The organism is Lysobacter sp. Root690 (assembly GCF_001427785.1).
Lineage (GTDB): Bacteria > Pseudomonadota > Gammaproteobacteria > Xanthomonadales > Xanthomonadaceae > Lysobacter.
The window spans coordinates 351,937-408,008 of record NZ_LMHM01000012.1 but is presented as its reverse complement, the minus strand read 5'-3'; the positions used below and the strand labels follow the sequence as shown (position 1 = coordinate 408,008).

The following is a 56,072-nucleotide window of genomic DNA, read 5'->3' as shown; positions in this document are numbered from 1 at the left end:
CGATCACGCAATTGCTCAAGCCCGATGGCGTGGTCGCCAAGCTGCAGGCGAAAGGCTACGAGGTCGAAGCGCCCTGACCGGTTCGAGCTGCGTGGGCCGCGTCCGCAACGGTGGTCAAAGCGGGGCGATGGCGCGACACTGGCAGCCTTCGCCGCATGGGCCGCCGGCATGATCGCGCGACGGCCCGCCCCGCGATCTGCGATCGCATGGATTGAGTGAGTCGAACGCCCATCCCGCACAGGAGCCGCCCGATGGCCACCGCCTCCAGCAAGAAGGTCGTGCTCGCCGCCTTGTTCGGCAACACCGCCATCGCGGTGACCAAGCTGATCGCCGCCGCGATCACCGGCAGCTCGGCGATGCTGAGCGAAGGCGTTCACTCGTTGGTCGATACCTGCAACGAACTCCTGCTGCTGTACGGCATGAAACGCGCCGAACGCCCGCCCGATGCGACCCAGCCGTTCGGTTACGGTCGCGAAGTTTATTTCTGGAGTTTCATCGTCGCCCTGCTGGTGTTCGCGCTCGGCGCGGGGGTTTCGTTCTACGAAGGCATCACCCACCTGCAACACCCCAAGACCATGGAACGCCCGCTCATCAACTATGGGGTGCTCGGGATTTCCATGCTGTTCGAAGGCATCTCGTGGTGGGTGGCGATGAAAACCTTCCGCGCGAGCAAGGGCAGCCGCGGCTGGTTCGAGACCTTTCGCGCCAGCAAGGACGCCAGCACCTTCACCGTTTTGTTCGAAGACACCGCGGCGCTTTGCGGGCTGTCGATCGCGTTCGCCGGTGTCGCCCTGTCGCATGCCACCGGCAATCCGGTGTACGACGGCTACGCCTCGATCGGTATCGGCCTGGTGCTCGCGCTGGCCTCGTTCCTGCTCGCGCGCGAAACCAAGGGTCTGCTGCTCGGCGAAGCCGCGCATCCGCACGTGCGCGACTCGATCCTGCGCATCGCCAACAGCGACGAGGGCATCCGTTCGGCGAACGGCGTGCTGACCATGCAGCTCGGGCCGAATTCGGTGCTCGCGACCTTGAGCGCGGAATTCGAAGACCACTTGCTGATCCCGCAGGTCGAGGCCTGCGTCAATCGCATCGAGGCCGCGGTGCGCCGCGAGCATCCCGATGTGGTGGCCTTGTTCGTGAAACCGCAGACCGCCGAGGTCTGGCGGCAGCGCATGACCCGGTTGCGCGGCGATTCGCCGCCTTGACGATCGTCTGAGCGCGACGCGGTCCGCCTGCACCGCACTTTCGCGCCAATGCACGATCGAGGTTTTTCGTGAGCGATTCGCTGTCGTCGCTACGAGCCGCGCCGCGCCGCGCCTGCGTTTAATGCTCTCTTCACTGCGCCACCGTAGGCTGCTTGGATACCGATTCCGCCGGTTGCACGGAGATCAAGCGCATTCGTCTGCTGCACGCTCCATTTCGCGCCGCTGTCATCGCGGCGCTCGCGATGTCATTCGCCGGTTCGGTCGCCGCGGCGGCCGGTACGCCAGCGTGCAAGCAACGCGTACTGCAGGAATTCGGCTGGCGCTTCGTTGCCTCCGACGCCAAAACGGTCGACATCCATCCGGGCCATCCCTGCGACCGGCGCGATCTGGCCGAGGCCAAGGCCGCCGGCGATCTGACCGTCGCGATGCCCGCCGGCCTCACGGCGAGTGAACGCGAACGCGTGTTCGACGGTTTATTGCGGCATCCGGCCACCCACTGCGCCTACGGCTTCACCCTGGGCGCGGCGACGCGGCGCGCGGTCGATCGGTTGGTCGACAACCGCGGCTTCGCTTTTACCGCCCTGCAGATCGGCTGGATCGGTTTCGGCCCAACCGGATCGGCGCGCGACGGCTGGAGGCCGATCGCGTTGTTCGGCCGCGGCTATCGGCCTCGCGACGGCAATTCGCGCGCGATCGACGCCTTTTACGACGGCCGGGTCCGCGCCGAATGCGGTGTGGGCCGGCAGGTCGCGCAGTACGCCACCCAGGCCGAACTGTATGGCCGCGACGGCTTCGACCGCCAGTTCGACGCCGACGAAATCATCATCGGCACGTTCAATCGCCTGCACCGCACCCGCAGCATTCTGCTGGGCACCTCCGCCGGCGAGTTCACCCACGACGGTCGCGCCAGCGCGGCCGCGGCGAGCGGGCGACAGGCGTTCATGGGCTTGCCGGGCTTCGTCTTCCACGTGTTCGATCGCGCCAGCCTGGACGATCTGAACAACCAGGCCGAGAACTTCGTCGTCTACGACGTCAGCGCCCAGGCCGCGGCGGCGCTGCGCCGTCATGGCGGCTTCGAGTACTACAACGACCGCAACCGGGAAATCTGGTCGCTGGCGCGTTCGCTGAAGCTGGATAAGTCGAAGCGGCTGTACGAGCGTCTGCTGTACGAGCGCGATCCCGTGCTGCGCGCCGCGCTATCGGACGAGGCGCGCGTAACCGTCGCTAAGATCGACCGTCTGCTCGCCGATCCGTTCTATCGCGGTTTCGCGATCTATGTTCACAAGCTAGGGATCAAGCCGGTCGGCTTCCATATCGCCCGCCTGCTCGACCGCAATCCGCGCACACCGTTCCGGGTTGAGCTGGCCTTGCATAATCTGCACACGACCTTGTACGACCGCTATGTGGCGTATCGACTCGCGCAGTGCGTCGGCACGGCTACCGACGTTAATCGCGGATCTTGAAGCCCGGGTTTTCGTTGAGCGTTCCATCCACTTCTAGCACGACGAAGCGCTGGCCATTGGCGTGGAACACCACCGGGATCGGATCGAGGAACATCGGCCGTCGCACGAAACGCAGGATCCAGCCGAACTGTTCCAGCGTGGCCAGCGCATCGAGCTGGGCTGGCGACAGGCCCTCGCGCAGTCCTACCGGACTGACGACTTGCGCGGATTGGCGGCGTTCGCGATCGGTCATGGGGATTGGCGCATCCTCGCGCGCGACGGGGTCGATGCGCACGATAATGCATGATCGGGCTGGGTGCTGTCGTGCGATGGAAGCGTTATTTTCGATTGCTTTTTGACCGAGGAAAGCCGGGCGGGCCTTTTTTGTTTGGACCTAGAGCGTGCTCGACGGTTTTGCGGCGGGAGCTTTTGATGTTGCTTGCGGCTTTGAAGGCTTCAAAGCTTTGAAGCTCTAGAGCCTTTGAAGCAAAGGCAACAGCTTCCGCCCGCAAGCGGGCGGGTTACTTTCTTTTGTCTAAAGCAACAAAAGAAAGGTAACCAAAGAAAAGTGCTTTGTTGTGAATCAAGGGCCCGCAAGTGCGGAGCTTCNCACACGGGACATCCTGTCCCGGTGGCGCGCGGCGCACATCCATGTGCGCCGCCCTTCGGGTGTACCTTTGCTAACGCGAGCTACAAGCCTCGCAGCGCTGGATGAACTGCGCGACTTCAAAATCGAGCAAAAGCCGCATGGCCTACCTGCAGGAGCGGTGCAAGCCGCGACCGCTAAAATGCAGCTACTGCGCATATTTCAACACTGCCGCGTCGGCTCGCGACGCGCATCCATGCGCGTCGCTATCTGGGCGTGCTTGTTTCGCGATCCATATGCTTCGAAGCGCTTCAGGGACGCTAAGCTCGGTGCTGAGAAGCGACCAATACGGCGAAGCGCTTACGCCAAAGTACGTAGCCCCGGCTCGCGATCCCATTGCCGGGTCTTGGCGAGCTTGACGAAGGCTGTAGCCTTGTCGGCGGCCACGACACCGTCATCGGGTTGGATGCCGGCGGCGACCAATACCTGGCGCGCGCCGTCGTCGAGCGCGATCGCCTTGAGATGACCGAATGCGTCGCGCACGAAGTCCACCGCCGCCGCTTCGCTCGCCAAGCGTTTGCCCGCGGCTTGCGACAACACCAACGCCACCGCATCGAACACCAGCGACGGGGTCCCAGCCAGTTGTCCGTCGGCCGGCTGTTGCTTGCCGTCGCTGAGTTTGGCGCCGCCGAGTTTCGGCGCGACGATCTTGACCCGCGCGCCGGCCGCTTCGACCGCCTTGCGCAAGGCCTTGAGCGTGGCCGCATCGGAGCCCTCGTCGATCAGGATGCCGACGCAGCGTCCGACCAGGGTGTCCTTCATCTTGCCGATCAACTGCAACATCGGCGAAGGCGGCATGTCCACCGGTTCCACCGCCGCGGGCGGAGCCGGCGGCAGACGCTCGAGGCCCAGCCCGTCCGCGACCCGTTTGGCGAGATCTACATCGATGTGGCGCAGATGTCCGACGATCGCTTCGCGCACGTGCGCGGTTTCGACCTTGGACAGTTCGAACACCAGCGCCGAGGCCATATGCGCCTGCTCCGGCGCGGTCTGGCTGCGATAGAACATCCGCGCCTGACTGTAATGATCGGCGAAACTTTCCGCACGGATGCGGCCCTTGGCGCCGTCATCGCCGGTCACCGCCGCGCTGCGGAAACCCGCCGGTGTTTCGCGCGGCGAAGTCGGATCGAGCGAACTGGGTTCGTAATTGACCCGGCCCTTCGGCACCTGCATCTGCATGTGGCCGTCGCGCTGCTGATTGGCGAACGGGCACTTGGGCGCGTTGATTGGCAACTGATGGAAGTTCGGCGAGCCCAGCCGCGACAGCTGCGTGTCCAGATACGAGAACAACCGCCCCTGCAGCAGCGGATCGTTGGAAAAATCCATGCCCGGCAGGATGTGCGAGGGACAGAACGCAACCTGTTCGGTCTCGGCAAAGAAATTGTCGGGCCAGCGATCCAGCACCATGCGCCCGATCACGGTCAGCGGAATGGTTTCCTCGGGGATCAGCTTGGTCGGGTCGAGATGATCGAACGGCAAGGCATCGGCCTGTTCCTGGGTGAACAGCTGCACCGCGAGTTCCCATTCCGGGAAGTCGCCGTTCTGGATCGCTTCGAACAGATCGCGGCGATGAAAATCCGGATCGGCACCGGCCAGCTTGACCGCCTCGTCCCACAGCGTCGATTGCAGGCCCAGCTTCGGCCGCCAGTGGAACTTGACGAAGGTCGAGGCGCCGCGCGCGTCGAGTAAACGGAACGTGTGAACGCCGAAGCCTTCGATCATGCGCAGCGAGCGCGGAATCGTGCGGTCGGACATCGCCCACATGATCATGTGCATCGCTTCGGGCGTGAGCGAGATGAAATCCCAGAACGTGTCGTGGGCGCTGCCGGCCTGGGGGAAGCCGCGATCGGGTTCCATCTTGACCGAATGCACCACGTCCGGGAACTTCATCGCGTCCTGGATGAAGAACACCGGGATGTTGTTGCCGACCAGATCCCAGTTACCTTGCTGAGTGTAGAACTTGACCGCGAACCCGCGCACGTCGCGCGGCGTGTCGATCGAACCGGCGCCGCCGGCGACGGTGGAGAAGCGGCAGAACAGCGGCGTGCGCTGACCGACTTCGGTCAGGATCTGCGCGGTGGTGTACTTCTTCAGCGACTTGGTCAGCTCGAAATAGCCGTGCGCGGCCGAACCGCGCGCGTGCACGATGCGCTCGGGGATGCGCTCGTGATCGAAGTGGGTGATCTTCTCGCGCAGGATGAAGTCTTCGAGCAAGGTCGGCCCGCGCTCGCTGGCGCGCAGCGAATTCTGGTTATCCGACAGCGGCAGACCCTGGTTGGTGGTCAGCGGCGGATGCTTGCCCGAGGCTTGCTGGTGCAGCTCATCGCCGTTGCCGCGTTGATCGCGATCGGCCTTGTTGGCGCTGCTCTGGCTGGCCTTGTCCTTGCTGGCGCGAGCGGGTTTGGCGGGCGGTGCGGGGCTGGGGGTTTTCCTGGCGGCCATGAATGCGACTCCTGAATGGGCGTACATGCCGACAATCGGCTTCGCCCGATCCTGCTCGCACTCAAGTTAAGGTCGTGTGGCATCCCGCGTATTCGAAAACGTCGAACCTGTCCGGTTCAGCCCCGCGCGTTCGCATTCGATGACGCGATGTGACGCGTGTTGCGATTCGTGCCTCACGCCTTCGATCCATTCGTCAACGCTCGCGCGGCGGACCGACCGTTGCTCCGCGCGGAACCGATCCGACCACGCGGAACCATCAACGCCCTGCCGTCATGGGACGAATGCACTCAACCGCCGCATGCGTTCGCGCTCACCGCCCCGATGGCGCGAACCACGACTTTCCGGGGGCGGTAAACAGCAAGTACAGGCCAACGCCGTGCGCGAGCAGTTGAACGGCGATGGAGGCCACCTCGACATTGGAAATCGAAACGCCCTGCTTCGCGGCGATCAACGGTACAGGCAACGCAAGCACCGTGAGAACCAGATAGGTGATGCGCGCCCAGTTCTTTCCGATGGAGATGAACTCGATCAGGAACACCGTGAACAGGGCCGCCACCACACGCACCGCGATCACGATGCCCGGCGGACGCGGCCCGAAGTCGGAGCTGATGAAGGGCGCGGCCAAGGTGAGGACCAGCGCGACGTAAAACAATGCGACAGCGATGCGGACCTGGGAAGGTTTCTTGCTTTTCATAGGGTCGTCCTTGATTTTTTGGCGTACGCAGTATTGGGGGCGACACGCAAAGTGTCCAGGCAGACTCATCGAAGAGTGAATTACTGCTTAGACATGGGCGAAAGCGATCAACCCCTGCTTTTTCCCATGCTTCAATCGCAACAACGCAATGTTTGCCGAGATCAGTCCGCGCATAGCGCCTACCTTTTATAAAGACAAGCTGCAGTAACTCGCAGCAATCAGCCTCTTGCGCACGACGCGGCGCAGCGCAACCCCGACGATCCCGATCGCGGGCCGCGCATGTAGGCGGTCGGCGGGACGAACGTGCCCACCACGCCGTACATGGTGTATTTTCTCGCGGATTTACGCACCGGCCCGTATGTGATCGGCGTGGGCGGCCTGCGCGCGGACGTGATGCGGGAGGTCAAGGAAACCACCCGACGAATCTGTGCGGCCGACGATAGCTACCTGCCCGCGTTTTGTCTGGTCTGGTTCGAGCGAATGCCAACGCATTCGGGCGCGCGCGCGCGCGCGGCGCAGATTCGGCGTTGGCCGCATCGCTGGCAACGCCGCCTGATCGAGTCGGTCAATCCCGACTGGTGGGAACGCTCGCAGATGGAAACGGGATTTCCCCGCGAGTTCTGGCAGGCCGTTCCGGAAACGCTGCCACCGCCGAAACGTTGAACGACGACGCTCCTGCGTCTTTCCGACAGCGCGTCGCGATGCGTGCAAACGCGCACGCCGCAGCGTGAGCCGCCGCGGCGTGCGCATGAAAGCATGCAAGCTACGCTTCAGTTCAAGACTTCAGGAACGCCAGCAGATCCTGATTGAGCTTGTCCTTGTGGGTGTCGGTCAGGCCGTGTGGCGCGCCCGGATAGACGATCAGCTTGTTGTTCGCGATCAGCTTGGCCGAAGCGCGCCCGGCCGCGTCGATCGGCACGACCTGATCGTCGTCGCCATGCACGATCAGGGTGGGAACGTCGAATTTCTTCAGGTCCTCGGTGAAATCGGTGGCCGAGAACGCGGCGATCGAGTCGTAGGTGTTCTTGTGCCCGCCCTGCATGCCCTGGGCCCAGAACGAATCGATCATGCCTTGCGACTTCTTCGCGCCTTCGCGGTTGAAGCCGAAGAACGGGCCGCTGGCGAGGTCCTGGTACAGCTGCGAACGGTCGGCGATCGAGCCCTCGCGCAGGCCGTCGAACACTTCGATCGGCAGGCCGCCGGGGTTGGCATCGGTCTTGAGCATCAACGGCGGCACCGCGGATATCAGTCCGGCCTTCTTGACCCGCGCGGTGCCGTGGCGGCCGATGTAGCGCGCCACTTCGCCGCCGCCGGTGGAGAAGCCGAACAAGGTCGCGTCGCGCAGGTCGAGGTGTTCGAGCAACTGGGCCAGGTCGTCGGCGTAATGATCCATGTCGTTGCCGTCCCAGGGCTGGCTGGAACGGCCGTGGCCGCGGCGATCGTGAGCGATGGTGCGGTAGCCGTTGGAGGCGAGAAACAGCATCTGCGATTCCCAGCTGTCGGCGCTCAACGGCCAGCCGTGGCTGAACACCACCGGCTCGCCGTCAGCCGGGCCCCAATCCTTGTAATAGATCTCTACGCCGTCTTTGGTGGTGAAGGTGCCCATGGTGTCGCTCCTGTGATCGATGAAAGGGGTTGCCTGGAGAATGCGGTGTACGCGGTTACGGCGCGGTGTCGACCAGCACCAGTTCGGCGTCTTCGAGCGCGGTGACCCGGATCGAGGCTTGATCGCGGATCGCGGCGCCATCACGCGCCTGCACGCGCACGCCGTCGACCTCGACCACGCCCTTGGCCGGCACCAGATAGCCGTAGCGGTTGTCGCCGAACACGTATTCGGCCGACTCGCCGGCGGCCAGGGTCAGGCCGAGCACGCGCGCATCGGCGCGGATCGGCAGGGTGTCTTCGTCGCCCTTGCCGCTGGCCAGCACCACGAAACGTCCTGCGCGGTCACCCTTCGGAAAGGGCTTGGCGCCCCAGGTCGGCGCGCCGCCGCGCTGATCGGGAATGATCCAGATCTGGAAGATGCGGGTGGTTTGCGCCTCCAGGTTGTACTCGGCGTGCTGGATGCCGCTGCCCGCGCTCATCACCTGCACGTCGCCGGCTTCGGTGCGGCCGCGGTTGCCGAGATTGTCCTGATGGCTGATCGCGCCGTCGCGGACGTAGGTGATGATTTCCATGTCGGCATGCGAATGCGGCGGGAAGCCGGTGTTGGCCTGGATGGTGTCGTCGTTCCATACCCGCAGCGCGCCCCAGCCCATGCGGGCGGCGTCGTGGTAGCCGGCGAAAGCGAAGTGGTGCTTGGCGTCGAGCCAACCGTGGTTGGCGCCGCCGAGGCTGTCGTAGGGGCGAAGTTCGATCATGGCCGTGGTTTCCGTGGGTGTGTGCTGTTGACCGACACGATAGGCGTCCGCGATCGGGTTTAGAATGGAACCGATGGAAAACTATCGTTTCCAAAAACGACATGAATAAGCTGCCCGACCTGGAAGCCTGGGCGATCTTCGCGAAGGTCGCCGAAACCGGATCGTTCGCGCGCACCGCGGCCGAGTTCGGGCTGGCGCAGGCGACCGTGTCCAAGGCGGTCACGCGCCTGGAGACGCGGCTGAAGACGGTGCTTTTTCATCGAACCTCGCGGCGCATGTCGCTGACCGAAAGCGGCCGCGGCGCGCTCGAACGCGCCAGCCGCATCCTCGCCGAGGGTGAGGCGGTGGAAGCGGAAATCACCGCCCAGGCCAAGAGCCCCAGCGGCCAAGTGCGGATCGCGGTGCCGATGTCGTTCGGGATCGCGCATCTGTCGCCGTTGTTGCCGGAGTTCATGAAGCGCTATCCGGACATCGCGCTGGAGATCGTGTTCGACGACGGCGTCACCGATCTGGTCGGCGGCGGCTACGACCTGGCGCTGCGCATTTCGGCGCTGGCCGATTCGAGCCTGCTGGCGCGGCGGCTGTGCGGCGTGCGCATCGTGCTGGTGGGTTCGCCGGCCTATTTCGAAACGCATGGACGGCCGAGCCACCCGCGCGAACTCAGCGAACACCGCGCCTTGCTCTACACCTATTCGCGCTTCGGCAATGCCTGGCGTTTCAGCCACAGGCGCCAGGGGGATTTCTCGATCAGCTTGCCGACGCCGTTGCGGGTCAACAACGCCGAGGCTCTGAATCCCGCGATTTTGGCGGGACTAGGCTTGGCGCTACAACCTGAATTCCTGGTCTGGCGCGAACTGCGCAACGGCAAGCTGGAGATGGCGATGCCGGAGTGGTCGCCGCCGCCGATCGCGTTGCACATCGTCACCCCGCCGGGCCGCATGCGCCCGCAACGGGTGCAGGCGCTGATCGATTATCTGGCGCGCAAGTTCGAAAAGGCGCCATGGGCCGATCCGGACGGTTGATCGTGTCGTCGGCCGCATCGGTGCGGGCACGAACGCTCAGTGCACCTCCCGCAACCGCCCTTGCGCCAGGCGCAGGCGACGGGTGATGCCGATGGCCTCGATGAAACGCTCGTCGTGACTCACCACCAGCAACGCGCCTTGATAGGCACGCAGCGCGGCTTCGAGGTCCTCGATCGTGCTCAGGTCGAGATTATTGGTCGGCTCGTCCAACAACAGCAGTTGCGGAGCCGGCTCGGCGTGCAGCACGCAGGCCAGGGAAATGCGCAGGCGTTCGCCGCCGGACAGCTCGCCGACCGGCAACTGCGTGCGATCGCCGCGAAACAACCAGCGCGCAAGCAGGTTGGCGCGTTCGAGCGGCGGCAGTTGCGGGGTGCAGGCGGCGAAGTTCGCCGCTACGCTCGCCGATGGATCCAGCGCGTCCAGGCGCTGCGACAGCGAGGCGATGCGCCCGGTGCCGCGATGGATCTCGCCGCCGTCCGGCGCGCGTTCGCCGGCGATCACCCGCAGCAGACTGGACTTGCCCGCGCCGTTGGCGCCAAGGATCGCAATCCGTTCCGGCCCGCGGATGGCAAGGTCGACGCCCGCGTCCGCGAACAGCGCGCGCCCGCCATGCGAGACCTGCAACCGCTTGCCGCTGAACAACAACCGGTCCGCGGGGACGCGCGTCGCCGGCAGGCTCAAGTCGAGTTCGGTCGCTTCGCGCAACCCGCGACGGGCCTGGCTTAAACGCTGCCTCGCCGCCTCGACCCGGGCCGAATGCACATCCGCCGACTTGCCCGCGGAGACCTGCGCGCCGCGCTTGCGGTTGCCGGCGACGATGCGCGGCAAGCCGGCGCTGGCCAGCGAACGGCCGGCGTTGCCGGCGCGGCGTTCGGCGCGTTCGTGCGCCTGTTGCTGCTGGCGCTGTTCGCGCTTCACCTGCTGGCGCAGGTTGCGCACGTCCTGCTCCGCGGCCTGGTTTTCGGCCTCGACCGCGGCTTGGTAGACGCTGAAACCGCCGCCGTACACGCGCAGCACGGACGGCCCGATCTCGGCGATCTGGTCCATGCATTCGAGCAACTCGCGGTCGTGGCTGACCACGATCAAGCCGCCGCGCCAAGTCTCGATCAGACGATACAGATGCTGCCGCGATGCACGGTCGAGATTGTTCGACGGTTCGTCCAGCAACAGCAGGTCGGGCCGGCGCAGCAATTGCGCGGCGATACCGAGCGCGACGATTTCGCCGCCGCTGAAACTGTCCACACGCCGCCGCAGGGCGATGTCGTTCAAACCCAAGCGGGCTAGGTCCGCGTGGGTGCGCTCCTCGATGTCCCAGTCGTCGCCGACGGTCTCGAACAGCTCAGGCTCGGTCCGGCCCGCGGCGATCGCCTGCACGGCGTCGAGCCGGGCGCGAATGCCCAGCACGTCGGCGACGCTGGCATCGCCCGACAGCGGCAGGTGCTGCGGCAGGTAGGCCACGACCCCGTGGGTCTCGATCTGCCCGGCGGTGGGCTTGAGCTGCCCGGCCAGCAAGCGCATCAGCGTGCTCTTGCCGCTGCCGTTCGGCCCGACCAGCCCGCTGCGCTGCGGGCCGAAGCCGCACGACAGCCGGTCGAACACGGGCGTGCCGTCCGGCCAGGAAAAACTCAGGTTGGAAGCGCGCAGGTAGAAAGCGCGGGGGTAAGCATCCGTCATCGACGATCTCCATCGGTGCCGCGCGGGCGCGAGCCATCGCGCGGCGGCAGACCCGGACCGATCCGCGGCACGCCGCGTTGGACGCGGGGTTGCGGATGGGTCGGCGTGAGGTCCCGAAGAGTCGTTGGATTACATGTAGGCGGCCGCTGCATGCTTGGCTCGTATTCTACCGCGCCGCGGCGCCCGGGCCCGCGATGCGCAGGATCGCTTCCAGGCCACCGCCGTCGCGATTGCGCAACGTCAGCGTGGCGCCGATCGATTCGGCCAGTTGCTGGGCGATCGCCAGGCCCAGGCCGGTGCCGCCGGTGCTGCGATTGCGCGAGGCTTCGAGCCGGTAGAACGGCTGCATCACCTTGCCCAGTTCGTCCTCGGGAATGCCGGGGCCGCGATCGCGCACCTGGATGCGCACGCCGCCGGCCGGGTCGTGATCGAGCTCGAGTTCGGCCGCGCCGGCGTAGTGGATCGCGTTGTCGATCAGATTGCCGACGATGCGACGCAACGCATGCGGACGCGTGATTACCGGGCCGTCGACGCGGCCGGCGAAGGTCACCGGCCGGTCGGTGTCGAGGTAATCGCAGACCAGGCTGTCGAGGAAAGCATTGAGGTCGATCCGCACCGCCGACTCCGACGCGCCGTGCGCGCTGCGCGCATACGCGATGCCTTCGCGCACCAGATGCTGCATCTGGCCGAGGTCGTCGAACATCTTGTCGCGCTCGCTCGATTCGTCCATCGCCTCGGCGCGCAACTGCATGCGGGTGATCGGCGTCTGCAGATCGTGCGAGATCGCCGCGAGAATCTGCAGGCGTTCGCGCATGTAGTGGGCGATGCGGTCCTGCATGGCGTTGAACGCGGTGATCGCCTGCGCCACTTCGGTCGGACCGCCGACCGGCAGGCGCTCGCCCTCGCCGGCCGGGTGCAGGGTTTCGGCGGCTTTCGCCAGCCGGCCCAACGGCCGGGTAGCCAGCCGCACCGCGGCCCAGGTGCAGAGCAGCAGCAGCGCCAGCTGGATCGCGAGCACGTACGGCAGCCACTTCGCCAGCGGCATCACCGACGGCCGCACGTCGATGACCATCGCGGTGCCGTCGCTCAATTTCAACCGCACCTGGAAGTGCTCGCCGTCGCCGGGCACCGCGGTGGCGCGGGTCGGGTAACGCGGGCCCAGGGCGCTGGCGATCATCTCGGCCATGTCGCGCGAGGTGCCGCGGAGCGGTGATTCGTTCTGCGCGCTTGCCGCGGCATCGCCCGTCGCGCCGTTGTCCAGCATGTAATGAAACGTGCGCCGCCGCAGCAGCGGCAGCCAGCGTTCGCGTTCCTGCGGCGGCAGCCGATCGAGCAGGTTCACCGCGACCACCACGTCCTGCTCCAGATTGCTCATCAGCATCGAAGTCGCCGCCGTGTAGCGCTCATAGAACAGCAGGCCGAACGACAGCGCGTGTGCGATCAACAGACCGCTCAGCAGGATCAGCGACAGGCGCGAGGCCAAGGTGCGCGGCAGCCAGCGCGAGCCGGCGGGTACGGTCGGCGCCGGCGCCGCAGTCGCATGCGTGCTCGTGTTCGTGTTCGTGGTCATTCGCCGTCCCCCAGCAGGCTCACCGGCATGCTGAACACATAGCCTTCGCTGCGCACGGTCTTGATGTAGCTCTGCTCGCGCGCATCGTCCTGCAGGCGCTGGCGCAGGCGGCTCACCAGCAGGTCGATGGAGCGTTCGAAATGTTCGGCGTCGCGGCCCTGGGTCAGGTTGAGCAGTTGGTCGCGGGTCAGCACGCGGTTGGCGTGATCGAGAAACACGTGCAGCAGGCGGAACTCGGCGCCGCTGAGTGCGACCACGGTGTCGTCGGGATCGAGCAGATGGCGCGCGGTGGTGTCCAGGCGCCAGCGTCCGAACGCGATCGTGCGGCTGGCCTGGGTGACCTGCAGGTTCGGCGGCAGCATGCGCGTGCGCCGGATCACCGCCTTGATCCGCGCCAGCAGTTCGCGCGCGGCGAACGGCTTGGTGACGTAATCATCGGCGCCCATCTCCAGGCCGATGATGCGATCGGTCTGGTCGTCGCGCGCGGTCAGCATCACCACCGGGATCGCGCGGTGCTTGCCGGCGCGCAGGTTGCGGCACAGGGTCAGGCCGTCTTCGCCGGGCATCATCAAGTCGAGCACGATCAGGTCCACCGCGTGGGTGTCGAGCAGCGCGCGCATCTCGCGGCCGTCCGCGGCAACGGTGGCGCGCAGGCCGTTCTTGTGCAGATAGTCGGCGACCATCTGGCGGATCTCGCGGTCGTCGTCGACGACCAGGATGTGATCTACGTGGTCCATGCGGGGCCTGTGCGATGCGCGGTGGTGGATGGAGCCGGCGGCGGAACTTTGATTGGGATTGTGCCACCGCGCGGCGGCGACGCTGCGGCAACGGCTCACGGATGTCGCCCGCTCCACCGCCGTGCCGCTCAGCGCTGCGCCAGCAGCGCGCGGATCCGCGCGTCGGTGACCTCGTACTCGCCTTCGCCGTAGTGGCGATAGACGATGCGGCCGTCGCGATCGATCAGGTACAGCGCCGGCCAGAAGCGATTGCCGTAGGCGTTCCACGTGGCGTAGGCGTTGTCCTGCGCGACCGGGTAGTCGATGCCCAGGCGCTTGATCGCGGCTTGCAGATTGCCCGCGCTGTGTTCCTCGTCGTACTCCGGCGTATGCACGCCGATCACCACCAGTCCCTGGTCGCGGTAGCGCTCGTGCCACTGCTTCACATGCGGCGCGACGTGCAGGCAGTTGATGCACGAGTAGGTCCAGAACTCCACCAGCACCACCTTGCCGCGCAGGCCGGCCAGGCTCAGCGCCGGGGTGTTGAACCAGCGCTCGATTCCGGCGAATTCCGGCGCGGCCACGGCGCGCGCCGCGTCCGCATGCGCGGCCGGGGTGCAGGCCGCGGCGCTCAGGCACAGCGCCATGCCGGCGAGCATCGACTTCCACAAGGCGCGACCGGTCGAATCGGGGACGCGTGCGATAGCGGCGGTTGCGGGCAACGACGTCATGACGTGGGCTCCAGTGCGTTGGGGAAGGACGAGGCGCGGTCCAGCGAGCGGGTCCGCGCCTGTTTGCGCTTGTTGGCCTGCGCCCACTTGCCGACCAGGCGCACCGCGACGGCGGCGCACAGAATCGAGAACGGAATCGCGTACAGCACGCTCATGCTCGGAATGCGCTTGAAGAACGAGTAGCCGAAGATCGCTGCGATCACCCAGATGCCGGCGGTGTGCAGGCGCTTCCACGCTGCCGCGGTCATGTGGCGCGAGGCGAAGCGGAACGAGGTCAGCGCGAGCAAAGCGATGAACACGTAACCCAGCGTTCCCGGCGCATTGGTCACCGCATTGCGGCCGGGCCAGAACTGCGGGTTGAGCACACCGTAGGCGACGATCGCCAGCAGATGGACGATGTGCGAGAACGCGAACGACAGGCCGATGTAGCGGCGTTCGCGCATCAGGCCGCGGGTGAAATCGTTCGGCACCAGCGCGGCCAGCGAGGACGCCACGAACGCGAGCAGGAACAGGGCGAACGAAGTGCGCGCGGTGGCGCGGATCACCGAACGCACCGCTTCGGTGGTATCGGGATTCAGCGCCAGGATCAGCGCCGACATCGCCAGGATCGACAGGCCGATCAGCCAGAACAACGACCAGCCGCTGGGGATTCGGGATTTAGCGTTCATCGCATGACTCCGTTGCAAGATGGGTACCCAGGACCACGCCCTGCTCGCGCAGTTGCCGCAGCAGGCTCAGGCCATGGGTATGAAGTTCGTCGGCGTCGCCGCCGGTTTGCGCGGACAACGCCGCGAGATGTTCGCGACCGCGATACGCGTTGACTTGCAGCGAGGTCAGCAGGTGGTAGGCCAGCGGCGCGATGCGGGCGAACCGCACCTGGTGGTCGCGATCGCGATGCACGAGCAAGGTAGTGACGTGCGGCGGCGGTGCTTTCGGAATGTCGGTAGGACCGATCTCCAGCACCGGCCAGCGATACGCCAGCGGCATCGCCAGCGGCGACAGCAGCGGTCGGCCGTCGAGCAGATCGCCGTCCGGGTCGTGCGCCGGCGCTTGCGCATCGCTGATCAGCAGGGCTTGTTCCACCCATTCGTAGTGCGCGAGTTCGGGCAGCCACGGCGGCAGCTGCAGATCGTCCGCATGGGTTTCGATGAAGTCGACGAACTCGCCGGCGATGCGGGTGAACAGCGGCGTGCGGCTGCGATGGCGGGCGTAGAACGCCTGCACCAGCGAGGTCCAGGCCGCGGCGCCGAGGGTTTGCCGGATCACCGGAAAACCGCCGCCCAACAGGCTGTCGATCGAGCCCTGGAACAACTCGCGGTACACCCGCATGCGCCGCGCTTCGATGCCGGGCGGCGACGGATGGCGGGCTGGGTCGCGCAGATGACGTGCGAGGACGTATTGCTGTTCGCGCAGAGTGTCATGCATGAGCCGGCTCCGGTTGCGCGATGCCGACGTGCGCGGTCTGCATCGCGCGGATGCGCTGGGTTTCGGCCAGCAGTTCGGGCAGCGGCGGGAAATTGAAATCGCGTTCGAGCAAGGTCGGACGCACGCCGAAGCGGCGGTAGGCGCCGTCCAGCAGCGACCACACATCGGCCTTGACCGGCGCGCCGTGGGTGTCGATCTTGAGGTCGGCCGCTTCATCGAAGTGACCGGCGATGTGGTACGAGGCGATGCGCTCGCCGGGCAGGCGGGCCAGGAAGGCCTGCGCGTCGTAGCCGTGGTTGATCGCGTTGACGTAGAGGTTGTTGACGTCGAGCAGCAGGTCGCAATCGGCTTCGTCGAGCACGGCGCGGATGAAGTCGATCTCGGCCAGCGCCTGGTACGGCGCGGCATAGTACGACACGTTCTCCACCGCGATGCGCCGACCGAGCACGTCCTGCACCTGACGGATGCGCGCGGCAACGTGGCCGATCGCTTCGTCGGTAAACGGGATCGGCATCAGGTCGTACAGATGGCCGTCGTCGGCGCAGTAGCTCAGGTGTTCGCTGTACAGGCCAATGCCGTGGCGATCATTGAACTGGCGCGTGGCGCGCAGCAGGTCCATGTCGAGCGGCGCGCTGCCGCCCAGCGACAGCGACAGGCCGTGACAGCTCAGCGGGAACCGCGCGGACAATTCGCTCAGCGCGTCGCCGAATTGGCCGCCGACGCCGATCCAGTTGTCCGGCGCGACTTCGAGGAAATCCACCGCGGCGTCGTCCATCGCCCGCAGCGACGGCAGCAGACCGCGGCGCAGGCCGAGCCCGGCGGACAGTGAGGGAATAGTGCGCATGCTGGATCCCTTGATCGTTCGAAGGCGCCCCCGCGCCGAAGCGCAGGGGCGCGTGAATGCGCTTACTGGCCGCCGGGGAACTTCGCGAACAGGCCGGCCGGCATCGGCTTGCCGTTGGCCGCGTAGGTGGCCTTGAGGTAGTCGTAGGCCTCCTTCTCGGAGATGAAACCGTCGCCGTCGACGTCGAGCTTCGGGAAGTCGGCGGCGCGGGTCGGCGCGACCGCGAGGAATTCGGCGCGCGAAACCCGGCCGTCGCCGCTGCGATCGGTCTTGGCGAACGAGGCGTCGCCGCACTTGCCTTCGCCGCATTTGCCTTCGGCGGTCTTGCCCGCGGCCTTGGCGTCGGCGCCGCACTTACCCTCGCCGCACTTGCCTTCCGCGGTCTTGCCGGCGGAGGTCTTACCGGCGGTCTTGGCGTTCGCGCCCTTGGCCTTGTCGGCACCGCACTTGCCTTCGCCACACTTGCCTTCGCCGGCGGCGTGGCTGGCGGCGACCATGTAGCCCTGGGCGAGCGGCTGCATGGCGAAGGCGGATTGGCCGAGGACCAGACCGGCCAGGGCGACGCCAAGCATGCCGGCGGTGGTGGAACGCGAAGCGGAACGAGGGTTGTTGACGGACATGGTGATTCTCCGATGGCGCACGGCGAAGCCGCGCTGAGGTGGGCGCCGCGGATGCGGCGTGGGCGAAACGAGAGGAAGCAGCGCCGGGCGGTCAGGCGACGGCGGAGGACAATCGGTTCACGGCGTCGCGGCCGCGCCGCTTGATCGTCAGCGCGATGCCGGCGAACGCGAGGGTCGCGCCGACCCACGGCAGCAGCAGCGACACGGTCGCGCCGATACCGAGCAACACCACGCCCCAGGCGCGCGCATCGGCCGATGCGGCGGCGATCGGCGCGCGGCGCGATGCAATCAGCCGGTCCAGGCTCAGGCGACCACCGCCGCCGAGCATCAGCGGCAGCAGCATCGCCAGATAGATCAGCGGCAGCTTGTAGTTGCCGTGGCCCTCGTTGCTGATCGCATAGCCCTGCCACAGCTCGGCCAGGCTCGACCAGTCCGACGGCCAATGCACCGCGTAGATCGCGACCACCGTCAGCACCCACAGCGCGGCGGCGACGTAGCGCGTGCCCAGGCCGAGCAGCAGGGCCACGGCCCCGGCCAGTTCCGTCCACGTCGCCAGGGTCCAGTTGAGATCGGCACCGAGCAGCGAGAACGGCAGCGGAAACTTGTCGCCGAGGTCGGCGAACCAGTTGTCGCCCTGCAGCTTCTCGCGGCCGGCTTCGAAGAATTCCCAGGCCAGCAGGACGCGCAGACCGAGCGGGGCGAGCCACGGCGCGACGCCGTCGACGCGGGACATCAGGGGCGCTGCGGGGGTTGAGGCGACAGACATCGGGATTCCTTGAAGAGGCGGACCATGCGTTCCGGTGACGCCATTTCAAGGTCGCGGGGTATCGCCCCGGTGTCAGCCGACCCAGGGATTTGTCTGCAAAGGTGGCTGTCGCGGCGGCGGATACATTGCGATACAAATCCGCGGGGGCCGGGTTGGAGAGCGTGCGGGACCTCGATGTCCGCCCGGTTCGCGGCGCCGGCCCGGTAAAGCTCCCATCGCTGCGCAGGACCGCGGGTATTGGGCCCGGCGCGAAGGTTTGTCGATCCGCGGTGGCCTGCTTCGTCGTATCAGAGAGCACCCCACGGGCCGCGCCTCATGAACGACACGACCGCCTCCTCCCCCACCCTGGACCGCAACTGGGCTCTGGTCGCCGCCGGCGCGCTGATGGGCTGCGTGGCCATCGGCGCGGTGTTCTCGCTGGCGGTGCTGCTGCAACCGATGAGCACGGCGACCGGGTGGTCGCGCGCCGGACTGTCCAGCGCGATGACCCTGGCGTTTCTGAGCATGGGCTTCGCCGGCTTCGGCTGGGGCGTGCTCAGCGATCGGTTCGGGCCGCGGGTGGTGGTACTGGCCGGCTCGGTGCTGCTCGGCCTGGCCTGCGTACTGGCCAGCCGCGCCGGCAGCTTGCTGCAGTTCCAGCTCAGCTACGGCGTGTTGCTCGGCGCCGCGGCGGCCAGTTTTTTCGCGCCGGTGATCGCGGCGGTCGCGGCCTCGTTCGACCGGCGACGCAACCTGGCGATCTCGCTGGTGTCGGCCGGCATGGGCGTGGCGCCGATGACCCTGTCGCCGCTGGTGGCCTGGCTGGTCGGCGAATACGGCTGGCGCAGCAGTCTGTTGATCGTAGGCGTGCTGGCGTGGGCGCTGACCTTGCCGGCGGTGTGGTTCGTGCGCGGCGCGCCGATGGCGGCGTCGGTCGGAGCGGCCGACGTCGACAACGGCAGCAATACCCTGAGCGCCGCGCAGGCACTGCGCTCGCGGCCGTTCATCGTGCTCGCGGCGGCGTTCTTCGCCTGCTGCGCGGCGCATTCGGGGCCGATCTTCCATACCGTCAGCTACGCGGTCGGTTGCGGTCTGTCGGTGACCGCGGCGGTCACGATCTACAGCATGGAAGGCGCGGCGGGGCTCGGCGGTCGGTTACTGCTGGGCGTGCTCGCCGATCGGTTCGGCGCCAAGCCGGTGCTGGTGGCCGGACTGTTGATCCAGGCGTTCGCGGCGCTGGCTTATCTGGCGGTGAATCAGCTCGACGGTTTCTACGCGGTGGCGATCGTGTTCGGCATGGCCTACGGCGGCACCATGCCGTTGTATGCCTCGCTCGCGCGCGATGCGTTCAGTCCCGCGATTCTCGGCACCGTGCTCGGTGCGGCCACGTTGTTGTCTAGCCTGGGCATGGCGCTCGGCCCGTTGATCGGCGGTTGGTTGTACGACCACTACGGCAGCTACACCTGGCTGTATGTCGGCTCGATGGCGATGGGCCTGGCCGCGGCGGCGATCGCGATGCTGTTTCCGTCGGCACGGCGGCCGCGGGCCGGCGGCGACTTGCAGCCGGCGTTGCAGTCGTGACGGGTCGTTGCCGATGACGCGTTCGCGTCGTCCAGATGCAGCCGGGCCCGCGCCAAAGTTCAACGGCCTTCTTCGCAGCGATCCGAGCACCGAAAAGGCCGATGAGTCCGTCATCGGCCTTTCCGCTTTCACGTTTGAGATCGCACGGCCGCCCTTATCGCGACCGCCGACTATCGGCCAGCATCAATGCCAGTTGACGTTCACCGACACCCCGACGATGCGCGGCTCGTTGTAGACCGCGGCCATGTAGTTCTCGATCACGCCCTTGAGGTTCTTCTCATTGGTGATGTTGCGCGCGAACAGGGCGACTTCATAAGCGCCGTAGCCGCCGGTGTAACCCACCTTCAGGCCGCCCTCGAAATTGCCGCTGGCGTTGAATTCCTTCGAGTCGTACAGGACGAAGCTGGTGTAGCCCTGCTTGTTCCAGTCGGTGGCGACGAACAACGCGCCGCTGTCGCTCAGCGGAATGTCGTAGCGCGCGCCCAGGTTGACGCTGTACTTGGGCGCGTTCGGCAGCGGGTTGCCGTCGATCTGGGCGAAGGTGTTGGCGCCGACCTTGATGGTCGGGTCCTCGACCGTGCACACCACCGCGCCGTTGAGCGCGCAGACCTGCGCGTACACGCGCTTGTCCTGGATTTCGCTGTGCAGCAGGCTCACACCGGCGGTCAGCGACAGGTTCGGGATCGGACGCCAGTCCAGGTCGGCTTCGATGCCGTAGCCGCGGGCCTTGTCGGCGTTGAACAGCACGCCGTTGCCGTTGGAGTCGTTGCCGTTGAGCTGGATGTCGTCGACGGTGTAGGTGAACGCGGTGGCATTCAAGCGCAGGCGGTTGTCGAACAGACTGCTCTTGATGCCCGCTTCCCATGACAGGATGGTTTCCGAATCGGCGGTGGTGAAGTCGGCGTTGAACACCGCCGAGCGGCCCTGGATGGTTGGCCCGCGGAAGCCGCGCGCGACCTTGGCGTAGACGCTGAGGTTCGGGTTGATCTCGTACATCGCGCTCAGGTCCCAGCTGGGCTGGGTATCGGACATGCGCACGTCGCGGCGGCCGGTGTAGGTCGACACGCCGGCGACGGTGTCGGCGGTCTTGAGCAGACGGGTTTCCTTGGTGTCGCGGGTCTGGCGCAGGCCGGCGGTCAGGGTCAGCGCGTCGCTGACCTTGTAGCTGAGCTGGCCGAACGCGGCCCACGAGGTGTTGAAGTTGCGCAGGCGCACCCAGTTGTTGGGATTGCGCGCCGGGCCGTTTAGGAACCACGCGCGCTGATAGAAATCGGTGACGTCGCGGCCGTCGAAGTAGAACGCGCCGACCTGCCACTGCAGCGCGTCGTCGGTTTCGCTGGCCAGACGGAATTCCTGGGTGAATTGATCCAGATCACGGATCTGCCCCATCGACTGGCCGAAGCCGTTCGGCACGCCGCGCACCGGGTAGTTCGCCGCGGCGCCGCCGTCGGTGTCGCCGCGGCTGTAACCCGACGTTGTTTCGTAGGCACTGATCGAGGTCAGCGAGGTTTCGCCGAAGTTGTAGCTCGCCTTGATCGAGCCGCCATAGGTCTTGTACGCCTGCGGGTTGTTGCCGGCTTCGTCATAGGCGACCTGGTCGCGCGGCACATCGACCTCGTTGGAGCCCTTGACGATGGCGTTGCGCAGGAACAGCGTCGAGGTGCCCGAATAATCGCGCGCATGCGCCGAAGCCAGGACCGAGAAATTCTCGCTGGGTTCCAGCAGCAGCTGCACGCGCAGGTTGCGGTCGTCGAAACCGCCCATCGCGTCGTTCTTCGGCGTGACCGTGCCGTCGGCGCTGGCGCCGGCGAAGGTGTTGTCGACCCAGTCGTCGCGGTGCTGATACAACGTGGACACGCGGAACGACAGCACGTCGTTGATCGGGCCGCCGATGCCGCCGTCGATCGACACGGTGTTGTAGCTGCCGACGCTGGCCTGCACGCGACCGCTGAAATCCTGGCTCGGCTTGATGCTGTCGAACTTGATGATGCCGGCGGTGGTATTGCGGCCGAACAGCGAGCCCTGCGGGCCGCGCAGCACTTCGACCTGATCGGTGTCGAACACCGGATTGGATTTGAGCACCACGTGCTCGAGCACCACGTCGTCCTGGATGATCGACACCGGCTGCGAAGCGCCGAGATAGAAGTCGATATTGCCCAGGCCGCGGATGTAGAAGCGCGGGAAGATGCGGCCGGTGGTGGTTTCCGCGTACAGGCTGGGGACCCGGCCGGACAGCGCCAGCAAGGTGTCGTCGCCGCCGGCGGTCAGCGCGCGCATCGCGTCGCCCTGCATCACCCCGACCGAGACCGGCACGTCCTGCAGGTTCTGCTCGCGGCGCTCGGCGGTCACGGTGACCGCGTCGAGCGATGTGGCCGATTGCGTGGTCGCGGCCGCTTGCGGTGCGTCCTGGGCCGACGCGGCGGTGGCGGCCGAAACCAGCAGCAAGGCGCCGCAGGCGCGGGCCAGCGCGGTCATGGCGAGCGGACGACGGGAAACGGCGACGCCGCCGCGCATGGGCAGGCGGGCTTCGGGGTACAGGGACATCGTGGGTGATCCTTTGGGGGAATGCCTGGAGTGCAATGGCGCGCGGCGGGCGCAAGGCCGGCGACCGGTCGCGGATGCTTCCGCGTCGCGGCACGGTATGTCACAAGTGTTGCATGCGGGTTGCAGATCGGCGCCGCTGGCGGACTGGCGACGACGCGGCGCGAAGCCGACTCGCAATGCAAATACGCAGGCTCGCCCGGCGCCATCGACCGACACGACCAGCCTTTACGATCGACCCATGATCACCGGGCGATGCAAGCCCGCGAACGCCGGATCCTACCTCTCGTCGGTCGCTGCCGCATCGCAACAACCTTATGGATCAGTCACTCCCCGGCCGCGTTTGACACGCCGCCAGGCCTGGCCCAGGCTGGTTTCAGCCTGACCACGGGTCAAGTGAATGGAAGCTCATAGCCGCCTGTCTGCCGCATTAGGGATGATCGCCATCATGAGTATGCACAGCGCCGCGAGCGCGAACCCACCGCAGGCGCCCAGCCTGTTCACCGCACCCACGCCGGTCGCCGCGCCGGTGGTCAAACTCAACCCACATGCGCGCGACGGCCATGTCCTGAGTTTTCATTTCGACGATCTGCCGCAGGCGCTGACTCAGGTCACCGCCACCGCCGACTTCCAGGTCGCCAATGTCGAATGCGTGCCGGTCGATTACGGCAAGGCGATCGGCGGCGTGCGCCTGGCGCCGCGCCACAGCCTGCCGCTGAACCTCAAGCGCGACGACGACGGCCGCTATGTCGCGATCGTGCATGTCGACGCGCTGCTCGACGAAGACTATTACGGGCTCGGAGTATGCCGCTGGGAACTGACCACGGCGACGGTGCATTTCCATTCGCCCAGCACGCATTTCGTCGGCGGCCTCAAGGCCGACCGATTGATCGCGGGCGGCGAAACGGTCCAGTACTACCTGGCGCGCGACCTCGCGCAGAAACCGCGCTCGATGGATTACGTGTACGGCGAAACCGCGGCCGATTTCTATCAGGCCAGCGCCGGTCCGCAGTTCACCTTGGTACTGAACGCCCACAAGGAAGTGCCGTGATGCCCAGCAGCCAGGACTATGCAGCGCTCAGCCAGGACGCCTACAACGATCGCCGCGCCGATCCCACGGTGTCCTTCCCGGTCAACGGCGTCGACTATCGCGTGCTCGCCACCGCCAACAATCGCGAGAACGGCTATCAGGGCACGGTCTACCAACGCGTGGATTCGGGCGAGATTATCGTTGCCCATCGTGGCACCGAGCCGAGCAACGGGGTCGGCGAATTCGTCCGCGACGTGATTCGCACCGACGGCGGCATGGTGATCAACGGCGCCAACAATCAGGCGCCCGACGCGATCGCGCTGACCCAGCGCGCGATCGACATCGCGCGCGAGCAAGGCGAACGCACCGGCCGCCCGCAGCCGCCGGTCGCGGTCACCGGCCATTCGCTCGGCGGCACCCTGGCGCAGATTTCCGCGCACCGGTTCCAGGCCGAGGGCGTGCACGGCGAGACCTTCAACTCGTACGGCGCGGCCGGCCTGAACATGGGCATCCCGGCCGGCGACAACGACCGCATGATCAATCACGTACGCGCCAGCGACACGGTCAGCTCGGCCAGCCCGCAATATGGTCAGACCAAAGTGTATGCGACGCAGGAAGACGTCGACGCGCTGCGCGATGCCGGCTATGCGAACAACCGCAGGCAATCGTTCTGGCCGGATTTCATCGGCGGCGATCTGCGCAACCCGGTCGGCGTGGTCGCCAGTCGCGGCCTGGCCGCGCACGACATCGCGCCGTTCGCCGGCGGCCCGGGCACGCCGCCGCTGATGACCCAGGCCAATCTCGACCGCGCCCAGCAGTTCGATCCGATGATCGACAAGTTTCGCGGCGACATCGGCGCCGCGCGCGCCGGCATCACCGGCGCTTCGCAGGGCGTGCAGGACGGCATCCGCCGCGTGCGCGAGGGTTGGAACGACCTGTTCTCGCACAACGGTCACGTGCAGGGTGCGCCGCTGATCAGCGACAGCCCGCTGCTGGGCCAGACCTATGCGGCGATCGATCGCGGCGGCCCGGCGCTCGCCGGCCTGGACCATCGCGCCGTCGCCAGCCTGACCGCCAGCGCCGGCGCGCAAGGCCTGCACGAGATCAACCACGTCGCACGCGGTAACAACGGCACCTTGTTCGCGGTGCAGGGCCAGTCACCCAACGATCCGGCGGCGTTGCGCGCCTCGGTCGATCTGGAAACCCAGCGGCAACCGCTGGCGGTGAGTTCGCAGCAATCGGTGCAGCAGGCCGAACAAGCGCAGCGCAACGGCGCGCAGCAAGAGGCGGTCGAACAGACCCGGCGCAATCCGTCGATGGTGTGATCGCGCGGCGGTCGCGGCTACGGCGGCGTGACTTGCAAGCTAAAGCGGGGCGGATTCGTCGTTAGACCGAATCCGCCCTTTTTTCTGTCAGCGACGTTCGTCGCGATGCACGCGAATGCCCGCTGCCGGCGCGAGCGTCAGCCTATTCGATATGCGCGGCGAACCCGACCCGCTCCGGCGCGATGTGCTCGCGCAAGGTCAATGCTGGAATCTGGTAGTCGCCGGCATTCTGGCGGCGGTACGCGATCGGCGCGGTCGTCTCCAATGCGTCCAGGCGTTGCCCGAGCGCCTCGCACAGATCGGCGTATCGCGCCTCGTCGGTGCGGCTGCTGCGATAGACCACGAACGGCGGCAGCACGCTGAAGCCGGGGTAATACAGCACGCCGTGCTGGATCGGAAACAGCACATCGTCGATCGGGCCGTTGATGCCGCGCGGACCGTAATGCGATTCCCAGCCTCCGGTGGTGACGATCAGCATCGCGCGCTTTCCGGCCAGGCTGCCTTCGCCGTAGCGATCGCCCCAGTGGCGGTCGGAGTGTTCGCCCACGCCATAGGCGAAACCGTAGGCATACACGCGATCGACCCAGCCCTTGAGGATCGCCGGCATCGAGAACCACCACAGCGGAAACTGCAGGATCACCGTATCGGCCCAGCGCAGCTTGTCCTGTTCGCGGGCGATGTCCTCGCGCTGGGTGCCACTTTCGAACGCGCGCCTGGAATCGCGGGCCGGATCGAAGCGCGCGTCCGGGTCCTGATCGGTGCTGTCGTCGGCATCGATCGCTGCCTTCCAGCGCATCGCGTACAGATCCGACACCTGCACATTGTGGCCGGCCTGCTGCAGCCGCTGGATGGTGAAATCGCGCAGCGAGCCGTTCAAGGAGCGCGGTTCGGGATGGGCGTAAATCAGAAGCACGTTCATGACGAAGGCCTGCGAAGTCGGAAAACACCACGGTAGGCGCCAGCCCGATATATTGGAAATTGATTTGTGATATTCCAGGTATAGCCATGACTAATCTCAGGCGACTCGATCTCAACCTGCTGGTGACGCTCGATGCGCTGCTATCGGAACACAACGTCACCCGCGCCGCGCAACGGCTGAATTTCTCCCAGCCTTCGATCAGCGTGCATCTGGCCAAGCTGCGCGATGTGTTTGGCGACCCGCTGTTGCTGCCCGGGCCGCGCGGCATGCGCCCGACCGCGCGCGCCGACGAGTTGCGCGAACCCTTGCGTCAGGCCTTGGCCGCGCTGGAACGCGCGGTCTCGCCCGCGGCCGCGTTCGATCCGGCCCAGGCCACCCAGACCTGGCGCGTGGCCGCGTCCGATTACAGCGAATCCACCGTGCTGTTGCCGGCCTTGATCGGCTTGCGCGCGGCCGCGCCGGGCACGCGTCTGGCCGTGGTCGAAGCGTCGCCCTCGCGCATCGCCAGACAGGCCGAGCAAGGAGATATCGATCTGGCCTTCCACACCAGCCACGATGCGCCCAGCGGCCTGCGCCGGCGCACTTTGTTCGCCGAGCGTTATGTGTTGGTCGGCCGCGCCGGGCATCCGCGTCTGAAACGGCGACCGACCCTCGCGCAGTTCTGCAAGCTCGATCATGTGATCGTGTCGCCCGACGGCGGCGGCTTCCATGGCGTCACCGACGATGCGCTGGCGCCGCTCGGCCTGCGGCGACGCGTGGTGCTGTCGGTGCCGCACTTCCTGTTCGTGCGCTCGGTGCTGGCGACTACCGACTTGGTCGCGATGCTGCCCGCGCGGCTGGTGCGCGACACCCCGGCGCTGCGGGTGGTCGATCCGCCGGTCGAGGTGCCCGGTTACGAGATGGCGATGCTGTGGCACGAACGCGTGCATCGCGATCCGGCGCATCAATGGCTGCGCGAGCATATCGCCGGGTCAGTGTGAAACCGGTTCGCTTCGAACGCGATGCACTGCGTCGCACGAACCCCACGTATCCGATAAATCGACGGATCCCATAAAAACAAACGGCATGCCGCAAGGCATGCCGTTCGCATCGCAACTTCAAATCGACGATCAGACTTCGTTGTTGATCGCGGTCGAGCGTTCCTGCGCGGCTTCGCGCGCCGCCGCGGCCAGCTCCGGCTTGCCCTGCGCTTCGTAACGCTGGGCGATCTGTTCGCCCAGGGCGACCGCTTCGTTGCCGTAGTCTTCGCGGCTGTTGCCGCTGTAGCTCATACCGGCATCGATCTCGGCCTGCACCGCTGCCTTGAAGTCGTTCCTGGTGTCGGTCACGTCCTTCGACTTGGCTTCCCATTCGCCGCGATTCGCCGAAGGCTGCTCGCTGGCCTGGGTCGCCGCGTCGTACTTGGCCCCGGCCGCGTCGGTGGCCTTGGCTTCCGCGGTCGGCGCGAACACCACTTCGCCCGGGTAGATCAGGTCGGCGCTGCGGGTGTTCGGATTGGAGGCCGGATCGAGACTGAACTGCGGATTCGCCGCGAGCAGTTCTTCCAGCGGAATGTTGTTGTCGGCGGCGATCTGGCTGAGGTTGTCGCCCGGCTGGACCACGATCGGCTTCATGCCCGACGGCGTAACGACTTGCGCGGCCTCGACTTCGGCCTTGGTGTTCACCAGTGCGCCCAGCTGCGGCCCCGCGTAGGACGGGCCATTCAAAGCGGTCATGTGCTGCCTCACGGAATAGAAAAATCTCGTGGCGGCATTGCAGCGCATGTCGCGGCGCGAACAAAGCTGGGGCTGACCCTAGCGCGGGGCGTGCAGATGAACAGGTGCGTCGCGGCCGATTGCGGCGTGTTCGCGGGTTCTCGCGACGTTTCGATCAGGGCCGCTGACTCATCGCATACACCGCCTGCACCACCTTCGCCATGCGCGGGTAATCAAGCCGGTCGTAGGTGTCGCTGGCCTGGTGGTAGGTGTCGCTGCGCAGGAACGCGGTGTCGCTGACCATCCAGGCCGGATAGCCCTGCGCCCAGTAGCTGAGGTGATCGGAGAAATCCACGCCCTGCACCAGCAGCGGCGGCGCGCTGATCGAATGCACCGGCAGGTCGGTGGCGCCGGCCATCGTCGCCTTCAACGCGCGGGTCTGGCCGAAGTCGCCCATGCGGCCGACCAGCACGGCGAAATCGCCGCGATCGGAATACAGCCGGTGCATGCCGCGCACCGGATAACGCTGACTGCCGGGCCGGTCGCTGAAGCGGCCGATCATCTCCAGCGACAGCATGTACTCCACCTCGCGTCCGGCCTGGCGCAGCGAGCGCGCGTGATGCGCGCTGCCCATGTGTTCGCTGCGAAAATGCGGCGGCTCTTCCAGGGTGTAGGCGACCAGTTCGATCGGTCGGGTCTGCTCGCCGCGGCCGAGCATGCGCGCGAGTTCCAGCAGGCCGGCCACGCCGCTGGCGTTGTCGTCGGCGCCGGGCGTGTGGGTCTTGGGCGAGTAACCACGCGGGTCGTCGTTTTCGACCCCGACCTCGGCGAAGGAATCGTAATGCGCGCCGATCACTCGCAGCGGGCCGTTCGCCGGCCCGAATCGCCCGATCACGTTGCGGTAGACCATGCCTTCGACCGTCACGTCCTGATAGCTGACCTGCGCGCCGGCCAAGCGCAGTTGTTCGTGGATGTAGCGCGCGGCCTGATCGAGGGTTTCGGTCTGGTCGTAGCTGCGCGGATACAGGTCCACCGACAGATGCTTGACGTCGGCGAGCAAGCGCTGCGGATCGGCGGCCGGCGGCGTGGAGGCGATCGGTCGCACCCAGGGCTGCACCACCGCGAACACGATCAGGCCGGCGATCGCCGCGACGATGGCGATCAGGGTTGCGATCCGTCGCAAGAACTTCAACATGCCTCGATTCCTTTCGATGGGTGGCGACTCAAGTCCTGCTCGGTTCAAACCCAGCGCTGATCGACCAGCTCGCGCTTGATGTAGGCGTAGTAGATCGGCCCGACGATCAATCCCGGCATCGAGAACGCCGCCTCCATCACCAGCATCGCCAACAGCAGTTCCCAGGCGCGCGCCTGGATCTCGCCGCCGACGATGCGCGCGTTGAGGAAATATTCCAGCTTGTGGATCACCACCAGATAGGCCAGCGCGGCGATCGCGACGTACAGCGATATCGACAGCGCGGCGATGGTGATCAGGGTGTTGGAGATCAGATTGCCGATCACCGGCAACAGGCCGGCGACGAAGGTGATCGCGACCAGGGTCTTGGCCAGCGGCAGGCGGATGCCGAACAGCGGCAGCACGATCAGCAGGAAGATCGCGGTGAAGGTGGTGTTGAGCAGGGAGATCTTGATCTGCGCGAACACCACCCGGCGGAACGCGTCGGCGAAGCGACTGGCGCGGCCGAGCAGTTCGTTGGCGAGCGGGCCGAGCCGGCCGATCGGCTGCTCGTCGTACAGCGCGATCATCGCGCCGAGCACCATGCCGATGATCAACCGCACCGCGACCTGCGCCACTTCGGCGCCGGCCAGGCTCAGTTCGCCGCGATGCGCCTCCAGCCACGCCGACACCGCGCGCTTGAGGTCGCTCATATCGTCGGGCAGGTAGGGCTGGGCCCACGGCGGAATTTGCCCGCGCGAGGCGTCGATGATCTCCATCACCCGCGCCAGCAGGGCCTGTTCGCCGCCGGTATCGACCCGGAAGAACGTCACCAACCCGAGCACGGCCAGGATCAGCAAGCCGATGATGACGAACGCCAGCACCGCCACCGCGATGATGCGGGCGCGGTCGCCGCGCACCTTGCGCTCGACCAGTGGCGCCAGCACGTGGATCAACTGGAACACCAGCAGCCCCGACAGCAAGGCGCCGACCAGGCCCAGCCGCAGCACCAGGTACATGCCCGTCAAGGCCAGCAACCACGCGGCGATACGACTGACGGGACAGGCCAGGGGCGAACGGTCTGCCGCGGCGTCGGACGCGGCGGCGACGGGGGAACCGGTCATGGCGAACTCTCGAGGGCCGCGCGATCGCAGCGCCGACAGTTTACGAGCAGCGCTCGGGCTTTTGATACGCAAGTGAGCAAACGGTGTGGACCGGCCGTGGGCGCGCGGCGCGGACACCGTCTTCGCTGTCGGTTTTACCCCCGCCGCCGCGTTCTATCGCTTGCCAACCCGCGCGCGGATCACGGTCGACGTTCACCTCGCGATCGATCCGCCGCTCGGGCGCATTCTCTCCAAGGAGCCCGACATGTCCATCCATATCCATCAACGCTCATCCCGCCGGCGCTACGTCCTGCCCGGCCTGTGCCTGTTCGTCGCGGCCTGCATCGCCGCGCCGGTCCAGGCGCAGACCGCCACCAGTAAGTTGACCCTGACCTACCTCGACAGCTATCTGACCCCGGCCAATCAGGCGGTCTCAGCCGCGGTCACCTATTCGACCGTTCCGGCGGGCACCACCAGCGGCGGGGGCTATACCTTCCTGGCGCCGTCCACCCTGACCATCGTCAACAGCGGCACCCGTTTCCCGGGGCCGCGACACACGCTCGAAACCCTCACCCTGCACTGGCAGGGTGCGAGCTGCACGGTGTTTCCGGTGTTGCTGTCGTTGCCCGACAGCAGCTGCGGGTTCGATCAGCCGATCTGGGGCATCACCTGGGCCGCGTTGATCCACAACGATGGCAACGGCAATTATTCGTTCCAGTTGACCGGCGAGCTGTAACGCGCACGAAGAAAGAGCCTCGCACGCGAGGCTCTTTCGATACGACTCGATCGATACGGCCCGATCGACCGCGAACGCTTACAGCGGTACGCAGCAACCCACGCGGCCGCCGCCGTAGCGGCAACCGGCCTTGCACGGACAACCCGAATCCGGGTTGACGCACTTGCCACCGATCATCGTGGTCTGGAACGCGCCCACGGCGCCGACACTGAACGACCCGACGATCGCGAGCGCCAGCAGAACCGCTTTCATCCTGGATGCGACTTGCTTCATGTTCCCTCTCCTTAGATTGAGACCTGCGCGGCGTCTTCCCTGACGCGTGAGGCGGTCGGCGGTGGGTAACGTCCTTGTGCTCGATCGGTCCGACGTGGGTGGCGGCGACGCGGGGCGATCGCGCGCATGCGCTCTGTCGTCATTGCCGACAGATGCTTTCGCTTGCAACGGATAAGAAGCCCCGCGCATCTATACCCGAGCCATGACGCCACTACTTCGACGCCGATCACGCCCTGGAAGGTCCGCTCGATGAAGCGCCGACGGCATGCATTGGCGAACGTGGTGGTTCCAGCTCAGGCGCGCGACGAGCGAGCGACGAAAAACCCGCACGCCGATGCGGCGCATCGCGAACTTTTTTTCGTTATCCCGATGCGCATCGCAGATGCGACGATCGTTGCGCGTGGCGTGTCGCGTCGTAGCGAAACCGCGCATGCATGTCGCGGATAAATACGCACGATTCGTTATCGGCGCTGCATCAACAAACCCGCGATCGATGGCGGACGATTCGTGACTCGCCTCACCGACACGCTCGACGCGGACTGGCTACTGTGTGCCCCTCGCGTTGCCATCGCCATTGCGACTCAGCCAGGCATCGCTCCGATCTTCATCGCATCGCATGGATCGTTTTCGCGGCCTTCAGCGTCGTCGTCGCTTCGATGACATCCGCATCGGCGCGGCCATGCACAGCCATCGCGAATCCACGCAAACCGTCGCCTGCTTCGCGCGACGCGGCGTGGTCGGCAGACCCAGAACGCATCGCAAGCAGCGATCGCCACATCATCGCGCTTGCATCACCAGGACGATTCCCACACGGAGGTTTGCCATGAAACGTACATTGAAACCGCTTCACCGCCTGCTCGCCGCGGCCCTGGCGCTCGCCATCGCACCGGCCGCGATCGCCGCATCGGCTACTTATTCGCCGCCGATCAAACCGGCCAAGACCACGCTGGGCCGTTACCACTCGCGCGAGTTCATCGAGGTCAAGTTCGTCCAGGGCAGCGGCATCGGCCTGGTCAACGGGCGGCTGTCGTCGGCCACGCACGGCCGCGGCTCGGTGCTGGACGCACTCACCGCCGGCGCCGGCCCGATCGCGACGGTCGAGCCGCTGTTCCGCGCTTCGCCCGCGACGCTCGCATCCACCAGCAAGGACGCGCAGCAGCGCTCAGGCCGCGCCCTGGCCGACTTGAGCCAGTGGTACCGGCTGCGGCTGCGCCCGGGACAGGACGCGGCGCGCGTGACCGATCAACTCAACGCGATGGCGCTGGTCGAGATCGCCTACCCGGCGCCGCTGGCGGTGCCGCCGCCCACGCCCAACTTCAACGCCTATCAGCAGTACCGCGGGCCGATCGCGAGCAACGGCGTCGACACCGATTACGGCTGGAACTACTCCGGCGGCGGCGGCGCGAACATTCGCGTGCTGGATATCGAATACAGCTGGAACACCGACCACGAGGATCTGTCCAAACTGCGCCAGCCCGGCGCGCGCATCGCCAACGGCACCGCGGTCGATCCGTTCGGCAACACCGACCACGGCACCGCGGTGATGGGCATCCTGTCCGCCGACAGCAACGGCTTCGGCGTCACCGGCCTGGTGCCCGACGCCATTCCCCAGTACACCAACGCGTACAACGTCGAACGCGGCTACGACCCCGCCAACGCGGTGTTCACCGCGGCCTACGCACTGTTGCCCGGCGATGTGATGGTGCTCGAACAGCAGGCGTTCGGCCCGCCCGGTTGCGGCGGCTATGTGCCGGTGGAATGGATACCGTCGGTGTACGACGCGATCGCGCTGGCGACTTCGCGCGGCATCCATGTGATCCAGGCCGCCGGCAACGGCAACATGAACCTCGACAACGCCGCCTGCTTCGGATCGCCGTTCCCGAACGGCCGCCCGGATTCGGGAGCGATCATCGTCGGTGCCGGCGGACCGAGCGTGGCCGCGTGCAACAGCGGCGTAGCCGAGCGCGCGAAGCTGTCGTTTTCAAGCTACGGCGCGCGGGTCAATCTGCAGGGTTGGGGCGCATGCGTGACCACGACCGGTTACGGCAGCCTGTACAGCGCCGGCATCAATTCGCACTACACGGGCAGTTTCGACGGCACCTCCAGCGCGACGCCGATCGTGGCGAGCACGGTGGTCGCGCTGTCGGGCATCCTCAAGATCCGGGGTTTTATCGCCACCCCGCAGCAGATGCGCGATGCGCTGATTGCGACCGGCACGGTACAGACCGGCGGTGGGCACATCGGCCCGCTGCCGAATCTGCGCACGGCGCTCAATTCGCTCGGGCTGTAAACCTGCGATGAGCCATCGGCGGACGCGCCGCCGCGTGCGGCGCGTCCGCGCGGCGCGTACGAATCACGACGACTTCGGAAGCGGCGGCAGCGGTGCGGGCTCGCATACCTCGGGCGGACACGGCGTATCGGCAATGCGATCGATCACGACGCTGTTGATGTGATCGTGATCGAACGGGTGGCCGATGCTGATCTTGTTGCCGCCCTGCCGGGTGGACCAGTAACCCGACGACGCCCGGGAATGCGGACTCGGCGGCATGTAGTCGGGCTTGGTCCAGAAACGCCGGGCGAACTCGTTCGCGTCCGGACCGGGCTGGGCCAGTTCGATCACCAGCATGCTGTTGGCGGGGTCGCTGTCGCTGATCCGCAAATCGACCGCCTTCACCACCAGCCCGGCGAACCGCCCGCCGCTCGCGGCGTAGAAGGTGAACGATCCGTTGTCGGACTCTTTTTTCAGTCGCACCGACAGCAAGGTTTCGACGTAGTCGACGCTCAGGGTGTCGGCGGCCACCACGGTGTCTATTGCGTTCTTGATCGCGGTCATGGCGTCGGCCGGTGGGATTGCGGCTTGCCGCGACGAGGTCGTCGGGGTCGTGGACGGCTGTTTTCCGGCGCTCGCGCCATCAGCCCGACTGCAAGCGGTAGCCGCGGTCAGCGCCATGACGCAGACCGCGACGCATAGCAGCAACCGACTACGTTCGATCTGCGTGTATTGGCGCAAGCGTTGCGCGACATGCGGCGATCGGTCGCGCGAGCGTTGGAATGGCATCGGTCTTCCTTGGCATGCGCCGCATCGGCGGTGGGGCGAATCTACCCGGGAGAACTTTCGTTCGCAAGCAACGCGCGAGCGGTCGCGGATGTTCGATTCGCGCTCGATTCGATACGGACACAAAGGACTTAGATGATGCGGGAGCGCTTCGACTCCGACGCACTGCGCCCATTGGCTACGCCCGCTCTTACGGATTGGGCGCCGCATCGGCCGTGGCCGGCGATGCATCGACGGCGACGCCATCGGCCGCCGCTCGCCCCCGCCGCAACGGTTGAATGCGCAGGCTGCGATTGCGGCACACATCGATATCGCTGTACACCACCGCCCGGCCGTTGCCGAAGGTGAAGCGCAGATCGTAGACGCATTGTTCGCCGGCCCATTCGATGGTGGCCGAATCGCCGCCGCCGTCGATCGCTTCGCCCAGCGGCTCGGGCTGAAAGCGGTCGCTGCCGGCGGGCGCGATAGCCAACGCGACCAGGCGATCGTGGGCGCGATTGATCAGTTCGAAATAGTGCGTGCGCGTGCCGGCCTGGGCGGGCAGGACGGTGGCGAACGAGAACACGGCGACAACGGTCAGAACTGCGGCGCGGGACGATCGCATGGCCAGACTCCGGTGCGGGATGGTGGTGGCTCGGGCGCCGACGCCATCCGCCGGCGCTCCGATGCGCGCATCACAGCCGGCCCGGGCCGCGCCGGTCCACGCGTTCGGGACGAATCGTCGCTGCGGCCGGACCAATCGTAGCGACGCGAACCAATGCTGTTCGAAGCGCGTGCAGGCGCTTAGGATCGGCGCTGACTCCGCTGCATCGGCCGCTCATGAACATCCAGCTCGGCGACACCGTCATCGGCCTGCGCCGCTACCTCGGCCTGTGGTCGGCGGTGGTGCTGGTGTTCGCGCTGCAAGGCCTGGTGCACGACGCGCTGCTCGGCTCGACGGTGTGGTCGATCCTCGATTACCTGCGCTGGTCGATGATCCAGTGGTACACCTGGGCCGCATTGGCGCCGATGGTGTTTCGTCTGGCCGCGCGCCGGCCGATCCAGCCGCCGACGCCGCTGCGCGCGCTGACCGCGCATCTGCTCAGCGGCGCCGGCGTGACCGCGCTGGCGCTGGCGATCGGCGCGACGGTATCGACGATGACCGAGCCGGGCTCGTTCGGCGAGCAACTGCAGCAGTACATCGGCCGCTACGCGGCGACCGGTTTCATGACCTATTGGGCGCTGCTGGCCATCCAGCATTCCTTGCACTACCAGGCCGAGAAAGCCCGCCGCGAGGTCGAAGCCAGCCGGCTCGCGACCGAACTGGCGCGGTCGCGGCTGCAGGTGCTCAAGACCCAGTTGCAGCCGCATTTCCTGTTCAACACCCTGCACGCCATCGTGACCTTGCTCAACGAGGACACCGTGTCGGCCGAAGACATGCTGCTGCGCCTGAGCGAGTTGCTGCGCGCGTTCCTGGAGGACTACGACGGCCAGGAAATCAGCCTGCAACGCGAACTGGAACTGCTGGACCTGTACCTCGGCATCCAGCGCGTGCGCTTCAAGGATCGGCTGACCACGCAGATCTATGTCGCGCCCGATACCGTGAACTGCGCGGTACCGAGCCTGGTGCTGCAGCCGATCGTCGAGAACGCGATCCGCCACGGCATCGGCCGCCGCGTCGGCAGCGACCGGATCGAGATCGATTGCCGGCGCGAAGGCGATCAGCTGTGCATCGACGTGCGCAATCACAACAGCACGCTAGATACCGAACGCACGTCCGAAGGCGACGGCGCGGGCCACGGCATCGGTCTGTCCAACACGCAACTGCGTTTGCAGGAACTGTACGGCGATGCCGCGCAGCTGCGTCTCGACCTGATCTGGCCGCAGGGCGTGGCCTGCCGCATCCGGCTGCCGTTCCGCGAGCTCGACTCGGCCGACGACGAACCGGAGCATATTGGCGCATGAGCCTCACCGCGCTGGTGGTCGACGACGAACCGATCGCGCGCCGCGCGATCGTGCGTCTGCTCGACGCCGACGCCGAGATCGACGTGCTCGGCGAATGCGGCGACGGCGCGTCCGCGGTCGAGGCGATCCGCAACCAGTCGCCCGACCTGGTGTTCCTCGACATCCAGATGCCGGCGATGACCGGGCTGGACGTGGTCGCGGCGATCGGCGCGCAGCGCATGCCGGCGACGATCTTCGTCACCGCCTACGAGCAATACGCGGTGCGCGCGTTCGAGGCTAACGCGGTCGACTACCTGGTCAAGCCGTTCAGTCGCGAGCGCTTCGCCACGACCTTGCAACGCGCCAAGTCGCGCTTGTCCGCGGCCGGCGACGCTCAAGCGCGGATCCTGCAGGCGCTGGAAAGCCTGCGCCAACGCGACGAGTACCTCGAACGCATCGCGGTGCGGGTCGACGAACACGTGATCTTCGTGGCGGTCGACGACATCGTCTGGATCAAGGCCAACCGCAACACGGTGCAGATCCACCTGGTCGATCGCATCCACGAACTGCGCGAGACCATGTCCGCGCTCGCCGCGCGCCTGGATCCGCGCCGCTTCGCCCGCGTGCATCGCTCGGCGATCGTCAACGTGCAACGGGTGCGGACTATCCATCCGTGGTTCAACGGCCACCATGTCGTGACCATGGACAACGGCCAGCAGCTGCGCATGAGCCGGTATCAGCACGAAACCTTTCTGCGCCTGGTCGGCTCGCGGCGCGACGATTGAGCGCGGGCTGCGGCGTGGGCGCGGCGCGTCGGATCGGATGCACGCCAGGCCGGTCGACGAATCGTCGCCAGCGAGATGGCGCGGTCGCGGCTTGCGCCGCTCCTACAGTGGGACATCGCCACTGGCGTCGCGTGTGGAAGGATCGACTAAGCCCGCGCGTCCGACTGTAGGAGCGGCGCAAGCCGCGACCACGAATTCACGTAAACGGCGAACGCAACATCACGCCATCCACCCCGAACAACGACCGCTCACCCCAGCCAGCGACGAATCCGCCGATACACCTGCGCATCCCCAAGCAGGTCGAGATGGTGCAGGCCATGGCCGATCCAGCGATGGCTCTTGGGAATATGCAGATCGAACGCGGGATCGGGATGCAGCCCCAGCGCACTCGCGACCGGCACCAGGGTGTCGCCGCTGAAGCGTTGCGCCGCCGCGAGGCCGCCGACGTTCGATGCACCTTCTTTATCGGTGGATACCGCGATCGCGTAGCTGCGCACAGATTCCGGCAGCGGCAACGGCGTGCGCGGATCGCGGCGGCCGTCGTCGCCGTGCTTGCGCCAGTCGGCTTCGATCAGGTTGCCGTGGCGCAGGTCCTGGATGCCGGCGCTGCGGATCTTGCCGAGCCGCGCGAACGGCGCGGTGTATGGGCTCAGCCCGATCAGCATGTCGAACCAGCTGCCGGCGCGCTCCAGCGGCGCGCCGTGATGCGGGGTGCCGAGGAACACCAGACTGTCGAGCCGGCTCAGCCACTGCCGCTTGCCGCGCTGCGCGTGGTAGCAGGCGCTGCGCGCGACCAGTCCGCCCATGCTGTGGCAGACGATCGCGAAACGTTCCACCGGCACCGGCCATTCGCGCAGCAGTTTGTCGAGTTGCGCCGACAGCTCGCGGCCGTTGCTGGAGATATGGCGACCGGTGTTGTAATGCAGGTACACCGGCGTCCAGCCGGCATCGCGGGCGAGCGCGGCGCCGTAATCGTGGCCGTTCCAGTTCCACTGCAGGTCGTTCATGCACAGGCCGTGGATCAGCACCACGATCTTGCCGGTGGCTTGCGGGTAGGCCGCCGCCAGGGATTTGCGCCCAAGCTTGAGCGGCCGGCCGTCCTTACGCAGGTGCATGTCGATCGCGAGAGGATTTCCGGTCGCGGCCAGATGGTCGCCGAGCACACCGTTGAGCGCGGACACCACCGCGCCGCGCTGCGGCAGCGAGTCGATCCGGTTCAGCAGCGGCGCGAACTGGGCCAGCGCCAGGTCCAGTCCGTCGCCGACGAAGCGGGTGATGCCGCGCACGCTGCGGTAAACCAGGCCGGTGATGCCGCGGGTCGGGTCGCGCACCGCGGCGCCGAGCGGCGACGGCAGGGCGACGATGGTGGCGTGGACGGATTCGACCAGATCGGTCACGCCGGTGATGGCGTCGATGGTCAGGCGGCCGATGCCGCGCAGGTCGGTGCCGTGGCCGGCCACGGCGTCGGCGGGCGAGCGTTTCGGCATGGGCGTCCTGCGTCGGTTGAGCGGACGCCCAGCCTACTGCACGCGAGATGGAATATCGCGCACAAGCCGCGACGCTTGTTCGGTCGCGGCCGAGGTCGCGCGAGCCCGTTCGCCGATACCGCGAGCGCCGATTCGTGCTAATCATCAGCCAGCCCCCAATGTCGGCCTCCGATGCGCAACGCCTCGCTCCGCCTGATCGCATTCGCCTTGTCCTGCGCCCTGGCCGCCGGCTGCGCGCCGGTGCGCTATTACCAGGCGCTGTCGGGCAAACAGATTCCGCAGCGCGAGCCGGCGCCGATCGTCGAACAGGGGCAGCCGGCGCCGGCGCACCAGACGGTCGCGACTTACGGCGACGGTTTGCGCCTGGCGCGGATTCACAAACACGATGAGCAGGCTTTCGGCATCGTCGATCGGAAGAACCGGGTGGTGATCCCGATCGGCTATCAACACATCATCGATCGCGGCGCCGACGGTTTCGGCGCGATCGGCCTGCAAAGCTTGCGCAGTTTCGACCGGCAGGGCCGGCAAACCGCGACCACGCTGTTCGAAAGGGAGCTGAACTTTGTCAACGGCCAGGCCGTCGCGATCATCAAGCCGCCCGGTGGTGATGCCGATGCCGAGCGTTACGGCGTGATCGACACCGACGGCAAGACCGTCGTCCCGTTTGACTATCGCCGCATCTTCGAACGCCACACCCAATCCCGGCCCACGGTCTCCTGGTATCTGGTGGAACGCGACGTGAGCACGGCGGGCGAACCCAAGCGCTATCGCACCGGCTTGCTGGATGCGCGCGGCCGGACGGTGCTGCCGATCGAATACTTCGATATTTCGCCGAACGTGGATGTCGAAGGCCTCGACGAAGGTTGGGCGATGCTGTTCGAACGCGAGCACCGCAGCGTTGCGGTGAATTTCCTCAGCGGCGTGCGCATGCCGCGCGCGGGCGGTTCGTTCTACGGCCGCACCGTGGGCTATTCGACCTTGCTCAATCCGGAGCCAGAAACGCTCAACCAGTACCAGAAGATGCAGTACCGCAAGGCCAATCCCGCGCGCTATCGGCTGGAGCTGTTCGACACCCGGGGGCGACTGGTTTACGACCAGCGCGATATCGAAGTGACCTGGGACCTCAAGGGTCTGATCGCGGTGTCGCGCGCGGGCAAGTTCGCGCTGCTCGATGCGCAGGGACGGCCGCTGAGCGAGTTCGTGTACGACGCAGTCACGGACTTCGGCGGCGGACAGGCGCTGATGGAACGCGACGGCACCAAGGTTTGCATCGACGCGGCCGATCCGGCCGGCACCCAGCGCGCCGCGCGCCAATGCCGCAAGGCCACCACGTTGAAGAACAAGAACGATCACGAGCGCGCGCCCAGCGGGTTCCCCGCTGTCTACCCGCGTTACGGCGGCTGAAGCGTGAGGTGGTACCGGCGCCGCGACGAACGCGACGCCGACTTCAAGTCATTGGCCTCACCTCATCGGCGTTTCGAATCATCAGCCCCGACTCGCAGGATTCCGATCGCGGCATTCAAGCCGATGGCGCCAACGCCGGCACCCGCAGACGGCCTTCCAGCAGGTCCATGCCGCGCCGGCCCGGGCCCATCGCGATGCCCGAACTCACCATGAAGAAGCGTTCGAGTTCGAACGACACGCAGCTGACGATGCAGAACGCGCCCGGCGCGTGCTGGTTGATCGCGTAGTACACGCCGATGCCATGCCGACGCAGATGCGCGATCATGGCGGCTAGCATCGCTTTGGGCGGCATCGGCGCGCGCGCGGGATGGGCCCAGTCGACCCGTTCCAGCCGGTCGGCGCGGACCTGGAAATAGGCGCAATCGCGCAGCTTGCGGTATTCGCTCAAAGTATCCAGCGCGAGCCGGCTGTACTCGCGCATCTTCGGCGTGCGCGACTTGATGTCGATGCACTGCACCAGTTCGGTCAACGCGCGCGTCGCGGCATGCGCGGCGTACAGCGACGCGCCGTAGCCGCAGGGAAACGTTTCCTCGTCGGCGAGGATGTCGGCGGTGGTGGCGATGAAGGCCGGGAACTGCAGGTCGGTGGTCACATCGATCAGCCACACCTCGCGATCGAGTTGCCCGCACACCGCGCGGTGGATGCGCGCGACCTCGTCGGGCAGCGACTGCGGATCGACGATCACGCCCAGGCGGGTCGGATCGCCCAGGTAATGCGCGATCAGGAACAGCGACCACGCATCGCGCTCGACCAGTTCGCCGATCGCGTGGACCGCGGCTTCCTCCAGGCTGGCGCCGATCGCCACGCCGCTGTTGGAGCTGAAGCGGATCGCGCTGGTGTAATCGAAGTCGTCGCCCTCGACCAGATTGTGCAGATACGCCGGGTAGGTCATGAACAACGGCACCGGCACGTTGTCCTCGCCAGGGCCGTGCTCGTCGAGGCGGCGATAAGCGCGGCAGGCCAGCTGTTGTTGCGGATTGGCCTCGAACGCGGCCACGAACGGCAGGCCGGCGTAACGTGGGTCCTGGGCGAATTGTTGCGAAGGCACCAGCGCGATGGGTTCGTCGGCCGGCGGCTTGCGCGTGTAGTAGTGCTCGACCGCTTCATACATCGCGCCGGTCAGCGAGGCGGCGGCCTCGCCCTTGCCGAAGCCGTTGCTGATGGCGACACCGTCGGCGTCGTACAAGGTGCACACGGTCGAAGCGATGCCCTCGCCGAGCACCTCGATCTGCATCCGCCAGCCCTGATCGCGCACGTAGCCGCGGATCACCGCATCGGCGTCGGCCAGCGATCGTTCGCGTTCCAGTGGAATCATGGCGTCGCTCCTTGCTCGACCGGGCTTGCGCGTAGCGCGGCGGCACGAACAAGTCCGTGCCGCGCGCCCGACAGCAAACCGTCGCCGGCTTACTTCGCGTACTGGTCCAGGAAGGATTTTTCCTTGGCGGTCAGCTCGACCTTGATCTGCTGCTCGAAGATGACCTTGCTGGCGTCTTCGATGAGCGGGCGCGGCTTGAACACGGGGATATCGATCGCCTTTTTCATGGTGTCCCTCTTCAGGTGATGTCGCCGATGGCGTGGATGCAGCGACGCCGAAGCCGGAAACCACGCGACTTCCATGTCGGCTGCCTGTTGTCTATACCCATGGCACAAGAACGGTGTCAATCGCGAATTCGGCGACCTGTCGTGTGTGGAACCGCGATCACACCGGCATGCGCGTGGGCGATGCAGACCGCGCCGAATTGCGATTGCATGAAGGCCGGAAGCTGGCTGAATCGGCGATTGTGAATCCGGCCGGCGCCGCCATTGCGCCGATCAGCGCGCGACCCGATGCAGCCGCAAACGCTCGCCATCGAGCTCGTAGGCGAAGCCGGCATCGGGCCGAGCCAGAAAGCCCCACAGCGGCCGCAGCACCGCTTCGGCCTTGAGCAGCACTTCCTGGAACTCGGCCTGCGGGTCGGACAGCCAGGTGATCGCGCCGCCGGCGCCGAACGCGACGCTGTCGCCGTCGTAGGACAAGGTGCGGATGCCGATGTTGAGATCGGCGACGCGGTTGTAGCCCAGATAACCGATCGAACCGCAATAGACGCCGCGCGCGCTGCGTTCGAGCCGATCGATGATCTGCATGGTGCGGCGCTTGGGCGCGCCGCTGATCGAGCCGCCGGGGAAGGTCGCGCGCAGCAGGTCGATCAGGCTGCGATCGGGCCGCAACTGCGCCTCGACCGTGCTGACCAGTTGGTGCACCGTGCGATAGCTTTCGACTTCGCGCAGCTTCGGCACCTCGACCGTGGCATGCACCGCGACCCGGTTGAGATCGTTGCGCATCAGGTCGACGATCATCAGGTTTTCGGCGCGATCCTTGACCGACTCGGCCAGATGCCGCGCGTACTGCGCATCGAGTCGCGGGTCGTCGGAGCGGCGCATCGTGCCCTTGATCGGCTTGGTCTGGATGCGGCCGCCACGGTCGACACGCAGGAAGCGTTCCGGCGAGGTGCTCAGCACGTGGTGTTCGCCGCTGCGCAGATAGGCGCCGAACGGCGCCGCGTTGCCGCGACGCAGACGCAGGTACAACGCGAGTGGATCGAGTTGCGCGCGGAAGCGGAAGTGATTGGTCAGGCAGATCTGGTAGGACTCGCCGTCGACGATGGCGCGGCGGCAGTGTTCGATCGCGGCCAGGTAATCGTCGTGGCCCAGGTCCATGTCGACTTCGAGCGCATCCAGCGGCGCGGCCGGCGATGCCGGCTCGGGCGCGGGCTGGGCAAGAGTCGATGCCGCCTGCGCGGCGATCGTCTCGAGCCAGCGCTGCGCGTCGGCCGCCTGCGCGGTATGCGGCGCGGCGATCGCGATCGCCCAGGCGCGACCGCGGCGATGATCGAAGGCGAGGAATCGATGCACGCGCATCCACAGTGCATCGGGCAACGGCGTGCCGGCGTTGCTGCCGCTGTCGCCATTGCCGTCGCCATCGAACAGCGCCTTCATCTCGTAACCCAGCCAGCCGATGAAGCCGCCGCGGAAATCGAACGGCAATGCGTTTTCGGCGTCGGCCGGCATCGGCTCGTCGATCTGGGCCGCCTCGAGTTCGCGTTCGATGCGATCGAACAAGGCATGTCCTGTCGACAGCGACGCATCGTCGTCGGCGATGCGGTAGGCGAGCAGGTCCTCGTCGTCGACCGCGCCCATGAACGAACACGCCGCGCGCTCCTCGACCGCATCCTGGCTGTCGAGCCAGAAGCTGTTGCGCTGCCGCGCGTACAGCGCGTTGAACACGGTTTCCGGATCGAGCTTCGCGTCCAAGGGCTTGCACCACAGCTGCAAGGCGTGCGGCGGTGCGATGGGCGCGGCCGGCGGCGGCTGTATCACCGGCGCGGCGAGACTGACGAAGGCGCGGCCGTGATGCCGCCGCACCAGATCGCGGAAATTCGCGATCAGGTCGATGCCGTGTTCGCTCAGGATCGATTCGGGATGGAACTGCACGCCCCATTGCGGGCGATGACGATGGCGCAGGGCCATGATCAGGCCGTCGTCGGTGTGCGCGGTCGCCTGCAACGCGGGCGGCAGCGGCGCCGCCGCGATCAGCGAGTGATAGCGGACCACGTCGAACGATTCGGGTAAACCGGCGAACAGCTCGCTGCCGTCGTGATGCAGGCGCGAGACCCGGCCGTGATAGGGCTGCGGCGCATGCGCGATGCGGCCGCCTTCGGCGTAGGCGATGCCCTGGAACCCCAGGCAGACCCCGAGCAAGGGCAGCGCGCTGTGCGCGATCGCCTGGCGCGCGACGTGGAAGTCGGCCTCGTGCTCGACGCTGCCCGGACCGGGCGAGACCACGATGCAGTCGTAGTCCTGGTCGGCCCGCAGTTGCTCCCAACCGCACGCATCGTTGCGCAGCACGGTCGGCGCCTGGCCGAACGCGCGCCCGATCTGGTCGGCGAGGTTCCAGGTGAAGGAGTCGTAGTTATCGATCAACAGGCAACGCATGATCCGGCCATTGTCGTACAAAGCCCGGGCGCGGCGGTGGTTCGGTGATGGCTCATCGCGATCGGGCCGCGTGCGCGACCGTCGCGGCGGCGGCGAACGGCGCTCAGTCGCTGGTGCGCAGGCAGCAGGCGATCGAACGCACGCCGCCGTCTTCGAAGGCGATATCGACCTCGAAGGCCTGCCCGGCCCGCACCGTCGGCGACAGATCGATCGCGGCCAGGAAACCCAGGCGGCCTTCGTCGACCCGCGCCAGCCGCATCGCCTCGAAGCCGAAGAACGCGCGCACCTGCGGGTACAGCGCCTTGTACAAGGCTTCCTTGGCCGAAAACGCCGCCGCCAATCCGGCCACGGCATCGTCGAAGCCGGCCTCGATCAGCGCCTGTTCGGCGTGGTCGACGACCACGCCGCGAATCTCCCCGGCCAGACGCGCATCGATCCGCGATTCGATGTCGATGCCCAGGCCGATCACCCGCGGATCGGCGCTCGCGAGGCAGACCGCGCGGTCGCCGGCATGCGAGATCGAGGCGATCGCCCCGGCCGGCCACAGCGGTTCGCGATCCGGGCCGATCGCGATATCGGCCGAAGCGATCCCCAGCCGCGCCAATGCGCGCCGCGCGCAGATCCGGCCGGCGAGGAATTCGCCGCGCCGCTTGGCCACCGCGCGCGCGAGCTGGGGCGGCAGGCGCAAGCCATGGCCGGGGTACAGCGCGTCGTCGTAGGCGTCGAGGCGGAAACGGCAGGCGTAACCGGTCAGTGGTTGGCCTCTTACCTGCGTATCGAACGGCGCGGCCTCGCGGAGGAAGGCGTCATGGTTCGGATGCATGCGCTCAGACTCTCGCGTCGCGCGGTAGTGCGATGGCGATCGCGGCGATGCGGCGGGTGGGCGAATGCGGGCGACACGGTAAACGCATGAGGGGTCCGTTACGAAGATCGGGTGCAACGCGGAACGTAATCGCGGCTATATCGCTGGAAATCAAACGACTGCCTCGGCTCATGGTATCGGCTCTCGACGCAAAACGGCCCGCCGAAGCGGGCCGTCGCAAGGCGATGCGGCATCGCGCCGCCGCGCACCGATTGAAACCGACGCTCGGCGGCGCAGCCCTCAGTTGACGCTGGCCGCGCTCCAGGCCCGCGCGATCGTGGTCTGCTCCGGCGAACCGGCCCCGTACAACTCGGCCGCGGCGGCCAGGGTCGCCGCGCGCGCCTGCGGGTAGGTCGTGCTGGAGGTGAACTTGGTGGTCAGCGCGCGATACCAGATCTTGCCGAACTTGTCCCGACCGATGCCGACGATGCCGGTGTCGCCGTTGCACACGAGCTGGGCCGGGGTCAGCGTGGTGCCGGCCGGAGTCACCGCGCCTTCGATCGCCAGATAGGCCATGCGGTTGGCGACGCCGGAGGTGTAGTGCGGGTCGTGGATGCCGCCCGCCGCGAGATTCGGATCGAATCCGCTGCCGCCGATGTAGCAATTGAACGACTTGCCGTCGGCGCCCTGGTTGTACATGTCGCGGAATGCCAGCCCGCCGGTGCGCATGATCTCGCCGATGCGGTAATCGCCCGGGTCGTTGGGGTGGTTGGCGTAGAACTCGACCAAGGTGCCGAGGATGTCGGAATTGGCTTCGTTCAAGCCGCCGGCATCGCCCGAGTAGGCCAGGTTCGCGGTCGCCGCGTTGACCCCGTGCGACATCTCGTGGCCGGCCACGTCGATGCCGACGATCGGGCCGTAACCGCGGCTGGCGTCGCCGTCGCCGTAGAACATCACCTTGGTCAGGGCGAAATAGGCCGCGTTGACGCCGGTGGTGCCGCCGGTGGAGGTCTTGAAGTTGGTGTGGGCGTAGCTGCTGATGCCCTTGTTGTCGTTGTACAAGCCCAGGCGGCCGTGCACGTTCTTGAAATAATCCCAGGTCGCGCCGACGCCGTAGTGGATGTCGGTGGCGACGGTGGCGCGATCGCTGAGGGTGTTGTTGCCCCAGGTGTTGTCGGCGTCGGTGAACAAGGTCGCGCCGAGGGTCGCGCCGAGGATGTCGAACAGGTTGGAGATCGCCGCGCCCTTGGCGTCGTAGACCTTGCCGCTGCCGCGGGTGGTGTCGATCAGATCGAACTTGGTCGCGCTCTTCTGGTCGGTCGGCAGGCTCAGGTTGCCGTAGTAGAACGACTTGCCGGTGCCGATCGCGGCCGCGGTCTGCAACTGGTCCTGCACGTCGAGCACGCGGCCGTCGCTGGCATCGACGTAATAGGTCACGAAGCCGGAATGCTGTTCGGTCTCGTCGCCCTGCACGGTGACCTCGTAGGCGAGCACAGGCGTCGCGCCGCGCGCATACACCACCAGTTCGTTGCCGTGGATCTTGCCGACCTGTCCGTTGAAGCGCGCGCCGGCTTCGATCGCGGCTTGATCCTTGCCGATCACGCGCGCGCTCAGCAATGGACGCTGCGCGCTGCGCAAGGTCAGCTGCGCGGACTTGAGCTCGCCGCGCTGCAACTTCACCACCACGTCGCCGCCGATCACGCGCAAGCCCTGATAGCTGCGGGCGAAGCGCGCGTGCTGGGTGCCGTCGCGGTCGATCACGACGTCGCGCGCTTCGAAGCGGTCGGCGGCGCTGGCGCGCAGCAGGCCGGGGTTGCCGGCGATCAGGCTGCGCGCCTGCGCGGTCGCGGCGTCTTTGGCGGCGAGGCCGGCGTCGGCGGCGTGGGCGAGCGGCGCGGTCAGCAGCGTCGCGGCGATGGCGAGAGAGAGTCCTTCCTGTTTGAACCGGGTAGTCATGGCGTCCTTACTCCTTGGCCTTGGGTCGCTACGGCCCGGCGCGGCGCCGGGTCCGGTTTCGATATTCGGCATATTTCAGGTGCCATGAGGCGCCATTCAGGGGGTGGATCACGGCAAAACTGCGGATCCGTTGGGAGTTCGCGCTTTTTACCCGTCCCGCCTCCGCCGGGCGCACCTTCGCCGTACGCCCCGGCGCCCGCGGCGGCTTGCCACCTGCGGCGCGCGGTGATCTAAAGTGAGCCGTCGAACGCGCGGCCCGGTCGGTCTCGGCCGTGGCATGCGATGGCGATACGCGCCGGCTCGGACGCTTGCGTCCACGAACTCGCCGGCGCGCCCTCCTGACGAACGGATTCAACACAGGTGCCTGGATGAGAACGATCTTTTGCGTGGTCTTGTGTCTGCTCAGCGGCCAGAGCCTGGCTGGCGGCGACATCGTCCCCACCGACGATCCGGGCAGCGACTGCGTCGCGGCCACGATCGTCAGCAAGCGCAGCGCGGGCAATCGCAAGTACGACGAGGCCTACTGCGCGGTCAACAAGGACCCCGCCGCGTATCGCACCTGCCTGAAGAACGCCGCCACGAACCCGACGATTTCGTTCTTCACCGACCGCTGCGGCGATGCCGAAGACGGCGCCTATGTCAGCTTCAACGGCAAGACCCATCAGGTACGACGCAAGTCCGAATCGCCGCACCGCGAGGTGCGTTACGCCGGCACCTATACGGGCGAGAGCGTGAGTGTGCGCGTGGTGCCCGGCAAGCTGATCGAGCGTTTCGTCGAAGACGGCGAAGTGCTGGGCATCACCCACTCGGTCGATGTGTTCATCACCCAGGGAGGCGAAACCGTGAAGATCCCGGCGATCTACGACGACCGGCACTGACGCGCGGCCGCCGCGTGCCTCAGAACGCCGAAGAAGCGCCGAAGACTCGCCAAGTCACCGCAAACCCGAACGACAACGGCCCGCCGAGGCGGGCCGTTGCCATTACGCGCACCGGCATGCGCGCGGTGCAGCTTGAAACATTATAACTTGAAGCGGGTACGACTTGAAGCGGCGCAGCTTGAAGTGGACAGCGTCGATCAGTTGACCTTGACCGCGCTCCACGCCCGCGCCACCGCGTTCTGCTCGGCCGAACCGTTGCCGTACAGCTCGCCCGCCGCCGCCAGCGTCGCCGCGCGCGCCTGCGGGTAGGTGGTGCTGGAGGTGAACTTCGCGGTCAGCGCGCGATACCAGATCTTGCCGGCCTTGTCGCGGCCGATGCCGGTCATGCCGGCGTCGCCGTTGCAGGCCATCTGCGCCGGGTTCAGGCCGGTGCCGGCCGGCGCAACCGAGCCTTCGGCCAGGAAGTAGAAGAACAGGTTGCCCACCCCCGAGGTGTAATGCGGGTTGTGCGCGCCGTCGGACAGGTTGGGATTGAAACCGCCGGCGATGTAGCAGTTGAACGACTTGCCGTCGGAGGCCTGGTTGTACATGTCGCGGAACGCCTTGCCGTCGCTGCGCATCTTCTCGCCGATGCGGTAATCGCCCGGATCGCTGGCGTTGTTGGCGTAGAACTCGACCAGCGTGCCGATGATGTCGGACGCGGCTTCGTTGAGGCCGCCGGCGTCGCCGGAATAGGCCAGCTTGGAGGTCGCCGCGGTCACGCCGTGGGTCATCTCGTGACCGGCCACGTCGATGCCGACCACCGGGCCGTAGCCGCGCGCGGCATCGCCGTCGCCGTAGAACATGCTCTTGACCAGATCCACGTAAGCCGCGTTGACGCCGCTGTTGCCGCCGCTGGAGGTCTTGAACATGGTGTGGGCGTAGCTCTTGATGCCCTTGCCATCGCCGGCCAGGCCGGCGCGGCCATGCACGTTCTTGTAGTAATCCCAGGTCACGCCGACGCCGTAGTGGATGTCGACGCCGACGGTCGCGCGATCGCTGGTCGTGTTGTTGCCCCAGGTGTTGTCGGTGTCGGTCATCAAGGTGGCGTTGGAGGTCGCCGAGAGGATGTCGAACAGGTTGGAGATCGCCGCGCCCTTGGCGTCGTAGACGCTGCCGCTGCCGCGGGTTGTGTCGATCAGGTCGTACTTGGTCGCGCTCTTCTGATCGGTGGAGATGCTCAGGTTGCCGTAGTACAGCGAACGGCCGGTGCCGGTCGCGGCGGCGGTCTGGATCTGGTCCTGCACGTCGAGCACCTTGCCGCTGGCCGCGTCGACGTAATACTTCACCAGACCCGAATGGCGGCTGTTGCCATCGCCTTGCACGATCACCTCGTAGGCCAGCACCGGCTTGGCGNTGCTCGATGCGGCCGCCGAAGCGCGCGCCCGCCTCGACCGCGGCATCGTCCTTGCTGATGCGCGGGGTCAGCGACGGGCGCTGCTTGCTGCGCAGGGTCAGCAGGGCCGAACGCAACTGGCCGCGCTGCGACTTGACCACCACGTCGCCGCCGATCACCCGCAGCCCACGGAAGCTGCGATCGAAGCGGACATGCTCGGTGCCGTCGCGGTCGACGATCGCGTCGCGCGCCTCGAAGCTGTCCTCGCTATTGCCCTGCAACGCATTGAGATGGTTGGCGATCAGGCCGCTCGCCTGGCTCATCGCCGAAGCCTTGCGCGCGTCGGCGGCATGGACGGCGGGCGCGACCAGCGCCGCGGCCAGGGCGAAACTCAGCACGGCGCGCTTGGGCAGATTGGAATGCAATGACATACGTGACTTCCCCTCAAAGTAAATCGAAAGCCGAACGGATCGGCGGCGGACAGCGGCGGTGGCGTCGGCGCTGAGCGCATCCTCGATCCATAGCGCAAGCCGTGGCATGCGCGAGCGAGGGAAAATCGTGTGCAAAACTGTGCGGTTACGCAGAGTTCGGTGAACTCTTGCAAGCGATGCATTTCGTTTGTGCACGAAGTATGTCTACGCCACGACGACGGGCCGCGTTCGTTCGTACCTGGGCGTATGGATTCATTCGTGTGCCTGCGCGCTTCACACGATGCGAGACCGATCGCGAAGCGGATCGGCGGCATTGTGCGACACTCCCGGTGCATCCCAAACCGTCATTCCCGCGAACGCGGGAGTGACGGCGCTGAAGGATGAGGTTGAAGTCTGTGGATATTCGGCTTCGCCGAAGTAAGGCAGAGCCGCCTTCCCGGGACTCACGTTCTGGAACAGGGGCTACCCGTCCGCGGGCAGGCCGAACGCCCCGCATCGCACATCGCGCGCGATGCGGGCGAGCGCGATCAGTCTTCGACGATCGCGTGCGGCATGAAGCGCGAGGTGTCCTGGGTGATCGGACTGGCGTCTTCGCGGATGCCCATGCCGGCGGCCTGATCGGCGACGACCCAGCTGCCGATCAACGGGTAATTCGCCGCGCCGTCGTCGCCGTCGAAACGCGGCAACGGGTGATGCGCCTGGCGGATGGTCGGGCCGTCCTGATACGGGCCGTCGCTGCGCAGGCGTTCGCCGCTGGCGCTGACCAGTTCGATGTTGGCGCCTTCGCGCGAGAACAGCGGCTTGCGCACCCAACCCGCGGCCAGTTCGCCAGCTCGCGCGGCGGCGTCCTCGAAATGCGCTTCGAGCAGATTCGGATGGTCGCGATGGCGTTCCCACAGCAAGGGCAGCACGCCCTTGTTGCTGAGGATCGCCTTCCACGCCGGTTCGATCAGCTGCACCTGCGAGGCGGCCAGTTTGGCGCCGTATTCCTCGACGAACATCCACTCCAGCGGATACAGCTTGAACAAGGTCTTGATGACCCGGTCCTCGCCGTCGGTGAACCAGCCCTCCTTGCTCAGGCCGATGCCTTCGATGCTCAGTTCCAGCGTGTCCACGCCGGCCTGTTCGGCGCAGTCGCGCAGATAACGCACCGTGCCCTGATCCTCGATCGAGTCCTCGACCGCGGCGAAATGCACCGGCGTGGCGATGCGTTTTTCGCGCGACAAGGTCGCGAAGGTTTCGATCAGCAGTTCCTGGATGCGGTTGTACTGATCGCTGCCCTCAGCCAGAGCGCCGCGCGCGATCGCCTGCTCCAGCCACAGCCATTGGAAGTACGCTGCTTCGTACAGCGAGGTCGGGGTGTCGTAATTGAGTTCGTACAGCTTGGCCGGGCCGCGGCCGTTGTAGGCCAAGTCCATGCGCCCGTACAGATGCGGCTCGCGCTGGCGCCAAGACGCGGCGATCAAGTCCCAGTAATCGGCGGGAATCGCCAGCCGGGTCAGCAGTTCCTCCGAACCGGCCACTTCGTCGACCAGGGCCATCGACATGTCGTGCAGCTCCTGGGTGGGCTGCTCGATGTCGTCCTCGATCTGGCGCAGGCCGAAGGCGTAGTACGCCGATTCGTCCCAATACGCTTCGCCGTCGATGGTGTGGAAGTGGAAACCCAGCGACTGGGCCTGTTCGCGCCAATCCGCGCGCGGGGTCGTAAGGATGCGTTTCATGCCGCTCCGATGAACATTGCGATCGCCGCGCGCCGAACGGTTCGGCGCGCGCGAGCACGACCTGGATGTGGGGCCGACCCCGGGCTCGAATCAACCGCCGCGGCTGGAACCGCTGCTGCGGCTGCCGCCGAAGCCGCCGCGCGCGGCCGCGCTGGAACCGAAACCGCCGCGCGAAACGGTCATCGCGCGCGCCGGCAACGCGGTGTTGCCCTGCTTGCCGTAGACCGTGCCGCTGCTTTTGCCGACCAGTTCGCCGCCCGGACGCAGATAACCGCCGCTGCGGTAATCGCGGTACAGCGGCGATACGCCGCCGATGCCGTAGTAGCCGCGCGGCTGCATCGCCTGGCTGAGCGCGTAGCCGATCAGGAAGCCCGACATCGACGGCATGTAGCTGTGGCTGCTGGTGCTGGCGTTGGCGGCGAGCGGCGCCGGCTGGCAGGCGCCGAACTGGTCGTTGCACTCTTTCTCGCTTTCGAACCGCGGCGCGAGTTTTTCGTGCTCGACCAGCGCCTGCTGGTAAGCCTTCTCGCATTCGGCCGGCGAGATCTCGGTCTGCGCCGCGCAATCCTCGCGCGAGGTCAGCACCTTGCCGCTGGGTTCGTCGTCGCCGCAGCCGGTCAACACAGCCGGCACCGACACCGCCATCAACACCAGCCGCAGCTGGCGCGAACGTTTGCTGTTGCGATCGTGGACAGTCATGGCGGCGCTCACGGGGTCATGGCGGCGGCGTTGATCAGGCCGACGCTGACCGATACGCCGGCCGAGAAGATGCCGGCGGCGGTCTGGTTGAGGGTGATCTGCTGCGACAGCTTGGGCGCGACCAGGCGCGCGAGCAGGAACGCGACCGCCTGCACCACCACCGACACCGCGCCCCAGATCGCCGCGTCGATCAGGCTGACCGAGTTGGAGATCGCCGAATGCAGCGGCAAGGCCAGGCCGATCAGGGTGCCGGCGAACGCAGTCGCCGCGGCGCTATTGCCTTCGCGGATCAGGCTCAGTTCGCGGTGCGGGGTGATCAGCACCAGGGCGAGCGCGGCCAGCACCAGCACGCCGATGCCGATGCCGGCGTAGGCGAGGAAATTGAGGAAGCTGTGGGCGGTGATCGGTGCGTCCATGGAGAGAGTCCTTGCGGCGGAGTGATGCGGTGGAAGCGTTCGCGCTGGAGCAGCGCGCCTGCGCTCAGGTAACGTCGATATCGGCCGTGGTCAGATCGATGCCGATCGCATAGGTAACCACGAACTCGCTCGGACCGTAGTCCTCGGCGGTGACCAGCAGGAATTCCTCGCGGTCCAGCTCGGGCACTTCGCGCCGGTACAGCATGGCGTAGTGGGTCAGGTCGTCGTCGCGACGCGGCGGGTCGTGGCGGTACAGCACTTCGTCGTAGATCACCGGCGGCGCCTTGCCGCCGGTGCCGAGCTGGTCGCCGAATTCGCGATACCAGGTGCGCCCGGCGTAGTCGATATGGTCGGCGCCCAGGTGCGGATGCTCGTGGATGAAACGCTTGAATTCGGCCTGGTTGGCCGGGTTCACGGTTTCCTGGAACACGAACGCCTTGATCCCCTCGACCTGGCCGCTGGCGGTGCTGACCTGCAGATAGGCGTCTTCGTCGAGATAGAACCGGTGCAGCGCGTGGCCGCCGCCCAGGTCGATGTGGCCGTAGCACGGGATGCCCTGGTGGCCCTCGGGCAGGCGCACGGTCCAGGCCTGCGGATGGGCGCGGAACGGCAGGGTGTCGAACGCGACCCGGCCATTGATGCGCAGGCCCAGCGGCAATTCGTGCGCGAACGGCAACGCCGCCGTCTGCGAGGTCTGTTTCTTGCCGCCGAACAATCCGTCCAACCAACCCATTGCGTTTACCTCGTCAGGCTTTGAATCGATCCGCTCGCGATCGATTCGTTATCGATCGACCCACCTTGCATCAGACCGTATTGAACAGGCTGTATTCAATCGGGCTGTATTCAATCAAGTCGTGTTGAATCAAGTCGTGTTAAATCAGGTCGTATTGAATCGGCCCTGTCAATTCAGCCCGCTTCAAACCGCGGCCGCCGCAAGCGAGGCCCACGGCACCCGCGCGCTGTCGATACGCGCGTCGGCAAGGTAATACAACAATGTGCCCGCCGCGATCTCATCGTGATCGGGCGGATTGAGCACCGGCGCGGCGGTACGGCCGTCGCGGTAGCCGATCCACAGCGCCGACTGGGCGCGAAACGCGGCCGCGAGCAGGCCGGCGCGCACCGGCGCGGCATCGGCCGGCACCTGCAGGCTGAACTGGGTCGGGCCGCCCGCGCCGAGCCATTCGCCGGCGACCAGCGAACTGCCGGCGTCCTGCGCGGCGCGCGCGATCACGTCCACGTGCAGCGGCCGGGTGCATTCGACATGCGGGTAATGGCTGCGCACCAGCTGCGCGACCGCCGCGGATTCGAAATGCGCGACCACGTGCGCGCCGGGCTTGTGCGCCATCAGCGCGAACACCGCCGCCAGCGAACGGTCGTCGTGATCGGTGTGGACGATCACCCGCGCGGCCTGGGCGATCGCGGCGCGCGGGTATTCGTTGCAATCGGCGTAGGACTCCACCGCGATGAAGCGGATCTGCTCGGGCAGCGGGTTCTCGCTCAGGCCTTCGGCGATCAGCACGATGCCTTCGTCGTCGGTGTGGGTGTCGGCCAGCAGCAGCTGCACCAGCCGCTGGGTTTCGCGGCCGTGCCAGCCGATCAGCACGGTGTGGCCGTGCATGTCCTCGTAGCTCATCTTGCCCACCTGATGGCGCTTCCAGAAATTGAGCAGACCGGCGCTGGTCTTGGCCAGCACCGAGGCGAACAGCGCGATCGCGCCGGGCATCACGAACAAGGCCGCCGCCCAGCGTCCGGCCGGCGTGCCCGGCGACAGGTCGCCGTAGCCGATCGTGCTGGCGGTGGTCATGTAGTAGTAGACGAACGAATCCCAGCCCAGCAGCTTGTCTTCGCCGGCCCAGGCCAGCAGCAGCCAGGTGCCGGTCATGTGCAGCACCAGCGCGGCGGCGACCACGCCCCAGCTGATCCGGCGCAGATGGCCGCGCAGGCTGCGGAAGAGTTTGCCGATTACGATCATGTCAGCCGGTTCGCCTGGTTACGTCCATGCCACGCGGCTTGGCGCCGATGATGCGAGGGGGGTTGGCTCGCTTCGTTGCTGCGTTGCCTTGCCGTGTAGCTGGTCGTGCTGCCTGTTCGCGTTGCTTTGGAGTGTTGCTGATTTCCAAATGCACCGCGATTCTTCAAGCCGTCATTCCCGCGAAGGCGGGAATCCAGAGACTTTAAGCGTTCTCGCACGAAAGTCGTTGGATTCCCGCTTTCGCGGGAATGACGTTCTGGTGAGATGGCGCTGAAGTCTCTGGATTCCGCCTTCGCGGGAATGACGAGCAAGAGCAACGGCGACAGCAAGACCAACGGCAACACCACAATCGCCTTGCAACCGCCCGACCTCGAACCCGCGACGGCCATCGACCGCCGCAGGCCCGCGAGCCGCCGTTATTCCTTGCGCTCGACCTTGTCGGTTTCCTTCACTTCCACCGCCGGCAGCGACAGCGGCTCGTGGCTGAGCTGCTGCACCGGCTTTTCGCGGAAACGCTCGAGGATGTTCTCGACGCTGGTCGATTCCGGCAGCAGGCCGGCGTTGGCCAGCTTGGCGTTGAGGTCGCCGTCGCCGCTTTCCGATTCCAGCTGCGCGGCGGCCTGCAGGCGCGCGCCGCGCTCGGCCTGGCGGGTCTGGATGCGCTCGAGCGAATCCAGCGCGGTGGTGACCTTGCCGGTGGCGCCGGAATGACGCGCGGCGACCGCGGTCTGGGCGCGCTGCACCGCTTCGGTGGCCTTGACCGTGTCGACCTGCTGCTTGACCCGCGCCAGCTTGCGCTCGGTCGCGGTGATCGCGGTCTTGAGCTGGTTGATGCTGGCGTCGTAGCTGTTGATCGCCTGCTCGTCATTCTTCAGGTCGGTCTCGACCACCGCAAGACGCTCGGCGACTTCGCGCGCCAGGGTCTCGTCGCCCTTGCGCAGCGCGCCGGCGATGTAGGTCTCGTACTCGGCCTTCTTGGCGAAACGGTCCTTGCTGCGGTTGGCCTGCAGCTGGCGCTGCGCCATCACCTTGGTCAGCTCTTCCTTGGAACGGATCAGCTCGGTGCCGGCGTCGCGAATCTCCTGGTCGAGGATCTTCAGCGCGTTGGCGTCGACGACGGCCTGGCCGGCCTCGTGCGCGGTGCCGCGGAACAGGGTCAGGATTTTCTGCAGGATGCTCATGCGGTCACCAGATAGGACTTGAGGGCTTCGACCGCGTCGATCGCGTTGTCGGCCAGGGTGCGGATTTCCAGCTCGATCTGCTCGGCGGTGGAATCGGGCGCCATTTCGCCGAACACGATATAGACGTCGCGTTCGTTGATGGTGGTCAGGCCCAGGTTGGACAGCGGGTTGATCGGGTTCAGGCGCAGGCAGGCTTCGTTGAAACCGGCCGCGTCGCGGACCTGGCCGGCTTCGACCAGCGGGGTGGAGACGAAGATCTCGCGATCGGTCAGGGCGATGGTGATGCCCAGGTCGCCGCTGTCGGGCAGGGTCACCTGGATCGCGCCGTCGGCGGTCGGCACTTCTTCGACATTGTCGGCGCCGAAGGAGGCACCCAGGCGGGTCAACAGTTCTTGTGTGGTCCAGCGGGACATAGGTCGGTCCTTGAAGGGAAAGGCTGACAGGCGCGGGGGCGTCCGGATCGCGGGGCGCGGCGGCGGGGCGCCGTCGCGGGTCCAGCGATCATCGTCCGTGACCGAGCTCATGGATCGCAAAGGTTATAGGGGCGGGCGGCGGGCGGCGCAAGGCGCATGGAAGGCGCATAGGTCGCAAGTCATGGGCGCGCGATCGCGCGCGAGCCAGGCGCGGCGCGCGTTTGCGGCCGATCCGGTGGCGCGCGGCGGCTCGCGTCGCGGTCCAGCCCGCGCGGCGCGCGCTTGAGCTAAACTGTTCGGCGGAACTACCCGACCGGCATTCCCGGCCCGTGGCCCCTGCGCAGTGCAGACGGCCGGCGGCGTCGTCTCGGCGGGTCCGTGCAGCGGCCGCGCCGATCCCCGGTAGCGGCCTCGTCGATGGCTCTATGTGCCCCGGACGGGGTACACGCAATAGGTGGATCGTGCGCAATTACGACCTCGAATTCCTGAAGAAATTCTCGATGGTGATCGGCTTTCTCATGCTGGTGACCCTCGGCCTGATGATCGCGGCCTACTTCGTCCACAAGCAGTTGCCGCAGGAAATCGACCCGCGCGCGGCCAAGCGCACCGAAAACCGGATCGGTCCGGTCGGCGCGGTCTACGCCGGCGCGACCGGCGCGGCCTCGCAGCAGGCCGCGGTCGCCGCGGCGGCGGCCAAGGCCGCCTCGCAGGTCGCCTACGACGGCACCCTCGACGGCAAGGTGATCTTCGACAACCTGTGCGCGGGCTGCCACAAGTCCGGCGCCGGCGGCGCTCCGACCCTGGATGCCTCGCACTGGGCCGCGCGCATTCCGAAGGGCAAGGACACCTTGCACAAGCACGCGCTGGAAGGCTTCACCGGCACCAGCGGCGTGATGCCCGCGAAGGGCGGCAACCCGGCCCTGAGCGCGCAGCAGGTCGCCGCGACGGTCGACTGGATGCTCGACAACATCAAGTAAGCGCGGCGCTTTCAGCGCTTGCCAGCTTGCAACGACGCCGCCTCCGGGCGGCGTTT

The 56,072-nt window shown here is 66.7% G+C and carries 54 protein-coding genes (1 of these 54 running past the window's edge); 17 read left to right on the top strand and 37 right to left on the bottom strand.

Annotated features, from left to right (window positions below; genetic code table 11):
- The 3 genes from ASD86_RS09605 to ASD86_RS09595 all read left to right on the top strand — a co-directional run.
- On the top strand, positions 1–77 hold the final stretch of the coding sequence (locus ASD86_RS09605) for a TraB/GumN family protein (RefSeq protein WP_056109813.1). It extends 829 nt beyond the left edge of the window; 77 of the gene's 906 nt are visible here — the last part of the coding sequence; its start codon lies beyond the left edge, outside the window; its stop codon occupies positions 75–77.
- 174 nt (positions 78–251) lie between these two features.
- Positions 252–1,205 (top strand): cation diffusion facilitator family transporter, encoded by a 954-nt coding sequence (locus ASD86_RS09600; protein ID WP_056109812.1) that lies wholly within the window; start codon positions 252–254, stop codon positions 1,203–1,205.
- Between the two features lie 152 nt (positions 1,206–1,357).
- Positions 1,358–2,668 (top strand): hypothetical protein, encoded by a 1,311-nt coding sequence (locus ASD86_RS09595; RefSeq protein ID WP_235567709.1) that lies wholly within the window; start codon positions 1,358–1,360, stop codon positions 2,666–2,668.
- Here the strand turns inward: ASD86_RS09595 and ASD86_RS09590 are convergent.
- The 3 genes from ASD86_RS09590 to ASD86_RS09580 form a co-directional block, all read right to left on the bottom strand.
- Positions 2,652–2,900, bottom strand: a complete 249-nt coding sequence (locus ASD86_RS09590) for a hypothetical protein (protein ID WP_056109809.1) — start codon at positions 2,898–2,900, stop codon at positions 2,652–2,654. The genes ASD86_RS09595 and ASD86_RS09590 overlap by 17 nt on opposite strands.
- 693 nt (positions 2,901–3,593) lie before the next feature.
- Complete coding sequence (locus ASD86_RS09585) at positions 3,594–5,735, bottom strand: catalase (protein ID WP_056109807.1); 2,142 nt, start codon at positions 5,733–5,735, stop codon at positions 3,594–3,596.
- 310 nt (positions 5,736–6,045) lie between these two features.
- Positions 6,046–6,429, bottom strand: coding sequence for a hypothetical protein (locus tag ASD86_RS09580; RefSeq protein WP_056109805.1), 384 nt, complete (start codon positions 6,427–6,429; stop codon positions 6,046–6,048).
- A gap of 303 nt (positions 6,430–6,732) precedes the next feature.
- On the opposite strand from ASD86_RS09580, the gene ASD86_RS09575 reads away from it, so the two are divergent.
- Entirely contained in the window at positions 6,733–7,092 is a 360-nt protein-coding gene (locus ASD86_RS09575) for a hypothetical protein (protein ID WP_056109803.1), read from the top strand.
- A 112-nt stretch (positions 7,093–7,204) separates the two neighbouring features.
- On the opposite strand, the gene ASD86_RS09570 is transcribed toward ASD86_RS09575, so the two are convergent.
- Together ASD86_RS09570 and ASD86_RS09565 are read right to left on the bottom strand one after the other, a co-directional pair.
- Positions 7,205–8,035 carry an alpha/beta hydrolase gene (locus ASD86_RS09570; RefSeq protein WP_056109801.1) on the bottom strand — a complete coding sequence of 277 codons (831 nt, stop codon included), beginning with the start codon at positions 8,033–8,035 and terminating at the stop codon, positions 7,205–7,207.
- A gap of 55 nt (positions 8,036–8,090) precedes the next feature.
- Positions 8,091–8,789 carry a pirin family protein gene (locus tag ASD86_RS09565; protein WP_056109798.1) on the bottom strand — a complete coding sequence of 233 codons (699 nt, stop codon included), beginning with the start codon at positions 8,787–8,789 and terminating at the stop codon, positions 8,091–8,093.
- Between the two features lie 101 nt (positions 8,790–8,890).
- Between ASD86_RS09565 and ASD86_RS09560 the strand changes: the two genes are divergently transcribed.
- Positions 8,891–9,811 carry a LysR family transcriptional regulator gene (locus tag ASD86_RS09560; RefSeq protein ID WP_056109796.1) on the top strand — a complete coding sequence of 307 codons (921 nt, stop codon included), beginning with the start codon at positions 8,891–8,893 and terminating at the stop codon, positions 9,809–9,811.
- 36 nt (positions 9,812–9,847) lie between these two features.
- On the opposite strand, the gene ASD86_RS09555 is transcribed toward ASD86_RS09560, so the two are convergent.
- The 9 genes from ASD86_RS09555 to ASD86_RS09515 form a co-directional block, all read right to left on the bottom strand.
- On the bottom strand, positions 9,848–11,485 hold the full coding sequence (locus ASD86_RS09555; protein WP_056109795.1) for an ATP-binding cassette domain-containing protein: 1,638 nt from the start codon (positions 11,483–11,485) through the stop codon (positions 9,848–9,850).
- A 166-nt stretch (positions 11,486–11,651) separates the two neighbouring features.
- A complete protein-coding gene (locus tag ASD86_RS09550) occupies positions 11,652–13,055 on the bottom strand; it encodes a HAMP domain-containing sensor histidine kinase (RefSeq protein WP_082578217.1) in 1,404 nt (467 codons plus the stop codon).
- Positions 13,052–13,792, bottom strand: coding sequence for a response regulator (locus ASD86_RS09545; RefSeq protein WP_036113045.1), 741 nt, complete (start codon positions 13,790–13,792; stop codon positions 13,052–13,054). The genes ASD86_RS09550 and ASD86_RS09545 overlap by 4 nt, the downstream gene beginning before the upstream one ends.
- A 128-nt stretch (positions 13,793–13,920) precedes the next feature.
- Positions 13,921–14,430 (bottom strand): thioredoxin family protein, encoded by a 510-nt coding sequence (locus ASD86_RS09540; protein ID WP_056110663.1) that lies wholly within the window; start codon positions 14,428–14,430, stop codon positions 13,921–13,923.
- Positions 14,431–14,498: 68 nt separating this feature from the next.
- On the bottom strand, positions 14,499–15,170 hold the full coding sequence (locus tag ASD86_RS09535) for a ferric reductase-like transmembrane domain-containing protein (protein WP_056109791.1): 672 nt from the start codon (positions 15,168–15,170) through the stop codon (positions 14,499–14,501).
- Positions 15,160–15,927: a putative DNA-binding domain-containing protein gene (locus tag ASD86_RS09530; protein ID WP_056109790.1), complete on the bottom strand. Its 768-nt coding sequence runs from the start codon at positions 15,925–15,927 to the stop codon at positions 15,160–15,162. Before ASD86_RS09530 ends, ASD86_RS09535 begins: the two co-directional genes overlap by 11 nt.
- Positions 15,920–16,771 (bottom strand): DUF692 domain-containing protein, encoded by an 852-nt coding sequence (locus ASD86_RS09525; protein WP_056109788.1) that lies wholly within the window; start codon positions 16,769–16,771, stop codon positions 15,920–15,922. Before ASD86_RS09525 ends, ASD86_RS09530 begins: the two co-directional genes overlap by 8 nt.
- 62 nt (positions 16,772–16,833) lie before the next feature.
- A complete protein-coding gene (locus tag ASD86_RS09520) occupies positions 16,834–17,391 on the bottom strand; it encodes a hypothetical protein (RefSeq protein WP_056109785.1) in 558 nt (185 codons plus the stop codon).
- A gap of 91 nt (positions 17,392–17,482) precedes the next feature.
- Positions 17,483–18,124 (bottom strand): DoxX family protein, encoded by a 642-nt coding sequence (locus ASD86_RS09515; RefSeq protein ID WP_235567708.1) that lies wholly within the window; start codon positions 18,122–18,124, stop codon positions 17,483–17,485.
- Positions 18,125–18,472: 348 nt separating this feature from the next.
- Between ASD86_RS09515 and ASD86_RS09510 the strand changes: the two genes are divergently transcribed.
- On the top strand, positions 18,473–19,717 hold the full coding sequence (locus ASD86_RS09510) for an MFS transporter (RefSeq protein ID WP_056109781.1): 1,245 nt from the start codon (positions 18,473–18,475) through the stop codon (positions 19,715–19,717).
- 183 nt (positions 19,718–19,900) lie between these two features.
- Here ASD86_RS09510 and ASD86_RS09505 read toward each other — a convergent pair whose 3' ends face one another.
- A complete protein-coding gene (locus ASD86_RS09505; RefSeq protein WP_056109778.1) occupies positions 19,901–22,261 on the bottom strand; it encodes a TonB-dependent receptor in 2,361 nt (786 codons plus the stop codon).
- 445 nt (positions 22,262–22,706) lie between these two features.
- On the opposite strand from ASD86_RS09505, the gene ASD86_RS09500 reads away from it, so the two are divergent.
- Positions 22,707–23,309 (top strand): hypothetical protein, encoded by a 603-nt coding sequence (locus ASD86_RS09500; protein ID WP_157476390.1) that lies wholly within the window; start codon positions 22,707–22,709, stop codon positions 23,307–23,309.
- Entirely contained in the window at positions 23,309–24,613 is a 1,305-nt protein-coding gene (locus tag ASD86_RS09495; protein ID WP_056109774.1) for an XVIPCD domain-containing protein, read from the top strand. Before ASD86_RS09500 ends, ASD86_RS09495 begins: the two co-directional genes overlap by 1 nt.
- Before the next feature lie 142 nt (positions 24,614–24,755).
- Here the strand turns inward: ASD86_RS09495 and ASD86_RS09490 are convergent, their stop codons facing one another.
- Positions 24,756–25,532: an NAD(P)H-dependent oxidoreductase gene (locus ASD86_RS09490; protein WP_056109772.1), complete on the bottom strand. Its 777-nt coding sequence runs from the start codon at positions 25,530–25,532 to the stop codon at positions 24,756–24,758.
- An 86-nt stretch (positions 25,533–25,618) separates the two neighbouring features.
- Between ASD86_RS09490 and ASD86_RS09485 the strand changes: the two genes are divergently transcribed.
- A complete protein-coding gene (locus tag ASD86_RS09485) occupies positions 25,619–26,512 on the top strand; it encodes a LysR family transcriptional regulator (RefSeq protein WP_056109770.1) in 894 nt (297 codons plus the stop codon).
- 129 nt (positions 26,513–26,641) lie between these two features.
- Here the strand turns inward: ASD86_RS09485 and ASD86_RS09480 are convergent, their stop codons facing one another.
- The 3 genes from ASD86_RS09480 to ASD86_RS09470 form a co-directional block, all read right to left on the bottom strand.
- Positions 26,642–27,247: a LysM domain-containing protein gene (locus ASD86_RS09480; RefSeq protein WP_056109768.1), complete on the bottom strand. Its 606-nt coding sequence runs from the start codon at positions 27,245–27,247 to the stop codon at positions 26,642–26,644.
- A gap of 154 nt (positions 27,248–27,401) precedes the next feature.
- The gene (locus ASD86_RS09475; RefSeq protein WP_082578214.1) at positions 27,402–28,421 is read right to left on the bottom strand and encodes a M28 family peptidase; all 1,020 of its coding nucleotides are present in this window, start codon (positions 28,419–28,421) and stop codon (positions 27,402–27,404) included.
- Positions 28,422–28,465: 44 nt separating this feature from the next.
- Positions 28,466–29,416, bottom strand: a complete 951-nt coding sequence (locus tag ASD86_RS09470) for a hypothetical protein (protein ID WP_235567735.1) — start codon at positions 29,414–29,416, stop codon at positions 28,466–28,468.
- 349 nt (positions 29,417–29,765) lie between these two features.
- On the opposite strand from ASD86_RS09470, the gene ASD86_RS09465 reads away from it, so the two are divergent.
- On the top strand, positions 29,766–30,236 hold the full coding sequence (locus tag ASD86_RS09465) for a hypothetical protein (RefSeq protein WP_157476388.1): 471 nt from the start codon (positions 29,766–29,768) through the stop codon (positions 30,234–30,236).
- 78 nt (positions 30,237–30,314) lie between these two features.
- Here ASD86_RS09465 and ASD86_RS26575 read toward each other — a convergent pair whose 3' ends face one another.
- Positions 30,315–30,509, bottom strand: a complete 195-nt coding sequence (locus ASD86_RS26575) for a hypothetical protein (RefSeq protein WP_157476387.1) — start codon at positions 30,507–30,509, stop codon at positions 30,315–30,317.
- 126 nt (positions 30,510–30,635) lie between these two features.
- On the opposite strand from ASD86_RS26575, the gene ASD86_RS26570 reads away from it, so the two are divergent.
- Entirely contained in the window at positions 30,636–30,956 is a 321-nt protein-coding gene (locus ASD86_RS26570) for a hypothetical protein (protein WP_157476385.1), read from the top strand.
- A gap of 157 nt (positions 30,957–31,113) precedes the next feature.
- Here ASD86_RS26570 and ASD86_RS27225 read toward each other — a convergent pair whose 3' ends face one another.
- Positions 31,114–31,287 carry a hypothetical protein gene (locus ASD86_RS27225; RefSeq protein WP_162253642.1) on the bottom strand — a complete coding sequence of 58 codons (174 nt, stop codon included), beginning with the start codon at positions 31,285–31,287 and terminating at the stop codon, positions 31,114–31,116.
- Positions 31,288–31,332: 45 nt separating this feature from the next.
- Between ASD86_RS27225 and ASD86_RS09460 the strand changes: the two genes are divergently transcribed.
- The gene (locus ASD86_RS09460) at positions 31,333–32,799 is read left to right on the top strand and encodes a S8 family serine peptidase (protein WP_162253641.1); all 1,467 of its coding nucleotides are present in this window, start codon (positions 31,333–31,335) and stop codon (positions 32,797–32,799) included.
- A 63-nt stretch (positions 32,800–32,862) separates the two neighbouring features.
- Here ASD86_RS09460 and ASD86_RS09455 read toward each other — a convergent pair whose 3' ends face one another.
- Entirely contained in the window at positions 32,863–33,342 is a 480-nt protein-coding gene (locus ASD86_RS09455; protein WP_056109762.1) for a hypothetical protein, read from the bottom strand.
- 412 nt (positions 33,343–33,754) lie between these two features.
- The gene (locus tag ASD86_RS09450; protein WP_157476383.1) at positions 33,755–34,303 is read right to left on the bottom strand and encodes a hypothetical protein; all 549 of its coding nucleotides are present in this window, start codon (positions 34,301–34,303) and stop codon (positions 33,755–33,757) included.
- A gap of 80 nt (positions 34,304–34,383) precedes the next feature.
- On the opposite strand from ASD86_RS09450, the gene ASD86_RS09445 reads away from it, so the two are divergent.
- Together ASD86_RS09445 and ASD86_RS09440 are read left to right on the top strand one after the other, a co-directional pair.
- Positions 34,384–35,508 (top strand): histidine kinase, encoded by a 1,125-nt coding sequence (locus ASD86_RS09445; RefSeq protein WP_056109758.1) that lies wholly within the window; start codon positions 34,384–34,386, stop codon positions 35,506–35,508.
- The gene (locus ASD86_RS09440; RefSeq protein ID WP_056109755.1) at positions 35,505–36,272 is read left to right on the top strand and encodes a LytTR family DNA-binding domain-containing protein; all 768 of its coding nucleotides are present in this window, start codon (positions 35,505–35,507) and stop codon (positions 36,270–36,272) included. The genes ASD86_RS09445 and ASD86_RS09440 overlap by 4 nt, the downstream gene beginning before the upstream one ends.
- Before the next feature lie 248 nt (positions 36,273–36,520).
- Here ASD86_RS09440 and ASD86_RS09435 read toward each other — a convergent pair whose 3' ends face one another.
- Complete coding sequence (locus ASD86_RS09435; RefSeq protein WP_056109753.1) at positions 36,521–37,759, bottom strand: hypothetical protein; 1,239 nt, start codon at positions 37,757–37,759, stop codon at positions 36,521–36,523.
- 171 nt (positions 37,760–37,930) lie between these two features.
- Between ASD86_RS09435 and ASD86_RS09430 the strand changes: the two genes are divergently transcribed.
- Entirely contained in the window at positions 37,931–39,163 is a 1,233-nt protein-coding gene (locus ASD86_RS09430; RefSeq protein WP_056109752.1) for a WG repeat-containing protein, read from the top strand.
- Positions 39,164–39,278: 115 nt separating this feature from the next.
- Here the strand turns inward: ASD86_RS09430 and ASD86_RS09425 are convergent, their stop codons facing one another.
- The 5 genes from ASD86_RS09425 to ASD86_RS09410 all read right to left on the bottom strand — a co-directional run bounded on the left by ASD86_RS09425 (position 39,279) and on the right by ASD86_RS09410 (position 45,953).
- Positions 39,279–40,538 carry a YcaO-like family protein gene (locus tag ASD86_RS09425; protein WP_056109750.1) on the bottom strand — a complete coding sequence of 420 codons (1,260 nt, stop codon included), beginning with the start codon at positions 40,536–40,538 and terminating at the stop codon, positions 39,279–39,281.
- 89 nt (positions 40,539–40,627) lie between these two features.
- Entirely contained in the window at positions 40,628–40,765 is a 138-nt protein-coding gene (locus tag ASD86_RS26565; RefSeq protein ID WP_157476381.1) for a hypothetical protein, read from the bottom strand.
- A 270-nt stretch (positions 40,766–41,035) separates the two neighbouring features.
- On the bottom strand, positions 41,036–43,195 hold the full coding sequence (gene pabB, locus ASD86_RS09420) for an aminodeoxychorismate synthase component I (protein ID WP_157476379.1): 2,160 nt from the start codon (positions 43,193–43,195) through the stop codon (positions 41,036–41,038).
- A 103-nt stretch (positions 43,196–43,298) separates the two neighbouring features.
- On the bottom strand, positions 43,299–44,018 hold the full coding sequence (locus ASD86_RS09415; protein WP_056109746.1) for a 4'-phosphopantetheinyl transferase superfamily protein: 720 nt from the start codon (positions 44,016–44,018) through the stop codon (positions 43,299–43,301).
- 279 nt (positions 44,019–44,297) lie between these two features.
- Positions 44,298–45,953, bottom strand: coding sequence for a M4 family metallopeptidase (locus ASD86_RS09410; protein ID WP_056109744.1), 1,656 nt, complete (start codon positions 45,951–45,953; stop codon positions 44,298–44,300).
- Positions 45,954–46,321: 368 nt separating this feature from the next.
- Here ASD86_RS09410 and ASD86_RS09405 point away from each other — a divergent pair, with 368 nt between their 5' ends.
- Positions 46,322–46,831, top strand: a complete 510-nt coding sequence (locus tag ASD86_RS09405; RefSeq protein WP_157476375.1) for a hypothetical protein — start codon at positions 46,322–46,324, stop codon at positions 46,829–46,831.
- Between the two features lie 197 nt (positions 46,832–47,028).
- Here ASD86_RS09405 and ASD86_RS27755 read toward each other — a convergent pair whose 3' ends face one another.
- From ASD86_RS27755 to ASD86_RS09360, 8 genes are all read right to left on the bottom strand, one after another.
- Entirely contained in the window at positions 47,029–48,117 is a 1,089-nt protein-coding gene (locus ASD86_RS27755; RefSeq protein ID WP_235567734.1) for a M4 family metallopeptidase, read from the bottom strand.
- A 1,047-nt stretch (positions 48,118–49,164) separates the two neighbouring features.
- On the bottom strand, positions 49,165–50,358 hold the full coding sequence (locus ASD86_RS09390; protein ID WP_056109736.1) for a glutathionylspermidine synthase family protein: 1,194 nt from the start codon (positions 50,356–50,358) through the stop codon (positions 49,165–49,167).
- A gap of 90 nt (positions 50,359–50,448) precedes the next feature.
- Positions 50,449–51,057, bottom strand: a complete 609-nt coding sequence (locus ASD86_RS09385) for a DUF1190 domain-containing protein (RefSeq protein ID WP_056109734.1) — start codon at positions 51,055–51,057, stop codon at positions 50,449–50,451.
- A gap of 8 nt (positions 51,058–51,065) precedes the next feature.
- On the bottom strand, positions 51,066–51,473 hold the full coding sequence (locus tag ASD86_RS09380; protein WP_036113111.1) for a DUF350 domain-containing protein: 408 nt from the start codon (positions 51,471–51,473) through the stop codon (positions 51,066–51,068).
- Between the two features lie 64 nt (positions 51,474–51,537).
- Positions 51,538–52,206 carry a DUF2491 family protein gene (locus ASD86_RS09375; protein WP_056109732.1) on the bottom strand — a complete coding sequence of 223 codons (669 nt, stop codon included), beginning with the start codon at positions 52,204–52,206 and terminating at the stop codon, positions 51,538–51,540.
- A 183-nt stretch (positions 52,207–52,389) separates the two neighbouring features.
- A complete protein-coding gene (locus tag ASD86_RS09370) occupies positions 52,390–53,445 on the bottom strand; it encodes a potassium channel family protein (protein ID WP_056109730.1) in 1,056 nt (351 codons plus the stop codon).
- 416 nt (positions 53,446–53,861) lie between these two features.
- Positions 53,862–54,626 carry a PspA/IM30 family protein gene (locus tag ASD86_RS09365; protein ID WP_056109728.1) on the bottom strand — a complete coding sequence of 255 codons (765 nt, stop codon included), beginning with the start codon at positions 54,624–54,626 and terminating at the stop codon, positions 53,862–53,864.
- Positions 54,623–55,039, bottom strand: a complete 417-nt coding sequence (locus ASD86_RS09360) for a DUF2170 family protein (protein ID WP_056109726.1) — start codon at positions 55,037–55,039, stop codon at positions 54,623–54,625. Before ASD86_RS09360 ends, ASD86_RS09365 begins: the two co-directional genes overlap by 4 nt.
- A 461-nt stretch (positions 55,040–55,500) precedes the next feature.
- On the opposite strand from ASD86_RS09360, the gene ASD86_RS09355 reads away from it, so the two are divergent.
- On the top strand, positions 55,501–56,016 hold the full coding sequence (locus ASD86_RS09355; RefSeq protein WP_056109724.1) for a c-type cytochrome: 516 nt from the start codon (positions 55,501–55,503) through the stop codon (positions 56,014–56,016).
- Positions 56,017–56,072: the final 56 nt, after the last annotated feature.

Coding starts and splice junctions, on each gene's coding strand:
- ASD86_RS27225 (WP_162253642.1), bottom strand. CDS start 31,287: ATGTGGCGATCGCTGCTTGCGATGCGTTCTGGGTCTGCCGACCACGCC.
- ASD86_RS09600 (WP_056109812.1), top strand. CDS start 252: ATGGCCACCGCCTCCAGCAAGAAGGTCGTGCTCGCCGCCTTGTTCGGC.
- ASD86_RS09430 (WP_056109752.1), top strand. CDS start 37,931: ATGCGCAACGCCTCGCTCCGCCTGATCGCATTCGCCTTGTCCTGCGCC.
- ASD86_RS09375 (WP_056109732.1), bottom strand. CDS start 52,206: ATGGGTTGGTTGGACGGATTGTTCGGCGGCAAGAAACAGACCTCGCAG.
- ASD86_RS09590 (WP_056109809.1), bottom strand. CDS start 2,900: ATGACCGATCGCGAACGCCGCCAATCCGCGCAAGTCGTCAGTCCGGTA.
- ASD86_RS09365 (WP_056109728.1), bottom strand. CDS start 54,626: ATGAGCATCCTGCAGAAAATCCTGACCCTGTTCCGCGGCACCGCGCAC.
- ASD86_RS09480 (WP_056109768.1), bottom strand. CDS start 27,247: ATGACCGCTTTGAATGGCCCGTCCTACGCGGGGCCGCAGCTGGGCGCA.
- ASD86_RS09460 (WP_162253641.1), top strand. CDS start 31,333: ATGAAACGTACATTGAAACCGCTTCACCGCCTGCTCGCCGCGGCCCTG.
- pabB (WP_157476379.1), bottom strand. CDS start 43,195: ATGCGTTGCCTGTTGATCGATAACTACGACTCCTTCACCTGGAACCTC.
- ASD86_RS09415 (WP_056109746.1), bottom strand. CDS start 44,018: ATGCATCCGAACCATGACGCCTTCCTCCGCGAGGCCGCGCCGTTCGAT.
- ASD86_RS09525 (WP_056109788.1), bottom strand. CDS start 16,771: ATGCGCACTATTCCCTCACTGTCCGCCGGGCTCGGCCTGCGCCGCGGT.
- ASD86_RS26575 (WP_157476387.1), bottom strand. CDS start 30,509: ATGAAGCAAGTCGCATCCAGGATGAAAGCGGTTCTGCTGGCGCTCGCG.
- ASD86_RS09515 (WP_235567708.1), bottom strand. CDS start 18,124: ATGTCCCGCGTCGACGGCGTCGCGCCGTGGCTCGCCCCGCTCGGTCTG.
- ASD86_RS09585 (WP_056109807.1), bottom strand. CDS start 5,735: ATGGCCGCCAGGAAAACCCCCAGCCCCGCACCGCCCGCCAAACCCGCT.
- ASD86_RS09380 (WP_036113111.1), bottom strand. CDS start 51,473: ATGGACGCACCGATCACCGCCCACAGCTTCCTCAATTTCCTCGCCTAC.
- ASD86_RS09410 (WP_056109744.1), bottom strand. CDS start 45,953: ATGACTACCCGGTTCAAACAGGAAGGACTCTCTCTCGCCATCGCCGCG.
- ASD86_RS09445 (WP_056109758.1), top strand. CDS start 34,384: ATGAACATCCAGCTCGGCGACACCGTCATCGGCCTGCGCCGCTACCTC.
- ASD86_RS09405 (WP_157476375.1), top strand. CDS start 46,322: ATGAGAACGATCTTTTGCGTGGTCTTGTGTCTGCTCAGCGGCCAGAGC.
- ASD86_RS09560 (WP_056109796.1), top strand. CDS start 8,891: ATGAATAAGCTGCCCGACCTGGAAGCCTGGGCGATCTTCGCGAAGGTC.
- ASD86_RS09470 (WP_235567735.1), bottom strand. CDS start 29,416: ATGTACCTGGTGCTGCGGCTGGGCCTGGTCGGCGCCTTGCTGTCGGGG.
- ASD86_RS09435 (WP_056109753.1), bottom strand. CDS start 37,759: ATGCCGAAACGCTCGCCCGCCGACGCCGTGGCCGGCCACGGCACCGAC.
- ASD86_RS09425 (WP_056109750.1), bottom strand. CDS start 40,538: ATGATTCCACTGGAACGCGAACGATCGCTGGCCGACGCCGATGCGGTG.
- ASD86_RS09500 (WP_157476390.1), top strand. CDS start 22,707: ATGAGTATGCACAGCGCCGCGAGCGCGAACCCACCGCAGGCGCCCAGC.
- ASD86_RS26565 (WP_157476381.1), bottom strand. CDS start 40,765: ATGAAAAAGGCGATCGATATCCCCGTGTTCAAGCCGCGCCCGCTCATC.
- ASD86_RS09555 (WP_056109795.1), bottom strand. CDS start 11,485: ATGACGGATGCTTACCCCCGCGCTTTCTACCTGCGCGCTTCCAACCTG.
- ASD86_RS09465 (WP_157476388.1), top strand. CDS start 29,766: ATGTCCATCCATATCCATCAACGCTCATCCCGCCGGCGCTACGTCCTG.
- ASD86_RS09440 (WP_056109755.1), top strand. CDS start 35,505: ATGAGCCTCACCGCGCTGGTGGTCGACGACGAACCGATCGCGCGCCGC.
- ASD86_RS09550 (WP_082578217.1), bottom strand. CDS start 13,055: ATGACCACGAACACGAACACGAGCACGCATGCGACTGCGGCGCCGGCG.
- ASD86_RS09360 (WP_056109726.1), bottom strand. CDS start 55,039: ATGTCCCGCTGGACCACACAAGAACTGTTGACCCGCCTGGGTGCCTCC.
- ASD86_RS09475 (WP_082578214.1), bottom strand. CDS start 28,421: ATGTTGAAGTTCTTGCGACGGATCGCAACCCTGATCGCCATCGTCGCG.
- ASD86_RS09510 (WP_056109781.1), top strand. CDS start 18,473: ATGAACGACACGACCGCCTCCTCCCCCACCCTGGACCGCAACTGGGCT.
- ASD86_RS09580 (WP_056109805.1), bottom strand. CDS start 6,429: ATGAAAAGCAAGAAACCTTCCCAGGTCCGCATCGCTGTCGCATTGTTT.
- ASD86_RS09505 (WP_056109778.1), bottom strand. CDS start 22,261: ATGTCCCTGTACCCCGAAGCCCGCCTGCCCATGCGCGGCGGCGTCGCC.
- ASD86_RS09570 (WP_056109801.1), bottom strand. CDS start 8,035: ATGGGCACCTTCACCACCAAAGACGGCGTAGAGATCTATTACAAGGAT.
- ASD86_RS09385 (WP_056109734.1), bottom strand. CDS start 51,057: ATGACTGTCCACGATCGCAACAGCAAACGTTCGCGCCAGCTGCGGCTG.
- ASD86_RS09485 (WP_056109770.1), top strand. CDS start 25,619: ATGACTAATCTCAGGCGACTCGATCTCAACCTGCTGGTGACGCTCGAT.
- ASD86_RS09390 (WP_056109736.1), bottom strand. CDS start 50,358: ATGAAACGCATCCTTACGACCCCGCGCGCGGATTGGCGCGAACAGGCC.
- ASD86_RS09540 (WP_056110663.1), bottom strand. CDS start 14,430: ATGCTCGCCGGCATGGCGCTGTGCCTGAGCGCCGCGGCCTGCACCCCG.
- ASD86_RS09530 (WP_056109790.1), bottom strand. CDS start 15,927: ATGCATGACACTCTGCGCGAACAGCAATACGTCCTCGCACGTCATCTG.
- ASD86_RS09490 (WP_056109772.1), bottom strand. CDS start 25,532: ATGAACGTGCTTCTGATTTACGCCCATCCCGAACCGCGCTCCTTGAAC.
- ASD86_RS09495 (WP_056109774.1), top strand. CDS start 23,309: ATGCCCAGCAGCCAGGACTATGCAGCGCTCAGCCAGGACGCCTACAAC.
- ASD86_RS09455 (WP_056109762.1), bottom strand. CDS start 33,342: ATGACCGCGATCAAGAACGCAATAGACACCGTGGTGGCCGCCGACACC.
- ASD86_RS09545 (WP_036113045.1), bottom strand. CDS start 13,792: ATGGACCACGTAGATCACATCCTGGTCGTCGACGACGACCGCGAGATC.
- ASD86_RS26570 (WP_157476385.1), top strand. CDS start 30,636: ATGCGCTCTGTCGTCATTGCCGACAGATGCTTTCGCTTGCAACGGATA.
- ASD86_RS09370 (WP_056109730.1), bottom strand. CDS start 53,445: ATGATCGTAATCGGCAAACTCTTCCGCAGCCTGCGCGGCCATCTGCGC.
- ASD86_RS09520 (WP_056109785.1), bottom strand. CDS start 17,391: ATGTCCGTCAACAACCCTCGTTCCGCTTCGCGTTCCACCACCGCCGGC.
- ASD86_RS09535 (WP_056109791.1), bottom strand. CDS start 15,170: ATGAACGCTAAATCCCGAATCCCCAGCGGCTGGTCGTTGTTCTGGCTG.
- ASD86_RS09565 (WP_056109798.1), bottom strand. CDS start 8,789: ATGATCGAACTTCGCCCCTACGACAGCCTCGGCGGCGCCAACCACGGT.